Source organism: Boudabousia liubingyangii, from assembly GCF_001907245.1.
In the GTDB taxonomy this organism is placed as follows: domain Bacteria; phylum Actinomycetota; class Actinomycetes; order Actinomycetales; family Actinomycetaceae; genus Boudabousia; species Boudabousia liubingyangii.
Genome location: NZ_MQSU01000001.1, coordinates 22,224 through 79,894, shown reverse-complemented (window position 1 = coordinate 79,894; position 57,671 = coordinate 22,224). Strand labels below are relative to the sequence as shown.

The following is a 57,671-nucleotide window of genomic DNA, read 5'->3' as shown; positions in this document are numbered from 1 at the left end:
ACCTGCAGAATTCAAGGATGTATACGAAAACTACGTCCAGAAGGGCAAGTACTACTGGCTGAACTGGCCCAAGAACGGTCCGGTCATGGCCAAGGAAATGACCGCCCAGTTCCAGCTCATGATTCAGGGACAGGCAACCCCCGATCAGGTTGCTGGTGCTCTAGACAAGAAGTGGACCAAGTAACCTAGCCCGTTACTAAATCCGCAAATCCAACCTTCTGCCGGGTCCCAGCAAAACCTGGGGCCCGGCAGCCTCTTCAACGGCGAATAGGACTAGCACATGGTGAACACGCTTAGCCAGAAACCCGCTGGTGGCAAAAAGAGAATCCGACGATCAAGAACCTTCTGGGAAAACCTCCACTCCACGGCATTTATCATGCCGATTGTGATTGTGTTCTTGGTTCTAGGAATCCTGCCACTGATGCAAACCTTCTACTTCTCACTGACGGACTTCAATGGGATCAATCCCAATATGCACTTCGTGGGACTGCAGAACTACCGTGACGTACTAAATAGCGGCCAGCTCACCGATGGTCTCTACTTCACCCTGCTTTTCGCTATCGCGCACACCATCCTAACCACGGTGTTGGCCATCCCCCTAGCGGTAGTTCTAAACAAGAAATTCTTCGGCCGAAACTTCGCTAGGTCAGTATTCTTCTTCCTTGGCGTACCCTCGATGGCCATCCTTGGTCTAGTCTGGCGCTACATCTTCTCGCCGCTTTCCAGTGGCGCCCTAAACCACGCTCTAGCTACCTTCGGGATTGGCCCACAGCCTTGGCTAGCAGATGCCACCATGGCACAGTGGTGCATTATTTTCGTTTCCGTCTGGGCCGGTGTCGGCTGGCACGCAACTCTCTACATTGCCTACCTGCAGGCTATCCCCGGTGACCTATACGAACAGGCCCAGGTTGATGGTGCCAGCTCAAGGCAACAGTTCTTCCACATCACGCTACCGCAGCTGATCCCCGCTATCGTCGTCTCCACCTTCCTGTTGATGACCGGTGGCCTGAAGGTATACGACATGCCTTATGCCATGACCAAGGGCGGTCCGGGCTTTGCCACTAATACCGTTACCCAGTCAATCGTTGACCAAGGTATTGCCCAAGCGCAGTACGGTATTGGTTCCGCTCTAGTAGTAATGTTCACGCTCGCTTCACTGCTGGTGGTGCTGCTGCAAATGCTTGCCGCCCGCGCCGTTTCAAGGAGGTTTGCATAATGTCTGAAACCAAAGTAACCCCAAAGCGCGTGAACCCTAACCACCTCGACGAAGCGCTGCCCGAGCTTGACAACAGCACGCCTCCCGTTAACAACTCCAAGCGCAGTAAAGAAGAACATATCCGGTACTGGATCCGGACCGTGTTGGTCCTAGGCCTGACTGCGATCGTCATGCTGCCGCTGTATTACATTTTTGTCTCTACGTTTAAAACCCAGACAGAAATGGCGCTTTCTCCATTCGCGCTGCCGAAGAGTTTCTCACTTGAGAACTACAAGACCGTGTTTACCTCCCTGCCGGTTGGGCAAGCATTCCTGAATACCATCATTGTGACCGTCAGCGCGGTTGCCTTCCAAGTATTCATTGGCTCGCTAGCTGCCTACGGAATGATTCTGCGTAAGACTTGGTTCACCTCAGCCGTTGGCGCAGTCCTGCTAGTTGGCTTCACCATCCCTGTTCAGGCGACCTTGATCCCCATCTATCGCATGGAAGCTCACTACCACCTCACCAACTCCCTAAAGGGCCTTATCATCGTTTACCTAGGCAGTGCCGTATTCTGCTACTTCCTGATTGTGGGATACATGCGGAAACTACCGATGGAACTAATCGAAGCTGCCCGCATCGATGGTGCTGGACCATGGACCATCTACTGGCGGATCGTGTTGCCGCTGATCCGTCCTATCCTAACCACCGTGGTGGTCTTCCAAACCCTTGCGACCTGGAACGACTTCCTGTGGCCGAATATTCTACTGTCCTCTGGTGACCGTCAGACGATCGTGCTTCAAGTATTCAACGCCGTGGGTGAGTTCTCTACTGACTGGCCACTATTCATGACCATTACCGTCATTGCGCTAGTCCCCGTGATGATCTTCTTCGTCTTCACCCAACGTTGGATCGTTGCCGGCCTCATCTCTGGCTCGGTCAAGGGCTAAAGGGAAGAAAAAATGAAACCAAACTTCCTGTTTATCCTCACGGATGACCAAGGCCCCTGGGCAGTCCCGTGGAAGATGCCCGAACTGAAAATGCCAAACCTCAACGGCCTAGCCGAAGAAGGCAAAGTATTCGACCAGTTCTACTGCGCTTCCCCGGTCTGCTCACCGGCCCGGGCCTCCCTGATGACAGGAAGAATGCCCTCTGCGCACGGAGTCCATGACTGGCTAGCCATTAAGGACCAGCCCTACCCGCAATCGCCCCGCTACCTCGAGGGGATTGACACCTTACCCCAGCTCCTGCAGGGTGGCGGCTACTACTGTGGTCACGCCGGCAAATGGCACCTAGGGGATGCCTCCCAGACCCCAGCTGGCTTTGACTACTTCTGGTCCCACCGCTTTGGGGGAGGCCGCTACTACCAGGCACCAACCTGGGAGGACGGCCAAAAGAGTGAAGAACCCGGTTACTTCACCGATGGAATCACCCGCCACGCCAAAGAGTTCTTCGAACAGTACCAAAACGAGGGGGAGGGGAAACCCTTCTACCTGCAACTTTGGACCACCGCCCCGCACGATCCGTGGGATTCAGAAAACCACCCCGAAGAGCTCCTTGCAGAATACGAGGGGTGCGAATTCCCCAGCGTCCCTAAGGTTCCCGCCCACCCATGGACCCGGGCCCGGATGCAACAGTTCAACTGGGCCTTCGCTGACCCGAATCGGGCCCTAAAAGGCTACTGCGCCGCCCTTGGGGGTGTGGACCGTCTGATCGGTCAGGTCCGTCAGCAGCTTGAAGCATACGGCCTAGCAGATAACACCATCATCATCTACCAGGCAGATAACGGTTTCTCCTGTGGGCACCACGGTGTCTGGGGTAAAGGTAACGGCACCTATCCATTGAACTTCTGGGAAAACTCCGTGCAGGTTCCCTGCGTGTTCTATGTGCCGCCCGCCCTCAAAACTGAACTGGGAGTCACGAATCTAGAAAGTGACCAAGCGCCCGCCAGTGCCCTCTCATACCTGCCCACCATCTGTGACTTTGCCGGGGTTGCAAAACCCAGCGACCCGCTCTGTGATGCCCCGTCCCTGCGGCCGCGTTTTGAAAGCCCAGCGGAAAATGCCGGCCAAAAGGACACAGAGGAAAACGCCGCTATCGCCGTGTTTGATGAGTATGGTGGCGGCCGAATGATCAAGAAAGGCAACCACAAGTTGATCTTGCGTCTTCAGGGCCCAAACGAACTCTACGACCTCGCCTCCGACCCCAAGGAAGCCAATAACCTGCTGGAAAGCGAAGGCGAACAGGCGCGGATTCAAGCCCTCAAAGCCGAACTCGAAGAGCAGCTTGAAAAGTTCTTCTACACGCACCACACCCAGGCTTTTGACGGTTACCAACTACCCGTGACCGGCTGTGGACAACACACGCCACTATGGGAAGACAAAGGGGAACGAGCCTTCCATCAGGGACTCACCACCGAGGCAGAACTGGCCGCGCACCCAGAAATCGAAACCGATTTCAGTGGCGAATACTGGTGGCGCTAAATCACAAACTAAGTGAGGCGAATCAGCCTCGTAGATTCCAATCGACGGTGGTCTCACGACGATGGAACGGCGGCGCCTTCAAAAGGGTCGTCACACACGGAACCTGCGGGTTCTCCAGCCGACTAATCAAAGTCTGCACCGCCATCTTAGATTGCGTAATCGCAATCGTGGAAACATTACTTAAAGGACGCGGATACTCACACGCCGCATGATTTGAACAGTAACCAACCAGCGATACGTCCTCACCCACGCTCAAACCGGCCGCCTCTAACAAACTATAGGCCTGACTGCACGAACGAGGGGTGCGCGTGACCACCGCTAAACGCTCATGTTGATCCGCTAAAATCTGCGGCAAAGTAGCTTCCATCGCCTGCCACGAGTCATTCCGGGGCCGGAAAACCTGAAGTTCTAAACCATGCGCAGCAGCTGAATCAGTTAGGCCCTCAAAAAACTCAGCCACGAAGAGGTGATCCTCAACCTCATGCTCGCTGCCACCTAAGACCGCCACCGATCGATGGCCCGTAGCCACCAAATCCCGAATAATCTGATCCGCCGCATAGCGGGCATCGACATCCACAATATCCAGATCAACTGAACGCTCCGGGCGGCCCATCAAAACCACCGGTAAATGCATCGACTCAGCCAGGGGGATGCGCTCATCATTGCGGGAAATATCCATCAAAATAAAACCGTCGCAAATCCCGCGCCGAGACAACTCCTCTAGGGCTGAAGCCGAGGGAGCCCCGGTAGAAAGTACGACCTCGTAACCAAATTTCTGAGCCTCTTGCGTAATGGCATTAATATAGGGGACCGTTTCGAAGGCGTCTGAGCCTTCGGCAAGGTGCACCATCAAAACCAGCATGCGAGTTTTTGCGGTGCGCAGGGCGCGGGCCCCACTGTGGGGGTGGTAGCCCAGAACCTGCATGGCTTCCTCGACCTTTTTGCGGGTAGCATCAGAAATCTTCTTACTACCGGTAATGACATAAGAGACCGTACTTTGAGAGACCCCGGCGTATTGGGCGACATCTTTACTGGTGGGTAAGGAGGAACCTTTTTTCATCTTTGAAGCCATATCAATAGTCTAGTTTATTTTGATTTCCAAAGTGGGTAAATCTGGTGTTTAAAATGGCGAATATGGTAGTATTTTCCTTAGGTGATACGTATTGCCAAATTGAGCAGTGTTGCTCTGCAAAAAGGACTCCCGGCACCTAGGACAACTAGGGCCTCCAAACGAATAAGTTTTGCGAGTAAAGGAAAGAAATGTTCCTGGGCCAAACCGTTGAATCGCGCGAACCTGACCTTCGCATTCCACTACTGGAAGCTGAACGCTGGTGGGGTGGAGCGGTAGATGATGCTGCACACCAACCCTATGGCGACCAAGATTTCAGCCGCGACCTCGCACAGGTTCACCCTAGCGAGGACGGGGCGGGCGCTCCCTCGAACCAAGCCGCCCCGATTCTGGTTTCCACCCGAGGACGCAACGTCAGTTCTGACCGCCCCTTCCGTTTCGCCTTTACCCCCGAAGAACTAAAGGTTTGGGGCGAAAACTTGCGGTTTGTGGGGGAACGACCCGCCAGCCCAGACGCTTCGACACTGAGCGGACAGACGCTAGCTGCCGCATTCATGGATCTAGCTGAAAACGTTTGGACTCCCTCGGGTGCGCCGGATCGGGCACTCTTTACCGGTCCCCAGTACAACACTTGGATTGAGATGCCCCTGCATCCCACCCAGGAAAAAGTCCTTGACTACGTGCGCAATATGTTGGATTGCGGCATGCCTCCCGGCGTTGTCATGATCGACGACCTCTGGGCTCGCGACTACGGGAGCTGGCAGTTTGACCTAGCGGCCTTCCCGGATCCAGCCGCAATGGTACGTACCCTTCATGAGTGGGGCTGTGCTGTCATGCTCTGGGTCGTACCCTTTGTTAGCCCCGATTCATTCGAATTCCGCGAACTAGAAAAAGCCGGCTACCTACTAAAGGATGAGCACGGTCAGACCGCCCTGAGGCGCTGGTGGAACGGCATTAGTGCCTGCCTAGACCTAAGTAACGAATGTGCCCTGAAATGGCTAAAAGAACAGCTAGATGAGCTGCGTCGTAGTTACGGTATTGACGGCTTCAAGTTTGATGCGGGCGATGTGCGCGACTATCGAGATACGGACCAGACTAATGGGCTGAGCCCGGTAGAAATGTGCGAGGCCTGGGGCAAGTTCGGTACTAACTATCCGTTAAACGAGTACCGGGCCTGCTGGAAGATGGCCGGTGCACCGCTGGCACAGCGTCTGCAGGACAAACCCCCCACTTGGGATGAGCGGGGTATTGGTGCTCTGATCCCGGAAATGCTGACCCAAGCGATGATCGGCTGTGCCTACGTCAGCCCGGACATGATTGGTGGGGGAGAGATCGTGGCGATGACCGCCGCTGGTGGAATCGATCAGGAACTCTTCGTCCGTTACGCGCAGATTGCGGCGCTTTCGCCCATGATGCAATTCTCCGTCTCACCCGCCCGCGTACTGGATGAGCCCGCCTTCGATGCGCTTCAAAAAGCACTAAACCTGCGTGAACGCTACCTGCCCTACCTGATGGAACTAGTAGAGCATTGTGCGACTGACGGAACCCCGATCATGCGTCCCATGTCCTATCACGACGACAGCTTGGAAGCAGCGCAGTGCCGGGACCAGTTCATGCTGGGAGAGGACCTAGTCATCGCGCCGGTACTCACCGCCGGGGCCACCAGCCGGAAGGTCTACCTGCCGGCGGGTAAATGGGAAGAAAATGAAACCCAGCAGGTCCTCGAAGGCGGACAGTTCGTAGAGATTCCCGTCGTGCTAGATACCCTGCCGATTTTCGAAAGCGTCAAAGAGTAGCCCCTTAACGGTAGGACGCCGTGTGAAGCATGAAATAATGCACGTTATTCTTGGCCGGTTTCTGCGACATCTCATAGGTTTGCCGCTAAGATAAAAAGGGTGAACAACGAAACTGCACCCCGTGACCCGTTTGCCCTTACTGGACTCACCTATGATGACGTCCTTCTGCTTCCTGAAGTAACCGATGTAGTTCCTTCCGAAGTAAGCACCAAAGCCCGTTTAACCAAGCAGATTGAGCTGGGAATTCCGCTGATTTCTGCGGCTATGGATACCGTGACCGAAGCGCGCATGGCAATCGCCATGGCCCGTCAGGGCGGTATTGGCATTCTGCACCGCAACCTTTCTATCGAGGACCAAGCGGCACACGTCCGCCAGGTTAAGCGTAGTGAATCCGGAATGGTATCCGACCCGGTCACCATTCACCCTGAAGCTACCATCGATGAGCTAGACCAGCTCTGTGGTCACTACCGAGTTTCCGGCTTGCCTGTTGTTGACGATGAACAGACCCTCTTGGGCATTATCACCAACCGTGACCTACGGTTTATCCCGCCCGCTGACTGGGCCACCACCCGCGTTAAGGATTGCATGACACCCATGCCGCTAGTGACCGGACACGTGGGGATTGGTCGCGAGGAAGCAAAGGCCCTACTGGCTAAACACCGGATCGAAAAACTACCTTTGGTGGACGATAACGGACACCTAGCAGGTCTAATCACGGTTAAAGACTTCGTGAAAACCGAACAGTACCCAAATGCCGCTAAGGACGACCAGGGTCGACTCCTGGTTGGTGCCGCAGTTGGTTACTGGGGTGACGCTTGGGAACGCGCTCAGGCGCTGGCTGAAGCCGGTGTAGACGTCCTAGTCGTGGATACCGCTAACGGTGGTGCCCAGTTGGCCCTAGACATGATTCGCCGCATTAAAGCCAGTGAAGAATTCGCTGGCGTGCAGGTAATCGGCGGTAACGTCGCTACCACCGAGGGTGCGCAGGCACTTATCGACGCAGGCGTTGACGCCGTGAAGGTCGGTGTTGGTCCGGGCTCCATCTGCACCACCCGCGTGGTTGCCGGTGTGGGCGTACCGCAGCTGACTGCCATTCACCTAGCTGCCCAGGCCTGTGGCCCCGCTGGGGTGCCGTTGATTGCTGACGGCGGCCTGCACTACTCCGGTGATATTGCTAAGGCCCTGGTTGCCGGTGCTTCCACCGTGATGCTAGGTTCCCTACTGGCCGGTTGTAAAGAATCCCCGGGCGAACTGGTATTCGTCAACGGTAAGCAGTTCAAGACCTACCGCGGCATGGGCTCCCTAGGGGCCATGAGTTCCCGCGGACGTAAGTCTTTCTCTAAGGACCGCTACTTCCAGGCTGATGTCACCAGCGACGACAAGATCGTCCCCGAAGGCATCGAAGGCCAAGTACCTTACTCTGGTGCCCTAGCGGACGTGATTTACCAGTTGATTGGTGGCCTACACCAGTCCATGTTCTACCTGGGTGCTCACAACCTTGATGAGGTCCAGAAGAACGGTCGCTTTGTCCGGATCACTGCTGCTGGTTTGAAGGAATCACACCCGCACGATGTCCAGATGACTAAGGAAGCTCCTAACTACCACTCCTGATGCGGTAGGCATTAGCGCAAACTCGTTAAGCGAATCAAAAGACGAAAATAGGGTATGAAGTCTCTAAATATCTTTGGGAAGAAGTCTGAACAGACTAGTAAGCGGAAACAAGATCGCGGTATTGCAGTGGTCGCAACCCGGATTTTTACCCCCGAAATTGCGGCGGCTGCTTTCCGTGAAAATGCTACTGCGCAGGCCTTAGCTGAATACCGTCCTACCGTGGTACTGACCGGCCAACTGGACGGTACCAAAAAGGTCGAAACTCCCAAACGAGGCTTAAAGATCAAGCGCGCACCAGTTAAGCGTGACAAGGACGGCTTTGTTCGAGGTTTATTCGAGTATCTGTCCTTTGATATTCCGCTATTCTTCCGTCTTTTTGCACAGCGTAACGTTAAGTATGTGCTCTTCGAGCCGCCCTTTACCACCGGACTAGTAGTATCGACCTATTCGCTGCTCAAGCGGGTGCCTTATATCTACTATGCGGCAGATATCGTCACCGAAGCGCAGTCCGATCTGCTACCTAAACCGATCTTCAAACTGGTGCTACTGTTCCAGCGTTACCTGCTATCCCAGGCCCGCCTAGTGCTGGTGATTAATGAGGATATGCGGGAGACCGCCCTGAAGATGGGTGCCAAACGGATCGAGGTTGTCAACAACGGGATCGACACGGACCAGTTCACCCCACCGACCGGTTCTCTAGACCCGGAACTAGCTAAGCAGATGGGCATTACCGGACCCTATTTCATCTATGCCGGTACGGCCTCTGACCTGCAGAACGCCCCAATTTTCGGCCGGGCGCTACTTTCAGAACCACAGTTGCAGGACTACCAACTGCTTTACCTGACCCAGGGTAATGAACAGGATCAGATCGATGAACTGGGTAAACAGTACCCGGATCGAATCTTGGTTCGGGGTTTGCAAAAGCCCGAGGTTGCCCGTGAGCTACAGGGGCATGCGGTCGCCGCTTTGGCCTCTATTAAACCCGGAAACGGTTACGATTTCGCCTACCCCACCAAGGTCTATTCGGCTTACGCCTGCGGTTCCCCGGTGGTCTTTGCCGGAGTCGGCCCAGCGGCGGCGGACATTAAGCGTTCAGACTTAGGCCAAGCAGTCGAAGAGTTCACTGCGGCCAATATCGGTCAGGGCATGTTAGCAGTTGCTCAGCGAGTAGCTGATGAAAAGCAGTCAAAGCAGTGGCGTGAAAGTATTCGCAACTGGGTGGTAGAGAACCGCTCCCTAAAGAAGACTGGGCAAAATGCGGCTGCCTTTATTGAAAAGCACTGCGCTGAATAAGCCTACCTGGGCTTAGCGGCTGCCAAAGAGGAAGCGCAAAAACCGAAGGTTTTTGCCTGCTGGGCAACCTGCGCCTTGAGGTCCTTAAAAGCCACGTCAAACTCTGCCTGCCAAGCTTCAGCTTTTGGTGTATCCAGTATCGGACTGTGAGACTTTAGCGCTTGCTCAAGGGAGCCTAGTAGTTGCCAAAAACCTGCATCCCAAGCTGTCAGCTGGAACTCCTCTACGTAAGCGTTATCTTCCCGCAGCGGCATAGTCAACGCCACCAGCTCCTCAAGGCAAGCCAGTAGTCTTTTCGCACTCGAAGTCTTAGCTGCCGCATTAGCTTCCAGCCAGGAAGAGACAAAACGTTCCTTGCCATGAATAGCTAAGTCTGCCGCTAACACCGGTAACTTAAGATCCTCAGCCAAGTCTGTAACGCGCCTGGAAGGTAGGAAAAAGAACTCGTTAAGCACATCAAGCTCTTGCCCTAAATAGTCCACCCGTCGCAGTGCAGACTGGCGGGACCCAGAGCGACTAGCAAGCGAAAAGACCACGCAATCATAAACGAAACGAAGCCAAGCCGGGTCTGCCTCATCAGGCACGATTGGTGCGGAAAAGAGATCATGACCCGTAACCCATAGGTCCTTAAAATCTGGGAACGTAGCCTTACGAACCGCAAAGGCCACCGCGCAGCGGGTAAAAGTCTGTTCCGTAACTGAAACCCCGTTACCAGAGCCAAACGCACTGGAGTAAAGCGCTACGTACCGCCCTGAATGCTCCACCGAATCGGAGTTATTTTGGAAAAACCCAAAAGCTCCTGCCGCTAACGACCCCCGCGGAGAGGCAGCGGAATTAACCTGCAGGGCATTAGAAAGTCGCACATAAGGCTCGGCAGCTTTAAGCGGACGCCGGGGGACAAACTCCTTGACCCAATCAGAAAGAGCCTTCCCTGGGCTTACCGGACGAACCCGACGCCACCCAATCGTCTTGATCCCCAAATCCAAAAACTCCGGGCCCGGTAAAGCCGGAACTGCGGGGGCATCCTCGGAAATATCTGCTAAAACCTGCAAATCAAAGGGGCGCGCGGTCGCCTGGCTATCCCAAAGGGTAAAGGAAATCCCCCAAGTATCTGCAACTTGCTCAAACTCGCTAGCGCGGAAAAAGAATCCCGACCGGAACGAAAAATCCTCACAAAAGTCGTCTAAAAACGGCCCAAAAGACTTCCCGCCCGTCAAAAAACGCTCATTCGAAAAGATCCCAACCGCCACTCGACTCAAAGCAAAATCGGCCTTCAACTGCTGCACCCGGAACAAGAACTGGGTGTAGAGCTGCTGGGTCGCATGAGAATAACCCGGATGCTGCAACATGGCCTGGCGGACCTGCGTCAAAGAAACCTCAGACTTGTGGCTGGCCCCCTGATTCGTCGAGGTCGCATAGGGCGGATTCATTAAAAACAGGACCGGGCGGTCGGCTAATAAATCCTGGTAGAGGGCCTCGGGTAGGTCGCCACGCGGGGGAGTAGCCCGGCCGGCTCCTTCCCGATTCAGACGGATATCCTGATTAAGAAAATCGTAGACAAAACTTGTCGCCTCAGGATTGCGGCTGGCGGAGTCAGCAAGCTCTTCCTCATGTAGCGTAGAGAGATAAAGACTAGAAAAACCCGCAATATCCTTAGTCAGATTCTTAGTCCCACAAGCTGGATCCCAAACCACCCAGTCTTTAAACCAAGTTTCGCCCAAGTCCCTAGCTAGGAGCCGATGGGCAGCCTGCGCCCACCTAGGAGGCGTGAAAAAAGACCCCTCCTGGCGTCTTTGCACAATATCCATCAACTACAAAATCCCGGATCTATCAACGATTAAAGCCCGGCCGCTGACCCCTAGAGGGGCCAAGTTTCACTGACGTCAGCTACCCGACCCTTCGAACGCAACCAATCATTAAAGCTAGTCGCCCACTGCTCATGCGCCAAAGCCTGCTCCTCATTCAGCTGCGCGGCACTAAATCCAGCCAGAGTGGGGTAGCGACGTAACTGTGCCTGGAACAAATCCAAAGTTGCCGTCACATCCGCATCCGCCTGATGGAAATCGCGACCCGTCCCCAAGTCGTAAACCGTGCACAGGTCAGTCAAAGTGCGCTTACCGCGACGATACCGGTCAAACTTACGATCCAAAACTAGTGGGTCAGCGATCGGACCAAAACCCCCAGCCCGATCAATCAGGGTTGGTAAGCCCAAACGCTCCAAACCGAAATGCAAAATCTGCAGGTCAAAACTGATATTGAAACCAACCAGAATCGCCCCCTGACGCCAGCCCTCCACAATGCCAGCCGCGACCTGCTCCAAAACGATCCGCAAATCTAGGCCCTCAGCCCGGGCCTTCTCGGTACTAATCCCGTGAACCCGCTGCGCGGCCTCGGGAATCTCCACCCCGGGATCAGCTAGCCACAGGCGCTGCTCATCCTCACGGCCCGGCTCACGACTAATCAAAGCCGCAGTCACCAGCCGATCCTGGCGGGGATTCACACCTGTTGTTTCCGTATCAAAACCAAGTAATTTGGCGTCAAATAATTCCGTCGGCAGGTTTGGGGTGTTAAAACTCATACCCATAGTCTGCCCCCAAAGACCAAAAAATGCGCGAAAAGAAACACGTCCAACACGCGCCCACGGACTTAACATGACACAATTACCGCAGAGCAGACAATCACCACGGAAAGGTGCCATTGAATGGCTAAGCAGCGTATCGAATCCCGCATGCCCAACTGGGTCGCAGTAATCATCGCATTAGTGCTAGTGGGAATCATGGGCGGAACCTCTTACTACATCTGGTACGACCTACGCCACCCAGCTCCGATCACCCATGCTGGTGCGGTTGCTCCCAGTGAGGAAGCACCTGCGGGAACTGCTACTCCTGCCCCCACCGGGGAAGGACAGCCTGGCCACATTGCCAAGGAAGCACCCCAGGTGAAGGTGGTTGCTGGACTACGCGAAACTAATCCCGAGGATTATCCTGCTGAAGGCGGCATTGTCCGTTTCCGTAGCGCCTCTGGTAACGAGGTTTGTGCCTACGCTAAAGACTTGAACCGTCTGGCAGATGACCCGTGGGTATCACTTTCCCCGACCGCTGACGGTAAGCCCTATCAGGGAGAAGGCGTAGTTTGTACGCAGGTACGTGGCGCGCTAGAACCTAAGGGCGATGATCGTCATCAGTGCCAGAACGGAGAACTGCGTGGCCGCAGCGCCACCCTAGGTGTTAATCAGGTGAACTTCGGTGCCTGCGTAAACGGAGACAACCCCACCCAGGCGGATGCGAAGAGCGAAAAGAACGAGCGCTTCAACGCCATCAAGGAAATCCCCAATGGGGCCGCCCTCAAGCTGGGCGACCGTTTCATCTGCGGCACCCCGCTGCCGGATCTGACCTGTGTGGATCTCCAGACGGGCCGGGCCTTCTCAATCCAGACCACTGGTTATAAACTATTCCCACCGGTAGCGCCGTAAGCCAAACTAGTTAGCGAAGGAAGGGAACGCGAATGAGCAATGAGATTGAAATCGGGCGCGGAAAGCGTGCCATTGCGGCCTATTCCTTCGATGATATTGCGGTCATCCCCGCCCGTCGCACCCGTGACCCCAGGGATGTGTCTGTCGAATGGCAGATCGACGCCTACCATGTTGATACGCCCATTATGGCCGCCCCCATGGACTCGGTAATGTCCCCTGAGACTGCCATTAAGTTCGGACAGCTGGGTGGCATCGGGGTACTGGACCTAGAAGGTTTGTGGACCCGCTATGAGGACCCCACGGAACAGTTCCGTCAAATCCAAGCGATGGATGAGGACGACGCCACTGTGGGGCTACAAAAAATCTATGCTGAGCCGGTCAAGCCAGAGCTGATCCGCGACCGCCTTGCGCAGATTCGCGAATCCGGGGTGACAGTGGCGGCGGCCCTGTCCCCGCAGCACACCCTAGAACACATCGACACGGTGCTAGATGCTGGAGTGGACCTGCTGGTGATTCGCGGAACCACCGTCTCAGCCGAGCACGTCTCCACCCGCTCTGAACCCCTGAACCTGAAGCGCTTCATCTACGAACTGGATGTCCCTGTGGTGGTTGGGGGCGTGGCCACCTATACGGCGGCCCTACACCTAATGCGTACCGGGGCTGCCGGCGTCCTCGTCGGTTTCGGTGGGGGAGCAGCCCACACTACCCGTCAAGCCCTAGGGATTCACGTGCCCATGGCAACTGCCGTGGCGGATGTGGCGGCAGCCCGCCGCGACTATCTAGATGAGTCTGGCGGCCGCTACGTTCACGTCATCGCGGACGGCGGTATCGGCCACTCGGGCGATATCGTGAAAGCGATTGCCTGCGGCGCGGACGCGGTCATGCTGGGTGCGCTCTTAGCCCGGGCCGAGGAAGCACCCGGTGGCGGTTGGCATTGGGGTTCAGAAGCACGACATTCGATTTTGCCCCGTGGCCGTCGCGTTCACGTGGGAACGGCCGGCACCCTAGAACAGGTCATGTATGGGCCGGCTACCCGTTCTGACGGCACCCAGAATATTGTGGGCGCCTTGAAGCGCACCATGGCCACAACTGGCTACAGCGAGGTCAAGGACCTGCAGCGGGTCACCATCGTGGTGGCGCCGGAATAGGTGCAACTATCTGCCTGGGGTGTTTGAGCCTGCTCAATCCTTTTTCTAAAAACTTGATCCCCTAGAGTTACCAGCTTTGGAAGTACTACTTCCTTAGCGGACTCTAGGGGATCTTAGTATTTAGTTATCGGTGGCGACTCACAGGCCGGGACGCTTACCGATGGTCACGGTAACTTCCTGGCTGTGGGCGAAGAAGTCATTGCCCTTGTCGTCAACCACGATGAAGGCGGGGAAGTCTTCGACCTCGATCTTCCAGATCGCTTCCATGCCTAGTTCGGGGTATTCAAGTAGCTCAACCTTCTTAATGCAGTCCTGAGCTAGACGGGCAGCGGGGCCACCAATGGAGCCCAGGTAGAAACCGCCGTGCTTCTGGCAAGCATCAGTGACCTGCTGGCTGCGGTTACCCTTTGCCAACATGACCATGGAGCCACCGTGGGACTGGAAGAGGTCCACGTAGCTGTCCATACGGCCAGCGGTGGTGGGGCCAAAGGAACCCGAAGGCATACCCTCAGGGGTCTTTGCGGGGCCCGCGTAGTAAACCGGGTGATCCTTCAGGTACTGCGGCATGCCCTCGCCGTTTTCTAGGCGCTCACGAATCTTCGCGTGGGCAATATCGCGAGCCACGATGATCGTACCGGTCAGCGATAGGCGAGTCTTAATCGGGTACTTGGATAGTTCAGCCCGAATATCATCCATCGGCTGGTTTAGGTCAATCTTGACCGCGGCACCCTTACCGGTACCCGAAACACCGTCGGTAGCCTCATCTAGTTCAGCGTCGGTGGTTTCCGGTAGGTACTGGCCCGGGTTGAACTCTAGCTGCTCTAGGAAGACGCCCTCGGGGGTGATCTTCGCGCGGGCCTGACGGTCCGCGGAGCAAGAGACGGCAATCGCTACCGGCAGGGAAGCGCCGTGACGCGGGAGGCGGATTACGCGGACGTCGTGGCAGAAGTACTTGCCGCCGAACTGGGCGCCAATGCCGATCTTACGGGTTAGGTCTAGGACTTGTTCTTCTAGTTCTAGGTCGCGGAAGCCGTGGCCGGTCTCATCGCCCTCGGTGGCGCATTCGTCTAGGTAGTGAGCCGAAGCGTACTTAGCGGTCTTGAGTGCGTATTCGGCGCTGGTACCGCCGACCACGATGGCCAAGTGATAGGGCGGGCAAGCGGCAGTGCCGAGGGAGCGGATCTTGGCTTCAATGAACTGCATCATCGAATCGGGGTTCAAGATCGCCTTGGTTTCCTGGTACAGGTAGGACTTGTTAGCGGAGCCGCCACCCTTAGCCATGAACAGGAACTTGTAAGACAGTTCGTGGCCGATCTCAGTGTCCGAGTACAGTTCGATCTGTGCCGGTAGGTTACAGCCGGTGTTCTTTTCCTCGTACATGGACAGGGGAGCGTTCTGCGAGTAACGCAGGTTCAAGTGCGTGTAAGCATCGTAAACGCCGCGGGAGATGGGGCGCTCGTCAACGCCCTCGGTGAGGACGCGCTGGCCGCGCTTACCCATCACGATGGCGGTACCGGTGTCCTGACACATGGGGAGGACCCCAGCGGAGGCAATATTGGCGTTCTTTAGTAGGTCCAGAGCCACGAACTTATCGTTGTTGGAGGCTTCCGGGTCATCCATAATCTTGCGCAGCTGAGCTAGGTGAGCGGGGCGCAGGTAGTGGGAAATATCGTGAATTGCGGTTTCGGTTAGTAGTCGCAGAGCTTCAGGAGCGACTTTGAGGAACTGCATGCCGTCGGGGCCTTCAACAACCTCGACGCCTTCTTTGGTGAGCAGTCGGTAGGGGGTAGGGTCGTCTTTTACGACCGGCAACATATCAGAGTAGAAAAAATCAGTCATGTAACCAGTTTCGTCGCTTTTAGTGTGACGTGCACCCGCTCCGACCTAGGTTTCCCTAAGAGCGGGCAAAAGGGGGACTTTTCCGCGTCCTCGCGCCAAATGGGACTAAAGTCTACTTTCCCTGCCGAGGGCGCAGAAAAGCTTTAATACAGAAACGTTCCCTTTGCGTAAACCCATTTTTAGGTCACCTGCTAGAACCTAAAAGCTGGGGGTGAAACTAACCTAGTTACGGACCGCCAGACAGATGCCCGCGCCGGCCGGAACTAGGGAAGGCATAAACTCGACACTTTCTTCCAGTACTTCAAGGCACTGACGAAGTAGAGTGGGCAGCGGATCGCGACGGATCGGATTAGCGACCGCCCCGTGCAGCAGCGCATCCATAATCACCAACAGGCCGCCAGAGCGTAACATGCGAGTCGCATGCTGCAGATAGTGGGGGATTTCCTCTGGATCTCCATCCAGCAGGACCAGATCATAGGCTCCCGGGCTCATTCGGGGCATTAGATCAAGGGCATTACCGGTGAAGAGTCGGCTCCGATTCGGGGAAACCCCAGCCTCGTTTAAGGCGTGACGGGCTTGACGCTGCAGTTCCGGCTCTAGTTCCACACTGGTTAGCACGCCCGTTTGCGGCATTCCGGAAAGTAGGTAGAGGGAAGCTAAACCGCAACCGGTTCCTACCTCGAAGGCGGAACGGGTCTGCTGAATGCGGCACAGGTTTGCCAGGAGAGCGCCCTCGCCGGGAGTAATTGGTTCGGAACCCAGTTCTAGGGCAGCCTGACGGGCCCGACGCATAGGTTCGGGCTCACTGGGATAGTTCCGGGAATAATCCCAGGCTAACTCTAAATCCATCAGTTCCTACTAACTAATTTTGGGGTAAAGAAAAACTCACCAGCGGCGGACTAACGCCACTGATGAGTTATTCTACGGCTTTAATGTCCGGAAAGCGCTAGTTTAGAGCGGGGAAAGGCCGAGGTTCTTACCGGCCAAGCCGCGAGTGCGCTTGGCTAGGACTTCGGCAACCTGCTGCAGGGCCTTCGCGGCGGGGCCTTCGCGTAGCACCACGGGGGAGCCCTGGTCAGAGCCTTCACGTAGGTTCACATCTAGCGGCACCTGGGCCAGTAGCGGAACCTGGTAGCCAAGCTGAGCGCCGAGGCGTTCGGAGACCTGCTGGCCGCCACCGGAACCAAAGATCTCGGTGCGGGAACCATCCGGGTTCTCTAGGAAGGACATGTTCTCTACGACGCCCACGACGCGCTGTTTAGTCTGGGTGGCAATGGAGCCGGCTCGTTCAGCCACCTCGGCCGCTGCGATCTGCGGGGTGGTGACGACGACGATCTCCGCATTCGGAAGGAGCTGCGCGATAGAGATAGCAACGTCGCCCGTGCCGGGAGGTAGGTCCAGGAGGAGGGCGTCAAGGTCGCCCCAGAATACGTCCGCTAGGAACTGCTGTAGGGCGCGGTGCAGCATGGGGCCACGCCAAATCACGGGAGTGCCGTCTGGTACGAACATGCCAATGGAAATCACCTTTACGCCGTGTGCAACCGGCGGAATGATCATCTCGTCGACCTTCTGCGCGGGGGTGTCAACACCCAGCATGCGAGGAATCGAGAAACCGTAAATATCGGCATCCAGCACGCCCACCTTCAAACCCTGGGCTGCTAAGGCGGCAGCTAGGTTCGCGGTGATGGAGGATTTACCCACGCCACCCTTACCGGAGGTAATCGCATAAACCTTGGTTAGGCAACCAGGCTTGGTGAAGGGGATTTCGCGTTCGGTATGGCCGGTGAGCTTTTCGCGTAGGGCCTTCTTCTGTTCATCACTCATGACACCCAGTTCGACCTGAACATCGGTGACGTTTTCGACTGCGCCCACTTCCTTTTTCACGTCGGCGCTGATCTTGGTTTTAAGCGGACAACCTTCGGTGGTTAGGTCGACGCCTACGATAACGGTTCCGTCTTCGTTGATCTTGACGTTGCGGATCATACCCAGTTCGGTAACAGGGCGGCGAATCTCTGGGTCAATAACTTTTTCTAGGGCGGCGTTAATCGCTTCCACACTGGGTTTCAAGAGTTTCTTCTTTCCACTTTGTTGATGGGTAAAACTTGGGTTTATCCGGCTTTGAAGCCTCTATTTTACGGGCTCTCAGTGGCTTTCGCTAGGGCCTTCACCACGTTCGTCGGCCTTGATTTCTTCCACCAGATCACTTAGCAGGTCGCGTAGTTCCGAGCGTACAAAGTCACGCGTAGCCACATCTTGCATGGCCAAGCGAAGGGAGGCGATCTCTCGGGTTAGGAACTCGGTGTCCGCTAGGTTGCGCTCGGCTCGCTGGCGGTCGTTTTCCGCTAGCACGCGGTCACGCTGTTCCTGTCGGTTCTGCGCTAATAGAATCAGGGGCGCAGCGTAGGAGGCCTGGGTAGAGAAAGCTAGGTTCAGCAGGATGAACGGGTAGGGGTCAAAACTGTAGCCGTATATGCCAATCAGGTTAACCGCGATCCAAATGATCACGAAGGCCGTCATATACATGATGAACTTCGGGGTGCCCATGAAAGTTGCGAAGCTTTCAGAGAACTTGCCGAAGGTTTCATCAAAGGAATGCTCTGACCGGTAGCGGGCAAAGAAGCCGCGGCGGACCCGGGGAGTGTCTAGGCGCTCAGCCATGGGCAGCATTCCTTTCAATCGTGCGGTCAGTGATTTCTTCGTCCGCGTCACGCCAGTCATCGGGCATTAGGTGGTCGAGGACGTCGTCAACGGAAACCGCCCCTAGGAGCTTTCCGTCGGGGTCAACTACGGGGAAAGCCACCAGGTTATAGGTAGCCATTAGACGGGTAACAGTACCAATCGAAACTTCCGGCTCCACCGGTTCAATATCGGTATCGAGGATCGTTCCGATAAGTGTTTGCGGAGGCTCACGCAGGGCTCGTTGCAAGTGGACTACCCCTAGGTACTTACCAGTTGGGGTTTCCAATGGGGGACGGGTCACGAACACGATTGCGGCTAGCGCGGCCGGAATATCTTCCCGGCGAACATTAGCTAGCAGCATGGCCACGGTCGCGTCCGGGGGCAGAATAATCGGCTCGGTGGTCATCAAACCACCGGCAGTGTGTTCCTCATAGGACATGAGGCGACGAACGTCCTCGGCCTCTTCTGGCTCCATTAGTTCCAGGAGCTCATCGGCCTTGGCTTGGGGGAGTTCTGAAACTAGGTCGGCGGCGTCGTCAGGCTGCATCTCATCGAGGACGTCTGCCGCGCGGTTAGCTTCCAAGGCGTTAACGATCAAGACTCGGTCATCGTCAGAAAGTTCTTCTAGGACGTCCGCTAGGCGATCGTCGGGAAGCTGCTGGGCGACCTCGATCATGCGCTGATCAGAAAGATCGTGTAGCGCATCAGCCAAGTCCGCGGGCTTGAGTTTGTCCAGAGTTTCCAATAGCGAGGACGCATCTTGGGGCATCCCGGCAGTGGCCGTACCGGTTACCTCACCGGGGTGGACTAGGACCGATTCGCCGGTGCGTCGGTAGCCTAGAGTGGCGGAACGGACTCGTTCAACAAAGTACTGATCAACCAGCCAGTCACGTTGCGGAGTCATCTGCAGGGCAATGTCACTGATCATGCCCTGACCACTGCCGTCTTTGAAATCAACCAGTCGGTCTAGGAGATCCGCGATCGCTAAGGATTCGGCGTTGCGCTGCTGGAAACGGCGAATATCTAGACGGCCGGTCATGATGACCGCGCCGGCCTCAATGCTGGTGATACGACTGAAAGGAAGGAAAACGCGACGCTGCTTACCGACCTCAACGACCACACCAACGGCGCGCGGGGCCCCACGGAAGCGTAGCAGGAGGACAATATCGGCCACGCGACCCACCTGGTCACCAATCGGGTCGAATACTGGGGTACCGGCTAATTTGCCAGCGAAAATCCGGGTGAGGCGGTTTTTGCGTGGTTGTTTAATATTCGCCATGGTCCCTCCCTTTTGGCCGCGTTCGGGTGACAGTGGGCATGCAAAAGCCCACCAAGGCTATTCTAACGGCCAGCAACGAAAGGTGGCGCACCCAGCGCGAACCGGTGGTGGGTATCTCACTACAAAATAAGAAAAGTGGCCAAAAATAGGGCAAAATCGTAGTCATGTCGATTAATAACTTCAGTTTTAAGTCCGGACCGCAGCCCACAGGGCGAACGGTAGCCAACTTCGAAACCTCAGAGCAGGCACACGAAGCTCTACGCAAGCTTAGTGAAGCCGGTTTCAACCAAGACCAGATCGCCACGGTCGGTACGGATCTGAAGCTAATCGAACAGGTCACCGGAAAGGTCACCTTCGCCCGCATCCTATTCTCTGGCCTCATGCAGGGACTCTGGTTTGGCGTCATGATCGGCCTGATGTACTTCGTGGTCTCAGAACACGCCACCTGGCAGGCCGCTTCCATGGCAGCCTCCATTGGCCTAGTTGGCGGCCTAGTGCTGGGCCTGACCGCCTACTTCATGCGCCCTGACTTGCGCGGCAAGGTCACCACCCAGTCCCACGTTGTGGCCAGCAGCTACGACATCCTAGTCAAGGCCGAATCTGATCGAGCCCGTGAACTACTAAAAGACATGCCTGGTAACCGCATGCGTGTCGTCCAGCGTCCGCCTCGTGCCGATGACCCCTCAAAGCGTCCGCCGCGCTACGGCGTCCGACTAGACGAGGAAGAACTAGATGCCCTACGGGAACAAGAAGGCGTTTACCTTCCCGAAAACCAAGCGGCAAGTAGCTCGGATTCGCAGGCTTCGGATACGACCTCAGCTGACTCAACCGATAATGACCAGGAAGACCGTGGCCCCTTTGACCTGAAGCCGGGAGAGGATCCCTTCAAGAACATTCCCTCCCGCCGTTCACGCCGCTAATCTGACCGGCCAGAAGCTTTCAGCCGAAGCTTTAAGAGGCCATTAAAACTTAAAACCGCCGCAGGAGAATAACCCTGCGGCGGTTTTTTAGCGCTCAAAATCGTCTGGTGGGGCTTCCAAGTCTGGTGGGGCTTCCAACTCTGGCGGGGCTTCCAAAAGCGTACTGACCAGGCGCAACTGTTGACCATAAAACTGGCCAATCTCGAGGGGCGCGTAAGTATTTCGTAAATGGGCTGGGGCGACCTCGTCAAAGTTCATGCGGAACCTAAAGACTCGTTGCTCATTTAGCGTCAGTCGAGGGGGCGCAAAAGCCCCATCGGAGGTTAAACACAAAAGGCCTTCAGCATCTAGAGGAGCCAGCGGGTGCACATCACGCAAACCCTCGGCTGACTCCAAAGCGGAGGCGATCTTTACCCCGTGCGTATTCACAATCTCCCTGAGCATCAAATAGCCTTGGGGGAGGGGATGGGACTTCTGTTGGTAGGCCGCAAAAAGTAACTTCGCTAGCCCATCCCCAGAAAGCTCACGAGTTAAGGTGGATTCTGAACAGTAAGGGTTCGGGTAGCCCGAATGGTCATCCATCGGTTGGCCCTGACAGAGCAATAAAACTGTGAGCGCCTGCGGGGCCTGGGCTACCGAAATGGTGGCCGGAAGTGACCCCAATTGTTGGCTAATCTGGTTTACCTCTTTTTTGAAACTAACCGACTCCCAGAGGGTCGCGGGCACATAATCTGGGTGCTCCCGGAAGTATTTCCATGTACTAGCCAAATACATGATCACACCCAAGAACAACACCAAGATAATCAACGTAAAGAAGATCATCGCTACTAGGTGCACCCAAGAGGGGTACTCAGGTTTTGTGGCCGGAGAATCGAAATATAGGTTGTAGGCATAAACCCAGCCAGCAATGAATACCAGCGGGCTCAGTAGCAAAAGTGCCCGCAGGGGAATAATGGCCTTACGCCAAAATCCGCCCGCGGGCACTTGAGGTTCCTTAGTCATGGCTAGTTTCGAAATCTAGAAACTTTTGCTAGCCGCCCGGATTAGCTGTTCTGGACGCGCTCAATCCAAGCTTCAACATCTTCGACCGTGCGAGGAATGTCCTCAGAAAGGCGAATCACCTTCCCGTCAGCCTGGACTAGGCAGTCATCTTCGATACGGACACCCATTCCGCGGAAGCGCTCCGGGGCTAGTAGGTCATCGCTGCGGAAGTACAAGGCCGGTTCGATGGTGAAGCACATGCCGGGTTCCAGTTCTGCCTCCACGTACATTTCACGGCGGGCCTGGGCACAGTCGTGCACATCCAAACCAAGGTGGTGGCTGGTGCCGTGCGGCATCCAACGACGGTGCTGCTGGCCCTGGGGTGACAGGGATTCTTCCTGGCTGACCGGCAGAATGCCCCAGGCATCCAAGTGCTTAACTAGGACCTTAATGGCGGCTTCATGCAGGTGACGGAACTTAGCGCCCGGCTGGTTTGCAGCCTCAAGGGCCGCCTCACAGGCCTCTAGGACGGCATTGTAGAGTTCAGCCTGAGCCTCAGTGAACTTCCCATCCACCGGCAGAGTACGGGTGATATCAGCGGTGTAGAGGGAATCAACTTCACAACCAGCGTCGACCAAGACTAGGTCACCGGGGCGAACCGGGCCATCATTGTCGATCCAGTGCAGGGTATTAGCGTGGTTACCAGAAGCGGCAATCGTGTCATAACCCAAGCCATTGCCTTCTTCACGAGCTACCGCCCCAAAGGCACCTTCAATGACGCGCTCACCACGGTGGTGACCCACGGCGCGCGGCAGAGACTTAATGATGCCCTCAAAGCCCGCATAGGTGACGTCGACGGCATGCTGAAGTTCGGCCACCTCGTGCTCATCCTTGGTTAGACGTAGCTCGGAAAGGACCCGCTCAAAGTCCTTATCTTCCGAGGTGGCGTCCTTACCGAAGGGTAGGCCAGCCTGCTGGCGAACCTCGTTGACTAGGCTTTCAACCTTAGTGTCAACGCCCGGAACCACACGCAGGTTTACTAGGCCGGCATCCTTAGCGAGGGCATCACCCAAAGTATCAATGGGGGCGCAGTCTAGGCCGGTCATGGTCTCCATCTCTTCCAAAGAGGGACGCGGGCCTACCCAGAACTCGCCATAGGTGGAATCGGCGTAGAACTGCTCGGAAGACCTAGAGGCGCGCGGCTGGAAATACAGGACCGGCTTGTGCGACTGGGCGGAACCTTCCGGTTGGGGCTCAAGCACTAGTACCGCATCGGGTTCTAGCTCGCCGCCCAGGCCGGTGAGGTGCGCGAAAGCTGAGTGCGCACGGAAACGGTAATCGCAGTCATTGGAGCGCTGCTTGTAGGTGCCCGCGGGTAGTACTAGACGCTGTCCGGGGAAGTTTGCGCCCACGGCCTCGTGACGGGCCGGAAGGTAGTCAGCTACCGCCTGGCGGGTGACGCCAGCATCCTCGCGCGGTCCCCAGTTGGAACCGATGAAATCACGGAAGGCCTGCGGGAAGGGGCTGGGAGCCCGATTCTCATTCCCGGTGGCGTACTCTTTTTGGTCTTTTTTCGCAGTATCTTTGGAATCGCTCATAGGTACATTCTCCTAGCGCTACGCTAGCAACGCAACGGGGTACATTGCGCTTTGTCTAACCGTGAATTTCGGGTTAAGGTGGCACTAGTTCCCTAAAACTCTGAAAGCAGGCTGAACCATGAGCACCTCCAGTGCCCCAAAAATCGACCTACACACCCATTCACGGGTCTCGGACGGGACCGATACTCCTACCGAGCTAATCACCGCTGCCGTTGAAGCTGGACTAAGCACCATTGCCTTGACTGACCACGACACTACGCGCGGTTGGGATGAAGCCCAGCAAGCCGCCGATGCTGCGGGCCTAGATATTCTGCTGGGGACCGAGGTGTCCACCCGCTTAGATGGGCATTCGATTCACATGTTGGCCTTTGGGGCTCCCGCTAAGGGCGCCTTGGCTGAGATCTACGAACGCACTCGTGAATCCCGCGAGGGACGCATGAAAGCCATGGCTGAGAAACTAGCCGAAGATTTCCCCATTACCTACGAGGACGTGCTCAGCCATTGCGGACCCGGCGCCACTTTGGGCCGTCCGCACCTAGCTGATGCCTTGGTCGCCGCGGGTTGCTTCCCGGATCGGACCGCCGCTTTTAATGGCCCACTTCGTCCCGATTCGCCCTACTACGTGGGGCATTGGGCGCCTTCGCCCGTGGAGGCGATTGAGGCGATCCGTTCGGTTGGTGGCGTGCCAGTGGTGGCTCATGCGCTTTCGAAGACGCGAGATTTTTCACCCAATCCGGAACAACTCGAAGAAATGTTCTCTTATGGGATGGCAGGGATGGAGTGCTATCACCGTGATCACTCAGCAGCCGCTCAAGACTGGATCTTGAAGTTTTGTGAAAAACACGGCCGTTTTGTAACCGGCGGCTCGGATTATCACGGGACTGGAAAGCCTAACCGCTTAGGTGAGAACGTCACCGATCCGCAGGTCTTGGTTGAGATTCGTCGCATGATCACCGCTGAAAGCCTTTAGGACCAGAACCGAAATCCGGTAAGACGAAGGTAGCATTGGTTCCCAACCGCGAACGTTGATAGCTACTATCTCGGTGTTTTGGTTTCGCTTAGACCAAATAGCTGGCTTGAGCCTAAAACCTGGCGTTAAACTATAACGGTTATTTTCTTTAGCCATCCTATCTTGAAGGAGCTATCACCCATGCGGATTTCATCCCAGCCGCACCTAAAAATTAACAAGCACCTAGCCGTGACCCCGAAAGCCACTAAGGGCCGAGGTCGCGCGCTTACCCTAGCCGCCCTGGCCGCCTTAGCTTTGGGCTTGGGGGCGTGTGCGCCGGCAGATACTACCCAGCCGGCTCCCAGTGCAGAAAAGCCGGCACCCTCGGCAGAAAAAACTGCTGCCACCCCGGCTGGCCCGCTAACCCCGGTCCGTTTCACCATGTCGTGGACGGCCAATAATAATCAGACTGGCGTGTTTGTGGCTAAGCACTTCGGTTGGTACAAGGAAGCCGGGATTGACCTGAAGGTTTTGCCGTATTCGGGCCAGCGCCCCACTGAAGTGATCAATGCGGGCGCCGCTGATGCGGGCGATACCAACACTGAGGCGGTATTGAATGCGGCGATTAATCACCAGAACGTGGTGATGGTGCATAACACTCAGCAGAAGCCCTCTTACGGGGTGCTGACTCTGGAGAGTGCCAACCTGCAGCACGCGAAGGACCTGGATGGGAAGAAGTACGCGGACTGGGGTTCGGGTACTATCCGTCAGATGGTCACTGACATGATCAAGAATGATGGCGGGACCGGCAACTTTGAGTCCGTGAACCTGGCGGGCCCGGATGCGTACACGGCCCTGAATGAGGGCCAGGTCGATTTCACTACCGGTTTTATGACTGTCGAGGGGGAGCGCGCCAAGTTGGCGGGGCACCCATACCGGTACTTGCCGTTTGAGGACTTTGGGGTCCCGGCGAACCCGGCGGACATCGGCATTGTGTTGTCGCAGAAGTTTATTGATGAGCACTCGGATGCCGCCCGTGCCTTCACCCAGGCCACCCAGCGGGGCTATGACTGGGCTCTGAAGAACCCGGAAGAGGCCGCGAAGATCCTAGTGGATGAGAATCCGGATGCGAAACTGGATCTGGATCTGACGATCCGTACCCAGAAGCAGCTTTCTGGCACCTATTGGCCGGATGCGCAGGGCGTCACCGGTCACGCGAATCTCGAAAAGTGGCAGGCTTACGCTGACTACATGGTCGAAAAGGGCCTGTTGAAGGACGCTACCGGTAAGGTGCAGTCAGAGAAGCTTGATGTTAAGACTCTGGTCCGTAACGACTTCTTGCAGTGATTGCGGTTTAGCGGTCTAAGGGTTCTGAGGGGCAGAACTTGGGCGTCCTATCAACGTGCAGGGTTTCAGTCCGTCAGGGACGTTTAGCGAAGTTCCGACTAAACTGTTGCTCATGAGCTTAAGGAAAAGAACGGTCAGTACCACCATTGGTTTAGTACTGACCGTTCTGCTGCTCTTAGGCATCTGGGAGGCTGCGGTCTTTCTGTTTTCGATCCGCCCGCAGATTCTGCCGGCCCCGTCGGTAATTTTTCATTCGGCTGTGGAGGACTGGGCCGCTTTAAGCCGGGCCGTGCACGCTACCAGTTTTGAAGTTTTTTGGGGTTTGCTGGCCGGCTGCCTACTGGGTGTCCTGGCGGGTTTATTGATTTTTGCTTCCCGAATTTTGCAATCCAGTCTTTACCCGTTGCTTTTGGCTGCGCAGACGGTACCGATTATTGCGATCGCGCCGCTGATCATGATTTGGATGGGCTTTGGCTATTCCGGCAAGATCTTGCTGGTAGCAGTTTATGCTTCCTTCCCAGTGGTGGCGGCTACGGTTCGGGGGATGAAAGCAGTGGATCGTTCCCAGGTACAGGTGGCGCGTTCCTTGGGTGCGTCTTGGCCTTGGGTTTATGGGCACGTGTTTTTGCCCGGCGCGGCGCGGCAGATCTTTACCGGGGTGAAAATTTCCGCTACTTACGCTTTTGGGACAGCCGCCATGAGTGAGTACGTGGGGGCCGCTAACGGCCTGGGTGTTTATCTAAATGCTGCCAAGGTGAACTTCCGGACGGATTTGGTGTTTGTGGCCGGCTTTGCGCTAGCGCTTTGTACCCTGGTGCTCTTTGCTTTGCTTTCCGTGCTTGAGCGCGTGTTGATCCGTTGGCCAGAAGGTGGGGTTCACGATGACTGAAACAGGTTTGGGAAACGTGAATGAGCCGATCCTGCAGATTTCGGACCTGTCCTTCGCCTATGGTGACCGTCAGGTTTTGGCTGATATTGCTTTGAGTTTAGACTCTGGTCAGTGCCTAGCTTTGGTGGGGCCTTCCGGATGTGGAAAGTCCACATTGTTGAAGCTTCTGGCGGGCTTATTGCCTTTGCAATCCGGTCGGGTTTCCTGGGACGGGAAGTCTGATAGCGCCCATGCGATTACCGCTCAGGTGGGGGCTTTAATGCCCCAGTCAGACGCCCTGTACCCGTGGTTGCGGGTGCTGGATAATGTGGCTTTGGGGGCGCGACTGGCGGGTGCTTCAAAGCGAGACGCTAGAGCGAAGGCCCTGGAGTTGCTAACTCAGGTTGGTTTGGCTGATTTCACGCAGGCTTGGCCGGGGGAACTTTCTGGCGGCATGCGATCACGCGTTAGTTTCGTACGCACGCTAAGCTCTGGGCGACCTCTGTGGCTGCTTGATGAACCCTTCGGGGCCCTTGATGCCCTGACCCGGGAAGAGGTGCAGGATTGGCTTTTGCAGCAGCGTCAGCAGCACGGGGCCACTATGGTGATTGTGACTCATGATGTGGCCGAGGCGGTGCTTCTGGGCGACCGGATCGCGGTACTGCCGAAGGAGCCAGGCGCGCTAGTGGCAGAACTTGAGGTCCCGCAGTTAACCCGTGCGGATGCTGATTTTGTTACCTGGTGTGAGCAGGTTCGGGCTCTGCTAAAAGCCTGAATGCCTGAGCTAGGCTGCAACCCGGGTGGCGTTCGCTTTCCGGTTCATCACCTGCAGGATTGCTGAGCAGATCGCACCAATCGCTGCTACCAGCGCCATCAGTAGGAAAATGCGTTTAAAAGCTAGTCCCGGATCGGTTTTGGTGGCGTCCAGGATGGCACCGTTGATTGGCATGGCCCATAGAATGCAGGCAAAAGCCATGAAGGAGTTAACGCTCATTGCTGAACCCACAATTGAATCTGGCAGGTCAAGTTCTGCGACGGGTGCCTGCTGGATTGCTTTAGACATCATGATGACGAAGGCCATGACCGAGGTTGCGACTAGGGCGACCCAGATATACCCGGGGTCCTTGGGTAGGTAGGCCATGATGATCATTAGGATCGTGGTAAATCCTAGGGTCCAAGTGAGGGTCACGGTGGAGGATTTAAAGACGTGATCAGCAACTAAACCACCCACGATGCCGCCGGTTAGGCCTAGGGCTAGGGCGTTGACGGTAGCGTACGTGGAGGCGGTTTCGGAGGACATCTGGTAGACCCGCACGAACAGGGGCGTGGTGTAAACCAGGACCGTGTAGACCCAGTAGACACAGAGGCCCGCGATTCCTGCTACCCAGATGCGGGGGTGCTTCAGGGTTAGGATCAGTCCCTGTAGCGCTTCTGCCGAGGAAGCCGGCGCGGCTTCCTCGGAAATGGTCGCCGTAGCGTTGGTTGGGTTGGTGCCGGAGGCTGCGGTGACTAGCGCGGTGGCTTCTGCATCCGTGGGGACATAGTGCTGGATTAGTAGAATCATGGGGATCACGATTAGTGCGTAGGCGACCATACCCCACTGGAATGCCAGCATGGAACCGTTGAATATGGCCATGACACCGATGAGGATGCCGTTGAGGGTGGCTTCTCCACCGGCACGGAAGGCAGTTAGGACGCCGAAGGCGAAGCCTTTATTCTTCTCTCCAGACAGTAGCGCGACGCCTTTGATAACCGCGGGCCAGTAGATGGCGTCTAGGACACCCCAGGTGAAGGTAATGGCCATCATCACGTAGAAGTGTGGGCGCACTAGGATCATGAAAAGTGCCGTGACTAGGCGGTAGATAAGTCCCCAGATTAGGATTGTACGAGTGTTGAAACGATTGTTGATCCAACCACCGGGAATGTAGAAGAAGACTGCTACTCCCAGCATCATGAAGAGCATGCCAAATTGGGTGTCGGTTAGCCCATAGTAGGTCACTAGGCGCTCATAGAAGGGAATCTTTAGTGATTCAAAGGCACTGTAGATTACTTGGCCGGAAAATACAACGGTAAGGAAGGCGCTGATCTGCTGTTTGGAGGTAAAACCGTTCCGTTTCGCTATTGAACCCACCAGGTGACTCCTTTACTGCTTAAAATCTAAACTCCCGTCCGGTGGCAACGTTGCCAACGAAATGGGCAGGCTAAGAAACGCAGGGGTGACCAAAGGTAGAGTTAGTTTTTTGTCAGCTGCGCTGCCGAGCCAGAAAACAACTCATCAATACTACTACCTAAAGACGTGATGCGCTTAGGTCGAAAGTAACTATTTTCAATTGGTCTGCGAAGATTTTATAGTTGGTATTTGTGTTTTGGATTCTGCGGTTCTTTTACTTGGTCGATCATGAGCCAGATGGCGGGAATACCCGCGGTTAGGGCAATAGCAGTCGCATAGTAAGCGGGAGTTAAAGCGTCTCCCGTGCTCTTGGTCAGCCAAGCAACAATTGCTGGTGTGAGACCACCAAAGATCACCGTGGCCAAGTTGTAGCCTAGGGCCATGCCGGAGTAGCGCCCTCGGACCGTGAACTGTTCAGGAACAGCGCTTGCCGCGATCGCACTCCAAGCCGCTGCTGGAATCGCCAAAAATGCCACTGCGCCAGCCAAAACTGCAGTATTGGGCGATGCCAGTAGGGAGTAGCCGGGCAGTGCCAAAGTCACCACTGCCACTAGCGTCAAAATAAAGGCCCAGCGACGCCCAATCAGGTCTGAAAGCAGACCAATGAACGGGGTTGCAATAATTGCCGAAAGTGCCGCGATAGTGCCAAGGTTCAGTGCCGACTGAGAATCAGCGGACTGGACCGTTTCGATATAGGTGGGGAGGTAGGTGATCGTCAGGAAGTAGGTGGCTGAACCTACGGTAGAAATCAGGAAACTCACCAAGATCGGCAGGCGTTGCTCGCTAAGTGCATAGCGAAGGGGCGTGACCGCATCGGGTTCATCCTGCGCTTCATGAATCACTTCCATTGCGGGGCTTTCCACCATGAAGCGACGAAGGGGAATCATCCCAGCCGCCAGTAGCGCCCCCAAGAGAAAGGGGATCCGCCAACCCCAAGTATGCAACTGTTCTGTGCCAACAAACTGGGTGGTCAGGGCTGCTGAACCCACCGCTAGCAGAGCTCCAACTTCAGAGTTTGCTGCCGCCCAGCTGGCGGCCAAGCCGCGACGGTTTGGCTTAGCTGATTCCATTAGGTAAACCATGATGCCGGTGTATTCGGCACCCACGGAAAAGCCCGCTAGCGCTCTGAGAGCAAGGACTCCCACGCCACCCCAGATCCCGATGGACTGGTAGCCAGGCATGATCGCAATTCCGGCCATCGCAATCGACATCAGACCCGCAGAGATGATGAGCGCTGCCGTTCGCCCCCTAGTGTCTCCGATATGTCCAAAGACCAATGCACCTAGTGGGCGGAAAAGGAAACCAACCGCCCCGGTAGCTAGCACAATCAGCAGGGAATCTTCTTGATTGGGGTAAAAGGTCTGACTAAGCGCGGTTGCTAGGTAGAAGAAGAGAGAGAAGTCAAACCACTCAATAATGGTGCCGCTGGCCGCAATGAGCATCGAAAGTCGTCGTGAGCGTTCCGGCGTCGCGGTGGGCATAAGTAGTGCTTCCTTCCCTAGGTAGCTCAGTAATGAAGCGTGCGCACCCAGCGGCAGGTCATGGGACGCGTGCTTTCAGCAACGGTTTGGGATTTATCCTACGGGAAAGGTTTCTTGCGGACTAGTCTTGGTTCGATTTCTCGCATTTTGTGCAATTTGGGAATAAAAAATCTTTCTTAAGAGGCTCTAAAAGTTCTTGCTAAGCTACGAATTTTGGTATAGGTTTGACGCGGTTTAGGGTTTATCAAAGGAGAAGCCAAATGAGTCAGCCTCCCATGTCATTCGATCCGACTGAAATGCTGTTGGATAATCCGAATTTGGAACCACAGGCCTTAACTGAGATTGTTAATTCTAGGCCTGATCTTTGGCAAAAGGTTGCTAGGCATCCTAAGGTATCTCCCGCACTCCTCAGGTATTTGCAAACACATGGAGATCCTCAAACCAAGGCAGAAGTAAGTCGAAGATTAGCCTCAGAGATCCCAATGCCAGGTTCGAATACTCAAGTTGAGGGGAATCGGGCTAACAATCTTGGAGGAGGAAATGAACCCTCCCATTCTGCGCAACCGTCGGGGAAGAGGAAGAGCTGGATATATGCTGTTATCGGGCTGCTAGTGGTAGCGTCCCTTTTAACTATGGCGGGCTTTTGGGTGTATAAATCTATGCGCTCCGGCGCTGATTCGAAGAGTCATAATAGCAGCACTACGGAAACAAACGATGGGAAGTCTGCAAGCCCGGAAAGGGTATCAGTAAGAAAAGTGCCCGGCATGGATTTCTCAAAGTTTGATGCTGAGGCTCTAACTGCGCCTGATAAGCGTTTAACCTTGCCAGGCAAACATCAGGGGTGGATTACCCTAGGAATGAATACCGATGCGTCTGGTCAATTCCTTTTAATTCCTTATCATTTTCATGAAGAAAGCGATTACCAACTATACCGAGTTGACGACTTGCTCAGAGGCGAGGAAGGAAAGGAAGTAAAACCTCTTAAGACGATTTTCCCTGAGAAACAAAAAGGTAAGATGCAGGGATTGATTGGCGAATATTTACTTTCCCTCTCACCTGAAGGCAAGGTCGAATTAGTTCAGCTTTCTGACCTAAATAAAGTTGTTAAGACTCAGACTTTGGATCTTCCGACCAATTGTGAAAGTCCGGTATTGCTTCCAAGCCCTCAAGGGCATGATCATCTTCGCTATTACTGTTTTAACAAGGAAGATAAGCTAGCCATAAGCACAGATCTAAAACTACAGGAAGGGAAGATAGTCGTTGGCGAGACAACCAAGACTGTGGGACTACCGGATATTACCTTATCTGAGGCTCAGCTGTCCTATATGTTGAATGGTGGAATATTTAGCGTTTCAAAACCCAGACAAGACGTAGTTAGGTTTAAGTCATCACTTACTGGGAAAAGCTATGATCTTGAATATCGTACGCTAACCGAAACAACTTATCTGAAGGACGGCGGGCTAGTAATATATTCTGGCGGGTATATCGACGTTGATCCCTTCACTGTTGTGCTTTCGCCAGAGGGAGATAAACTTTTGGAGTTAGCCGCCCATATTCGTATTTCCCAAACGCTAACTTCAGCAGAAGTGGCCAAGTTTTTAAAGCAAAACCAACAGGATCTGTCTGAGGCTACCGAGCAAGGCCTAAAATCGAACGATGAACTAACTTTCATGATGGCAGCAGATGGGAAAGTCCTTAAATTAGATATGGTTAATGACTCCGTCATGATTGTTTCATTATTGCGCGAAAATAAGGGTGCTTATACCGGAATTTCGGGAACTACTTTCGAGTGCGACAAGAGTGAGAAGGGCAATCCTAACCTGCTGGATTGCTCGATGGTTCCTGGCGGCTTTGAATGGGCTAACTCTGAAGCTGGAGGACCGTTCTTACTACACCCAAAGGTTGTAATTTCTCTAGACTCTGACGGGAAGACGAATATCTGGGGCCCAAAGGTTCACGACTGATATTTCTGATTCAGCCAACTACAACCCCAGATAGTGACCTACGTTATAATGGTTGGTAAGTGTTTTAGTGGTATCGCTAAATGGGGAGTAAATATCGAGGCTCCCAGAGGCGATTAATCTTGCCTAATCGATCCTCTAGCACGATGAATCTGAAAGGTACGACCCAAGGAGGGGTAGTAATGGATCCAGAGCGACCCTTAGGAAATGAGCCAATCTTAGAGCCTGAAACGGTGGAACCCGACCCGCGTCTGGCAGAGGTTGACCCAGAAGTGGACTCTGAAGAAGAAACTGAAGGTAATTACCGCCCAGAGGACGTGGAAGATCCGCGTGAGCGCGAATTCTTAGAGGCTCCGTTCGGGGCTCAAGGCGGGCAGGCGTCTTTGGCCTATAATCCCACGCCGCATTCCAACTAGCTAGTAAAGGTCCCCTCTGCGAGTATTTGCAGAGGGGACCTTTCTGTTTATTGTCCTAATCCTTTTACTGTCCTAATCCTTCCCGGCGCCTGTTTAGATTATTCCGCGAACCCTTCTGGTTGCGTTAGTGGATGGGCAGTGTTGCTCAATTTCTGACAGTGGATGCTCTTGGAGCATGCGGGCGAAGATTCGTCCGGCAGCTACTGCATCAGCGCTGGCGTCATGATGCTGAAAGCTTTCGCCTGGAAAATACCAGTTAAAAACTGAGTCCAGGGTGGCAGATCGTAACTCCCCAGCCAAAAGTTTGCGGGCCAGTCGCACCGTGCAAAAGCGGCGATTATTGACCTCTGGGAGCTCGTATAGTTTGCCAAGGTCTGAAAGTACGTACCCATCAAATGCCATATTGTGCGCAACTAGGGGAGTCGATCCCACAAAAGCCTGGAACTTCGGGAAGACTTCTTCCCAAGAGGGGGCCCCGGCAACATCTGCGGGGGTGATGCCGTGTACTAGAACATTCCGAGGGGAAAAGTAGTTCATTAAGGTGTGCGGCATGATTAGCGTAGAAAAGGTTTCAAGGAGCTCTCCGGTAGGCGCGAACCTAGCTAAACCAATTGAGCAGGCGGAGGCTCTGCGTTCATTGGCGGTTTCAAAATCGATGGCGACAAAACCGTTCATAAAACACCTCCTTAAAAGAAACGTAAACCTATTTTACCTTATTTTTAGACTCGCTGTGTTTTAGGTCGCAGAAAGGGGTGCAAAAAATGGGAACTTTGACGCAAAACTAGACCTGTAAAACCTTGGCTAAAAGTCTCCTGCTAAGGTGATACTGGATTACCGCTCAAGAGGGAGAGAACAGATGCCCAATAACTTTGTCTTGATTGGCCTTTTCTTTATGGCAATCGCGATTGCCATTTTGGTGCTATCGGTTTACACACAACGAAAAACCCTAGCAGAGGTCATGAATGGTCTACGTACTCTCTCTGGGATCGATGCGGCTAAACGCAATGCGAAACGCGGTAAGGGGACGCTGAAATCTACTACCCGAGAGGCTCTGCTGCGCTATATGCTGCAACGCATCCAGTACTTCGCCGCGGAGGCAATGCTAGGTGTCGGGATTTTTATCTTGATCATTGGCCTGTTTGATACTCAAGAGAACGCGGCGGTTTATGCGACCGCGGTTTTGGCGGTCTATGCCGCCTACGTCCTAGTGAGCTTTGTGCTGACCCTGAAGGATCAAAGTCAGACCTTTTCTAGCGCACTGGAATACCTTGCTTCTGATACCTCTAAGCCGTTTAAGGACTATCGAAAGATCCTTGAAATGAAGCATCGTAGCGTTTTACGAGTGGGTCTGCACCGCTGGGTCAACGAGGCCGAAGCGGAAATCTCCTAGGAAGTCTTCTAAGGGAATAACAATTCATTTTTTAAGACTTATCGGCTGAAAGGCTGCTAGGGTTTTAACAATCGTGTACGCAGAATCGGCGTGCACTAGGAAAATAACGAAGGATGGCAACGTGTCTTACCCTCCAGCTGGATATCCCGAAAATGAAGAACAGAAGCCTGAAGGCACTGATGCTTCTCAGGCTCCGCAGAATCAGGACTTCTCTGAAGAGCAAGGTCTAACTCGCGAGTATGCTCCCTCTGACGAGGTAGCTCCCGCACCTGAGCCCGAAGCGGCCCCTGCTCCTGAGCCCGAGGCAGCCCCCGCACCCGAAACTGCTGCTGAAGCAGCAGTAACCGGCGAAGCTGCGGCTTACGCAGCCTCTAACGGTGCTCAGCCTACTGAAGTTTTCGCGGCCCAGTCCGCCCCGCAACCTTATGCTGCACCTTCCTACCAAGCTGAAGCCCCCTCGGGTACTTATAGTTCTACCTCGCCAGCGACCAGTGGAAATGCGGAAGGCTACCAGCCTGCCTACGCTGCTGCCGCACCGAGCCCCTACCAGCCGGGAGCAACCTACGGCAGTGGCGGCAATGGTGGATCCGGTCCCTACCAGTCCGGTGCCAATGAGAATGAAGGAAAGTCCAAGAAAGGCCTAGTCTGGGGTCTTTCAATCGGGGCCGCAGTCCTAGTGGTACTTGGTCTGGTCTTAGCATACTTCCTGTGGCCCAGCGGAGATTCAGAACCTAAGAAGGACAAAGCTAGTACCTCGCAGGAAAAGAAAGCCAAGGACCAGAAGCAGGATAAAGCTAAGGTTCTACCCAAGGTTCCCCAGATTGGCAAGGATGACGATTCTCAGAAGACCGCTGAAGGCAAGTCTGGCGACGCCAATCAGGGTAAGCCCCAGGGGTCTGTTGATGCCGCGAAACTTGAAAAAGCCACTGAGTCTGCCAAGCAGTACCTAGAGTCCATTCCCTTCTCTCGCTCAGGACTAATCCACCAGCTGACCTATAACGGTGAATTCACTGAGGCCGAAGCTACCCAAGCGGTAGACAGCCTCAATGTTGACTGGAATGAACAGGCACTTAGGAAGGCCCAAGAATACGTTGACTCTGGCATGGGACTGTCGAAAAAAGGCATTGCTAAGATGCTGTCTGAAAAGGACATTGCTGGTTTCACTGAGGAACAAACCGAATACGCCATCGCTAATGTAAAAGCTGACTGGAAAGCGCAAGCCCTGAAGTACGCGCAGGGTGTCGTTGACAGTGGCAGTGGTGTCTCGGAAAAGCGTCTCTCTGATTCGCTTTACCATGAGAGGAACGACCGCTCCTTCACTCAGGAAGAAGCAAAGTACGCCATGGAACATCTTAAGGTTGACTGGAACGAACAGGCTGCAAAGGCTGCTCGCTTCAACAAGGACAAGATGAACATGAACGACGAGGAAAATCGTCGTTACCTAGAGAGTGAGCACGGTGCTGGCTTCACCAAGGAACAAGTTGACTACGGAATGTCTCAACTGAAGTGAGGCCTCAGTTTCTACTCTGGTAAGACCCGGCGCGGCTAAGGCCCAGACAAGCTAAGGTCCAGAACCGGTAAGACCCAGGTAGAGACTAAGTCACAGCTAAAAGTTTTGCCCCGACAGTACTGCTACTGTCGGGGCAAAGCTATATTTGCTATCTAATCAGAGACAGAACCTGAATCCTAGTCTCCATAGCTAATAGGTAGAATTATTCGCCTTCGGATTTGCGGACCCGGCGGCGACGTTCACGCTTACGCTTAGGCTTATCATCCTGCGATTTGCGCTCACCATTACGGCCCTCAGAGCCACGGCCCCGGCCCTGACCGTCACGTCCGCGCTGGCCACCATTGCGGCCGCCGCGTTTCGGGCGGGTGCCCTCACCGATGATCGGTTCTGAACGCAAACCTTCAGCCTTACGCTGATCGCGCGGTAGCTTTCCGGTCACGTCCTTAGAGATATTGAGGTCCGAATACAGGTGCTCAGAAGTGTGGTAGGTTTCCACCGGTTCCGGCATGCCCAAACCAAGGGCCTTATCGATTAGACGCCAGCGGGGAACGTCATCCCAGTCCACGAAGGTTACGGCAGTACCCGAGGCGCCCGCGCGGCCGGTGCGGCCAATGCGGTGTAGGTAAATCTTTTCATCCTCGGGGCACTGATAGTTAATCACGTGGGTGACATCGTCAATATCAAGACCACGGGCAGCTACGTCAGTAGCCACCAGCACATCGATCTTGCCTGAACGGAAGGCCCGCATAGCCCGCTCACGAGCCGGCTGACCAAGGTCACCATGAAGGGAACCAACCGCAAATCCGCGCTTCATTAGCTCTTCCGCCAAAGAGGAACAGGTGCGCTTAGTGCGAGCGAAAATAATGGTCTTACCGCGGCCCTCGGCCTGCAAAATTCGCGCTACGACCTCGGCCTTATTGAGCGAGTGTGCACGGTAAATAACCTGCTTAATCGCCTTTACGGTAGCACCCTGATCGGTCGGATCTTGGGCGCGAATGTGGGTCGGGTGGGACATGTAACGACGGGCCAAAGCGATAACCTGACCCGGCATCGTGGCCGAGAATAGCATCGTCTGACGGTTTGCTGGAGTGCGAGCCAGCAGCGTCTCCACGTCGGGGAGGAAGCCCAAATCGAGCATCTCATCGGCCTCGTCTAAGACCACGGTACGGACCGAAGCCAAAGAAAGTTCCTTACGCTTCAACAGGTCCAAAAGACGACCCGGGGTACCCACGACCACCTCAACGCCGCGACGCAAGGCCTCAATCTGGTCATCAAAACCAACGCCACCGTAAATCTGAACCACGCGCGCAGAAATGCCACTAGCAGCGATCTCTGCGTCAGAAGCAACCTGCTTCGCTAGCTCACGGGTCGGAACCACAATCATGGCCTGCGGGGCGCCCGGAGTGACCAAGTCACCATAGCCCTCATCATTCGGGCCAATCACGTTCATCAAAGCCGGTAGGACGAAACCAAGGGTCTTACCAGTACCAGTCTTCGCCTGACCAATAATGTCATGCTTGGACAGGGCCACCGGCAAGGTCAGGGCCTGAATCGGGAAGGGGTGCGTAATGCCCTGCTTAGCAAGTGCCTGAGCGATATCGGAACGAATCCCAAAATCCTCAAAAGTCTTCTTGTCGAGGTCAACTAGGGGAGCGTCCTCGTCAGTAATATCTGCCTTAACTTCTTCCACCGGGGCGGGCATATCTACTGCCTCAAGATCAACAATCCCGGAAGCCTGAGTCGCATCCTGCGACTGAGCGTCGGACGAGTTCTGTTCTAAAGTCATATTCAACTTTCAATAAATAGTTCAGTGTCTGTGGGATCGACGCCGCAAAAGCTGAGGGAACGCATCATAAAATCGCGCCTAAGCGCCTAAAAAACTATGAAGCTACTGGAAAGAAACCAGTCAAGAAAACAGTTTTCAGCCTAGTTGGCAACGTCAATCGACACTCCCAGTCTAGCGTCCCAGCCTAGCGCGTGCTGGAAAGTAGCGGGGCGCGTTAGAATTAGCACTATGAGCCAGAACTCCCAGAATGCTGAAAAACTAGTTCCCGCGACCCCCGCCCAGGCCGGATTCGTCGCCTATGCCACCTTGGCCGCCGTGGGCCGGATGGGTAAAGACTCCACCATGGCCCCCAGCGTGAAAGAGTCTGTGGAACTAGCTGAAATGATCGTTAAGGCCGTCGCGGGGCTAGAACAGCTGCGCGCTTGGGCCCGCCGCAATGACGAGGACTTCACTGCCCTTATCTCAGCCTTCTACGGGAACGTCAACGACCTAGAGTCCCGCCTGCGCCCCAAGGACTGGTGGGAACGCCTGCTCAAGTCCTACGTCACCATTGGCCTGTTCGCGGACCTCGCGGCCGAGGTTGGTGCGGGCACCGACCTAGAACACTGCCGCCCCGCCATGACCGACTTCGGTTACGAGGAGTTCGCTAAGCCGCTGCTAGCTGCACACGTTAAAGATGATTCTGCCGAGGCCGCTCGCCTCTCCCTCTGGGGACGTCGCGTTTTCGGGGAAACCCTGGGCTTGACCCGGGAAGGCTTGACCCTGCGACTAGAACTAGGCGTTCACGGCACCAACAAACTAGGCGAAATGATGACTCAGATGGGGCACCGTCACGAAGCCCGGATGGCGGCCGCGGGCCTGGCTGGCTGATTAAATCGGTTAGACTAGGCCGAAACCGATCGCGCGCTTTTCGTCAGAGGTAATTTCGACGTAGCCTAGGGCAGCGGCCGGGATAATGACCTTACGGCCCTTTTCTGCCTCTAGTACTAGGGGCTCACCGGAAGTAGAGGAGTGCTTAACCAATTCCAAAAGCTGTTCCTCAGAGAGTTCGACCTCTTCCAGCTTCAGCTCGCGAGTAGAACCCTGCACACCAATATTTAGATTCATCAAAACCTCACTTAATAATTGGTCCGGGTAACTTGCCAGTCCCGGCATACCAAACTCATGTATTCGAATGACGTCGATTCTACCGGCTAGCAGGAAGCTGCGAAGCCTGCGTGACCTAAACTCCGCTCAGGGGAAAACCCTCACCACAGATCCACAAACACACCCTGACCAAGTTGCCCAAGATACTGTGAGTCCACTAACTTTGAATCCATGACTAGCCAGCAGCCCACGACGCGAAGCAAACACCTAAAGTTCACTTCCCCAAGCGCCTTTCAGCTGCCGGAACTAGACCCCCAAATCCAACAGGTCCTAAACGACTGGCCCCAACACCCGCGGCTACTAGTCTCAGGCCACCCCGGCAGTGGCCTATCCACCCTCTGTCTAGCCGCTCTAGGCCAACTCGAACCCAGCACCAAGGACACTGGCAGTACCGAAAAACGTGCCCCCGTCCTAATCTGCAACTCGGCCGCCGCCAACCAGCTCAACGCCGCCCTCTACGACCTCTTGCACCCCCAAATGCTCAGCGCGCGACCAGCCCGCACCCCGGCCGCCCTAGCCTTCGAAGTCATCAAAATCTTCTACATTGAACGCCTAGATCCACTAGGGACCCCCACCATTCTTTCCGGTGCCGAACTAGACGCCCTCCTAGGGGAGCTACTACTAAGCCCAGAACTGGAATGGGAAGAAAAATACGGTGAGGAAATCCGGGCCAGCGAATTCTTCCGCAATGAAACCCGAGCCGCAGTCGAACGTGCCCTAGAACTAGGACTTACCCCCACCCGGATCCAAAAGCTAGCCCAAGGCGGCCCCGTCGGGGATGCCACCATGCCCCGTGAGCTGTGGGAAAACCTGGCGCGCATCCTCGGCAAAATCGACGTCAGCCAAGCCGAAATCCAACGCCTAACCGCCGCCCGAAAGGACAGCGGGGAAGACCCTGGGCAGTCCTCCCCGGCCGATACCGCCAGCCTGTCCGAAAACTTCACCCAGAGCCCCCTCGACCTATTTAGCGAACTAACCCAAGCCGCAGACACCCCCGGCGCTCACCCGGAAGACACCCTGTTGCCCGAACTTAACAACCGGCGCGAAGGACTCAAACTCACCGCCCCCGGGGCCCTGAACCTAGCCACCTACCTGCTGCAGCACTGGGACGAACTACAAAACCTCGAGGGTCTAAACCGGCCCCGACCACAGTGGGAAGCCATCGTCATCGACGACCTCGAAGACCTCTCACCGGCAGCCCTGAACTTCCTCACCGAAGCCTCCCGCACGCAGCCCCTCCTAGCGACCTACGCACCTGCCGGAACCATCAGTAACTACCGAGGCGCCAAAACTATCCAGGTCAGTGAACTCACCCAAAGACTCCAAACCGAAAACCGGACCATTATGGGTAGTCGCTTCCAAGGCGCAGACGCAACCGAAATCGTCAATGAAAGCATCCAAGCCCTACCCGGCTTCGCCAACCGGCTAGGCCCACTAGCAGCTGCCGAAAACCCAACCCCGGTCAGCGTCAAAATCTTCGACCACCACCTCACACACGCGGCCTGGATCGCCTCCAGCATCCAAGAACGACACCTCAAAGACGGGATCCCGCTCAACCAAATCGCGATCCTCACCCGCGACAACAAAGACCGACAAGCCCTGACCCTAGCCTGCCGACAGCAGGGGATAAACGTCGCCGAACCAGGCAACCAGATCTCCCTCAACGAAAACCCCGTCACTCACACCCTGCTGAGACTCCTAGCCGGACAAGCCAGCATCGAAGAAGTCTTCTACTCACCCCTCGTAGGTGCAGACCCCCTAGCCTACGCCTGGCTCGAAAGAGAAATCGCCACCCAAAACAAACTGGCCGAACTCTACGACCCGGACTACACGCCCTCGGAAATTCTCAAGGCCCTAAGTCGAGACTTGCCCACCCTAGAAAACCTGCACCAGGAATACCTGAATAAGCAGCAAAATCCGCTGTTCAAACCCCTGCTGGTCACCGCCCAACTGCTCAAAACCGCCCGCGATGTGGGCGGACAATCACCCGCCGAAGCCCTAGGGAACATTTGGGAATCCGCCCAAAAATACAACCCCGAAATCACCCAGTGGCAACAGGCAGCCATCGACGGACAACTCTGGGCCGACGAATACCTAGACGCCGCCGTGGCACTATTCCGACGCGCCGACCTCTGGGAACAGCTCCACCCAGCCCAAAACGCCCGGGAATACGCCACCGAGGAACTAACCACCAGCGTGGCCGTAGCAAACCTGGCGAACACCTCAATCCGGCCCGACGCGCTCAACATTATGACCATCGCCTCCAGCGCCGGCAAACACTTCGACACCGTTTACCTCTCACCCCTGCAGGACGGCAACTTCCCCAACCTGCGGATCCGCGACTCCCTCTACCAAATCGGCAACCTGGCGCTACTGAGCGAACTAGCCCCCGGGGAACGCCTAGCTAACCTTGCGGGAACCAAAGACACCCGCGCGGACAAGATGCGCGAAGAACTCCAACTTTTCATCCACGCCCTCACTCGCGCCCACCACCAAGTCATCCTCACCGCCATTGATGACGAAACCCAATCACCCTCACTATTCCTGGGGGCCCTGCCCAGCATCGTAAAACGCACTAATCTCAAAGAAAACGGCGACTACCAGTACCAGGATGCGCAAGAACGCCTGAACCTGCGGCACCTGCTGGGCCGCCTGCGGGGAATCTTGCAAACCACGCCCGAAGGCAGCCAAGCCAGCGCCCTCGAGTTGGCGGCCCGCGCCCTGGTAGCTAAAGCTCACCAAAAGGGAGTCCCCGGGGCCGACCCGCGCGCCTGGGTCGAAGTCCTACCCAATAGTGGCAATGCGCCGCTCTACGCCCCCGAAGAACAGGTCGCCCTAGGGCCGTCACGGGTAAAGAGCATCCTCGAATGCCCCCTCCGGGCCACCCTAGATAAGCAAGTCACTAAACCCCACACCTTCAAACAGGACAATGGCACGTTCATCCACGAACTAGCCGAAAAATATGGGCAAAAACTACTTGCCAAAGAGGTTCAACTGGGGGACCTGCAGGCCCATTTAGAGGCCGAGGTCGAGGCCGCCTGGCCGCGTCTACATCCGCAACTAAGCCCCCTCGAAAAAGACCAATACCTAGCCAAAGCGCTACACCAGGTGGGACTGTTGGCTGCCTACCTGAACGGGCGCCAAGAATTCCCCGCCAAGTTTGAAGAAAAACTAGACGTCCCGGGACCGCACTTCAAGATTGTGGGCAGCATTGACCGACTTGAATCAGACCCACAGACGGGCACCTTCCGCGTAATCGACTTTAAAACCGGAAAGAAACCCGGAAAGGCCGAATGTGAAAATAACCTGCAGTTGGCCTGCTACCAGTGGGCACTGGCAGAAAGTGGCCGAACCCCGAACGGGGCCGCACTGGTCTTCCTCAACGAGAACTACAAGAAACCCAACTCGCTAGAACAACACCCACTGCGGCCCACCCCGCCAGGGGACTTGGAGGGGGCGCGCTTGGACTTGGATGCGCTCACTTGGACCGGCCCGGCAGACCCCGAGGCTGGCTACACCCACCTAGAGGTCACCGAACTGATCTCTGCCGCGGCCAACTCGGTTCGGGGTAGTCAGCTAGCGGCAATCGAAAACCCGAACTGTGCCTTCTGCAGCTACCGTCAGGTATGCCCACAAAAAGAATCCGGACGGAGGACCGTATGAGCACCCCCAAATACTCTGCCGAACAGATCGCCCGGGCACTAAACAAGGAATTCCTGCCCACTGCGGAACAAGCACGCATCATTGAAGCACCCCAAAAACCACTCCTGGTCGTGGCCGGGGCGGGCTCAGGCAAAACCGAAACCATGGCCGCACGCGTCCTCTACCTAGTAGCCAACGGACTGGCGCAACCAGAACAGATCCTAGGCCTGACCTTCACTAAAAAGGCCGCCAGCGAACTACGTCAACGCATCGCCCGGAACCTAGCGGCCCTAAGCCGCGCTGGACTCTTCCAACCCAAAACTGATAGCGGGCTGCTGGGAAATACCGTTGAAATCTCAACCTATAACTCCTATGCCGCCAACCTGGTTAAAGAATACGGATACCTGCTGAACCTACCCCCGGACGCGCAGCTATTGGGAGAGGCCGAAAGCTGGCAGATCTACTACCAGATCATTGCCAATAAAACCGCGACGGAAATCCCCAACCTGGCGAAGGAAAAATCCCTGCCCACCATCATCAGTCGCGCGATGAGCCTAAACGATGACCTGGCCAACCACGGGCTCAGTGTGGATGCCGCGCGTGAGGGCATAAAACTGATGATCGAAGAACAACCCGAAAAGCCTGAACGCCTGCTAGCACCAATCCTTGAAGCCCTAGCGCAACGGCTGGAACTACTGGACATTATTGCCGAACATCGGGCCTATAAAGCCAAACACCACCTAGTTGATTTCGGTGACCAAGTTGCCCACGCCCACACCCTAGTAACCAAATATCCCGAACTGGTGGCCCAACAGCGGGAGCAATATTCTGACGTACTGTTGGACGAATTCCAAGACACTTCGGTCATTCAACTAAGCCTGCTAGAGACCCTGTTTAAAGACCACTCGGTTACTGCCGTCGGTGACCCACTGCAGGCAATCTACGGCTGGCGTGGGGCCTCAGCCGGGGCCCTGGACTACTTTGCCACCAACTTTGGTGAGCACGTGGGGCAACTGACGCTGGCGACCTCGTGGCGAAACGATAAAGTCATCCTAGAAGTCGCCAACAATACTGCGGCGGATTTCCGTCGGGCTAAGAGCGCTGCCACCTCGATCCCGCTAGAACCCCGGCCCGGCGCTAAGGCCGGCCAAGTGCTGGTACAAAAAACCCTCGATGAGACCCAAGAAGCGCAGGGGATCGCGCAGTGGTTCGCCCAGCAGTACAACTTTGAAAACCCCTTGGCCAGCCCCAGCATGGCCATCTTGTGCCGGACCAGGTCCAACTTCCAACGTATGGCTGACGCCTGCGTGGCGGCGGGACTGCCGGTAGCGGTTTCAGCCACGGGCGGCCTGCTGGCAATCCCGGTCATTATGGACCTAGTTAGTGCGCTGAAGTGCGCGCAGGATGCCAGCGATGATTCGCACCTGCTGCGACTATTGGATAAGTGGCGGTGGGGAGCCCAAGATCTGCAGGCCCTGAGTCGTTTGGCGCGCAAAGAGAGCAAAGAGTATGCTTCCCATCCGGTGACCATGATTGACCTGCTTAATGAGCTGGCACAGGATCCGGCAGCTGAAAAGTGGGCGGGGGCTGGCTTGAGCGCGGCGGCGATAGCTCGGGCGGTTCGCCTTGGGCAGGCCCTGCGGGAGATCCGTGCGACCGTGGCCCTGCCATTGCCGCAGCGTATTAACCAGGCGATTCAGAGTCTGGGCTTGGATTTAGAGGCGCAGGTTTCGCAGTCCCCGGCCACTGCCGAGGCCGCTCTGAACCAGTTCCGCCAGACCGCCCGGGATTTTGCGCAGAGTAACCCGAACGTACAGTTGGCTGACTTTTTGAACTGGCTGGATACGGCCGAGCGGGAAGAACGCGGCCTTGAGGTAGCGGGTGCCGAATCGGTCCCCGGGGCGGTAAATATTATGACCGTGCATGCCGCGAAGGGCCTAGAGTGGGATTTGGTTGCGGTTCCGGACCTGCGTGAGACTGCTTTCCCCAGCGTGAGTCGCTACTACAACTCCTCTAAGGATGAGCTCTACCCGGCGAAGGAGTCGGCTTGGCTGACCGACCCGGGGTCCTTGCCGTTTGAGATGCGCGGGGATGCGAAGTCCTTACCGGAGTTTATTTGGCCCGAGGAAGACACGAAAGATTACTTGGACCAGTACAAGCAGGAGGTTGGTGACTACCAGGTTCGGGAGGAGCGCCGGCTGGCCTACGTGGCTTTCACTAGAGCCCGGAAACAGCTACTGCTCTCCATGGCTTTCCATGATGGGCAGCGCGCTGGTTATGCTTTCGAATCACGCTTTTTATCTGAGGCTCTGATGATGCCTGCTAGCCCGGTTCGACCATTGCAAATCCCGGGGCTGGAAACGCAGGTAGAGCGCCCAGCAGAGCGCCCCGAAAGTGATGGGCGCAAGCGCTATAGTTTATGGCCGCCAGAGAATGAGGAGGCGCAATCTGGCCGACTGGTGGCAGCTAGTGCAATCACTAATCTGAGTGCGCAGGACCCGCAGGCTCTGGAAACGGCTTTTACGCAGGCGTTCGCGGCGGCCACCCCAGCGGAACAATCACAGCTTCAGGCGCTGAAAGAAAACTTAGAGATTCTGCTGGCAGATTTTGAACAGCAGCAGACCCAGGACGAGGTCCGGATCCCCTTGGGGCGCGTTAGTGCTACTAGCGTGGAGAACCTGATTGCGGATGCGGATGCTTATGCCCGGCAGATACGCCGCCCGGTCCCGCAAGTGCGTAAACCTGAAGCCACTTTGGGCACCTATTTCCACAACTGGGTGGAGCGGACTTTACGTTCAGCTGAGGTCCTCACCGAGTTGGACGAGGCTGCGCCGACGCGGCCTTTGACTGAGAAGGAAATGGCTCAGGTGGAGTCCTGGAAAGAGGTCTTTACGCAGTTGCCACTGCACCAGGACTATCAGGTGGAGGAACTGGAGACCGACTACTTGATTAAGCTGGGGGAGCTTTCGGTTCCTTGCCGTATTGACGCGGTGTTCCGTCACCGTCAGACGGGCCAGCCTTTGCTGGTGGATTGGAAGACGGGGCGTTATCCCACTAAGGGGGAGGCGCGTCAGCGCTATGCCGTGCAGCTGCGTCTGTACCAGTTGGCGTATGCGCAGCGGCATGGTTATGAGCAGGAAGTACCCGCGCAGTTAGTGTTCTTTGGCAGTGGGGGACAGGTCTTGCACAGTGATGAGTTCCTAGCACAGGATCTAGCTGGGATTGACCTAGCGGCAGAGGTTAGCCGCCTGCTGGGCCAGTAGGGGAGCCTGCCTACCCTAGGCGGGTTCTCGATTAGGTTCGGCGGGTTTTTCGTTCAGCCTAGGCGGGTTCTTCGGGGTCTTCCCAGTCGCCTGATTCGGGCTTACCCCAGTTTTCTACTTCGGTAATGTTCTCTGCCGTTGCTGTTTCTGTGGCGGGTGAGGTTTCTGCGCCCGGGTCTATCGTTTCTGTTTCTTCTTCCTCAGCAGCTTCCAGGTCGCTGAGCTTCGGGAAGGGAATCACGGTGGTGGGCGCGTTTCGGTCTACCGGCTGGGGCGTAAAGTCAATCTGCCCGCCATAGCCTTCGGCGAGGTCGCGTAGGACGCTCAACGCGGCTTCCTCGGATTCTTTGTCCTTGTCTTCACGGGCGGCTAGTAGCCACTGGGCGATGCGAAGCTCAGACCATAGTTGCGCGCGATCCCATAGGCCTTCGTCAGCTTCGGGGCGCGCACTGGTGTAGGCGGTCCAGAGCTGTTCGAAGAACTCTTCTTCGCAGGCTGCTAGGAACCAAGCTAGGTCTTGGGCGGGGTCACCTAGGTGGGCTTTGGCGAAGTCTCGCATGGCCATGACAGTGTTGCCCACGACTAGGAATGATTCGGGAGAGACATCACCGTGAACGGCAACGGCCCGGTAGCCCCAGAGTTCTTCTGAGAGTAGGGTTTCACGCCAGTGTTTTAGTAGTGAGCGCGGCACTGCGGGCACGTCTTGGCAGGAGCGAATGAGCGAGCGGTGGCGGATCCAAGCCTGTTTGGGGTTTAGCTGGGTGAGGTTGGCGCGTTCGAAGTAGTGTGCGTCAAGGCTGTGCAGGGAGGCTAGGGCGTGGCCGATTGAACGCGCTAGGGAGTGTTCGACTAGTTCGTCTTCAGTTAGCGGGTGGCCGGGTACCTTCGTGTGGACGAGGACGCTTTTCCCGGCTTCTTGGTCGCGGGTCATACCTACCGGTTGGGGGACTTCAAAGCCTAGGTCGCCGGCTTGACGGGCCCGGTTGAGGATGCTTAGTAGGTGGTATTGGGCTTCGAGGTTGGCGCCAGCGGCCGCGTTTTTGGGGGCGGTGACCACTAGGGTGCTGTGGTCGGCTAGTTCAATGCCGGTCACGGCGAAGTCTTCGGTTTCGTACTGGGGTCCGGTGAGGCCGACAATTTTTCGCTCTGGGAGGGCGGTGACTGCCAGTGATGCTAGGACCAGGGGTGAAAACTCTTGACTCATTCTTCCAAGTTAAAGGGAGAGGTAGCGATTGTCCGCTATTCCACCCGAAAAGCATTGCAGTGTGACTTATTGCATAAATATTTTCTTGAGTCCTCAAAAAAGTTATCCACAGTCGCAGGAAAAGTTGATGAAAAGCAGAAGGTCTATTGCTTAAGATATGGGCGTAAAGCGAAATGGTCAGATTGCTCAAGCAAATCTGCAACCCTATACAAGGGGGATTGATGGATCTTTCAAACTTAGAGACAAAGGTGCGTCAACAAGTTCGTTTAGAACAAATTGATCCCCAGTATGAGCAGGGACGCCTAGCGGAACTAATCACCGAGGTTGTCCGACAAGAAGAAATCGCCACCGCCAGCCCCTTCACCGAAGAAGACCAACGGGCCAGCCTAATCAACAAACTCATCAACACCATCAGCGGGTTTGGGCCCCTCCAACAGTACCTAGATGACCCCGAAGTTGAAGAAATCTGGTGCAACCATCCGCAACGGATCTTCGTAGCCCGAAAAGGCATCCCCGAACTTACCCCGGTATTGCTAGAAGAAGCCGAAGTGCGCAACCTCGTCGAACGCATGCTGCTGGCCTCAGGCAGACGCATCGATATCTCCTCACCCTTCGTGGATGCCACCCTGCCCGGGGGAGAGCGACTACACGTAGTCATCCCACCAATCGTTAACCGCCACTGGACCTTCAATATCCGCAAGCACCTAGTGGGTGCCCGAAAAGTCAAAGAGCTAGTACCCCTAGGAACCCTGACCCAAGGTCTGGCGGATTTCCTAGCCGCCGCAGTCAAAGCCGGGCTCACAATCCTGGTTTCAGGGGCCACCCAAGCCGGAAAAACCACCCTAATGCGCGCCCTCGCCGGGGAAATTCCCTCTTCTGAACGCATCATCACCTGTGAAGAAGTATTCGAACTAGGACTGGGGAACTTCGACCTCATCTCAATGCAGACCAGGCCGCCCACGCTCGAAGGACGCGGGGAAGTACAACTGCGGGACCTGGTCAAAGAATCCCTGCGTATGCGCCCAGAGCGACTAATCATCGGGGAAGTCCGCGGCGCAGAAAGCCTAGACATGATTATTGCTCTAAACGCGGGCATTCCCGGCATGTGTACCCTGCACGCTAACTCGGCGCGCGAAGCCCTAAATAAGCTCAGCGTGCTGCCGCTTCTAGCAGGTGAGAACGTCACCAGTCAGTTCGTCGTGCCCACTCTAGCAATGTCCATCGACCTGGTGATCCACATTAACCGTGACAATCAAGGACACCGCTATATCTCAGAGGTAATCCATGTCCCCGGGCGCAGCGAAAACGGCGTCATTGAAACCGCGACCCTCTACAGTTCTGACGGCAAACAAGCCCAGGCGGGAAGCGGCGGCTATCAACTTGATGCGCGCTTCGAACGGATCGGGCAAAAAGCCTCCGAGCTCCTAGCAAGGGTGGACCAGTAATGGGAGCGCTAGTTGGCATCTTGACCGGGATTGGTTTGGCCCTCTGCTACTGGGCTTACACCTTCCCTGACGAATACCAGTTACGGCCCCCAAAACTTGAGAAAACTAGGGCCCTGTTTGCTGAAGCCGGATACTTCGACACTCCGCCCTCGCTTTTATGGCTAGCGTCCTTCGTGGCTTTTCTGATGGGAGCGCTAATCAGTTTTGCGCTTACAAAAACGCCCCTAATCGCCCTAATTATCGGCCTTGGATTGGCAGCCATGCCGTACCTGTTCTTAGTAAATCAGGGCAAACGACGCTTCCTGCTAAGGCGGGCTCACTGGCCTAATATTTTGGACGAAATTATTGCTGGTGTCCGGGCCGGGCTGCCCCTGCCAGAGATTCTTTCCCAACTGGGCCGCCCCAACTCAAACCCGATGAGCGCTGACTTCGCGGCCTTCACCTCTGACTTTAAAGCCACGGGAAGTTTTGTTAAAGCCTTAGAAACCCTACGGGCCAGACTCAATGACACTGAAGCTGACCGCCTGATCCATGCTTTGCGTATTTCTTACGAGGTAGGCGGATGCGACCTAGGGCTACTGTTGCGTGACCTTTCGGCTATGATGCGCGCCGACCTGCGGACTAGGGGAGAACTGGAATCGCGTCAAAGCTGGACTAAAAATGCTGCCCGCCTAGCTGTGCTGACTCCCTGGATCGTCCTCTTGATGATCACCACCCGGACCGGTGGCGCAAATGTTTATGCCACCACCCAAGGATCCATGATTCTAGTCTTCGGTCTACTGGTCACCCTCTTTGCCTACTGGCTAATGAATCGTCTAGGACAGCTACCGGTCAGGATCCGATGACTATGAACCTTTTAGGATTTCTGATCGGTAGCGGTTTAAGCCTAGGGGTAGTGACCAGCTACAGTGCCTATCGCCGGCAGCGCCCCACACTTTCTCAACGAGCTGGAAACTATCTGGGGGAGAAACAAGTACGTCCAGAGCTTTCAGATGTCAAAACCCTCCTCGATGAAAACCTACTCTCACCACTGCAGGACGCCCTAAACCGGCTACTGGAATACTTTGGCTCAACCGGCCCCTCAGTGAAAAGACGGCTGGCCGAAGCGAATCTGTCATGGACCATTAAGAAGGTCCGTCTTCTGCAGCTTTTAAGCGGCCTAGCAGCACTGGTCTTAACCACCCTGATCTGGGGATTTTGGCACCTGCACAGTCCAGAAAATCCATGGGTATTCCTGATCGTCACCATCATTTGTGGAATCCTGGGCCTACTGGCGCCAGATCGGTGGCTCACTTGGAAAGCAAAAACCCGTCAGTCGCAGATCGGGATGGTAGTGCCAGACTGTGCAGAACTGATTTCCCTCTCAGTAGCCGCTGGCGAAGGCCTAGTAGATGCATTAACTAGGGTTCGGCCCTCCATTCCGGGCCCGCTAGGTGAAGAGATTGAGGAAGTCTTAGGGGTAGTAAAAGTTGGAACTCCCTTACCTGAAGCGCTCAATAAATTGATCCAAAGAAACCCGGACCCAGCGCTTAATCGTTTAACCGAAGCCCTGCTGGTGGCAATCGAAAGAGGTACTCCCTTAGCGCAGGTACTTCGAGCCCAAAGTCTAGATGCGCGGGAAGCTCAAAGACGCGAACTGATCGAAATGGGCGGACGAAAAGAGATAGCCATGCTGATTCCGGTGGTCTTCCTAATCCTCCCCGTCACCATTCTTTTTGCCCTCTATCCCGGCCTCGCGAGTTTAAAGATTGGCTTCTAAGACCTTGAAACCTTCGAAAAGTCGGATTGATGAAAACCAAGAAATGAAAACCAACCGAAAGGAAAGAAAATGAGCAACTTTTGGACCCTGCTGCAGATCTGCGGCCTAAACCTAGGAAAGAAAATCAAGCACGCCGCAAAAACAGAAAGAGGCGACGTACCCGGTTGGGTGCTAGTCACCCTCATGACCGCAGGCATTGTGACCGCCTTGTGGGCCGTAGCTGGCCCCCAGCTGGTCCAACTTTTCCAAGACGCCATCAACTCCGTACGCCAGCCCTAGCGCCACGCTGGCAAAAGCAAGGCATTTCTACAAAGTTTCTAGAGGCGTGCAGTGAGAAAGAATCGTGAACTACACTGCCAGAAAACCTGGCATCGACTCAGGGAGCGTGTCCGTGATGAGAGGGGCAATCAAATTGCCTCACACATTATGGTCCAAACCCTGGTCTTGATCGTGATTCTGGCCCTGCTGCAGCTGGCCTATAGTTTCCATGTTCGCGCCACTGTCATTGATGTAACCGCGCAAGCTGCCCGCAGAGGTGCACTGCTAGGTGCCACACCTGCGGAAGTAGAGGCACGAACCCGTCAACTCTTGGCTCAGAGCGCCGGCGCGCACCAAGATGCCCAAGTGGAAGTGAAGATCCTGCCACTCACAGGGGCAGAGCAAAACCCTGACCAGATTGCTGACCTGCTAAGCGTAAAAGTAACCACTCGGCTACCAGTGCTCGTCAAGTTTGGTCCGCAATCCGGACTGAGTTTTGAAAGTCATCAAATTCGCCTGCGGCCTAGGCCACCTGTTAACCCCAAGGCGGGAGGCTGAAGTATGAAAGCGCTTTGGAAACAGGAAGCGGGGGAGGCCACGATCGAATTCGTTGGCATGCTGGCCCTACTGGTACTGCCTTTGATTTACACGATCGTCGCCCTAGCGCAGATCCAGTCCTATACCTACGCAACTAACCAGATAAACCATGCTATTGCACAGCTTGCCGCCCAAGGAGGGCAACGGTCGCTAATCAATCAGCAGATTGAGTTCGCCAAACAGGATTATCACCTAGGAACCGACCTGCAAGTAGAACTGGAGTGTGGAGCTTGCCTAGCTGGGGAAACTGCAACCGTAAAAGTAACTACTCACCCGGCACTGCCCGGGACCGCGGCCTGGCCAGCTCTGGCGAAAACTTTGGTGGTCCCCGTCGAAAGTTCCAGCACCATTGTGCTCAGCAGGGATTTAAAGCCATGAAACGACTGAAGATAGCTAACTCAGCAGGTTCTGAGTTGGGACGAATCAACCTACTAATGGCGGCCCTAGGGGCACTGATTGGACTCCTAATTGCCGGTTACACGGTCATGGCTTCGCTGCATATCCAACGGCAGAACCTTCAGGCCCAGGCCGACCTAGGCCTGATCTACGTGCTAAATGACCCAAGCGAGAGTAGCTACTATCAAAATAGCGGCCCGAACCTTGAGCAGATGCAACAAAAGCTGCAGTCTTACCTAGCGCGGGCAGGTAATCCCGGCAGTCCCGATTCCCGTGTGGAAGTCCTCAACATGTGGAGCGAAGGACGCACCACGAACGTTCGAATGCGTGCTAATCTGCGGATTCCTTTGCTGAGTCGTTGGCTAGGGGAATACCTCACAGCTGTGGTAGAAAGCTCAGCACAAAGAGAGTAGCGGCCCAGCAATGATATTATCGAGGACGTGGCCATTGACTTTAACGAAGAAATTACGAAACTCCGCGGCGTCCTAGAGAACGTCGAAGCGGTAACTGACCCCGTCGCCCTCAAGGCAAAGATCGCTGAACTGAGCGAAAAAGCATCCGCCCCTGACCTCTGGGACGATGCCGCTAACGCCCAGGCAGTCACCTCTGCACTATCGCACGCGCAGTCCGAACTGCAGCGCGTCAAAGAAATGGGCGAACGCATCAACGACCTTGAAGCCCTAGTAGAGATCGCCGGCGATGAAGAACCCGCCGATGCCGAAGAACTACTAGCCGAAGCGGAAGCAGACCTCGAAAAGATCAACCGCGACCTGGCCGACCTAGAAATCCGCACCCTACTATCGGGCGAATACGACGAGCGCGAAGCCGTCGTCACCATCCGCTCCGGTGCCGGTGGCGTCGACGCCGCCGACTTCGCGGAAATGCTGCTACGCATGTACCTACGCTGGGCCGAACGCCACGGCTACCCAACCCAGGTCATGGATACCTCCTACGCAGAAGAAGCCGGCATCAAATCGGCCACCTTCGAAGTTAAAGCCCCCTACGCTTTCGGTACCCTCTCAGTTGAGGCCGGTACCCACCGCCTAGTCCGCATCTCACCCTTCGATAACCAGGGACGACGCCAGACTTCCTTCGCTGCGGTCGAAGTTATCCCCCTAATCGAAACCACCGACGAGATCGAAATTCCCGAATCGGAACTAAAGGTTGACGTCTTCCGTTCCTCCGGTCCGGGCGGTCAGTCCGTTAACACCACGGACTCTGCAGTCCGCATGACCCACATTCCCACCGGCATTGTGGTCTCCATGCAGAACGAAAAATCGCAGATCCAGAACCGTGCCGCCGCGTTGCGTGTCCTTCAGTCACGACTACTGCAGTTGCGTCACGAGGAAGAACAGGCCAAGAAGAAAGAAATGGCCGGCGACATCAAGGCCGCCTGGGGTGACCAGATGCGCTCTTACGTGTTGCAGCCCTACCAGATGGTCAAGGACCTGCGTACCGGCTACGAAGATGGCAACACTTCGGCCGTCTTCGATGGAGCGATTGACGCCTTCATTGACGCTGGCATTCGCTGGCGCGTAAACGGCGCCGAAGAGGCCTGAGACTCACTTTAGGGAGCAAATCGACCCCTAAAGCGCACAATAACGCGTGTCTAACGCCCAAAGCGGGCCACGCCCAAACTAGGGTAGAAATGTTAATGACCAACCGGCTCGGTCCGGGGACCTCAAGTGGAGCAAAATGATCAGCTTAGAGAACGTCACGAAAATCTACCAACGCGGGGCCGCCCCCGCCCTAGACTCGTGCACCCTCAACATTGGGGCTGGTGAATTCGTCTTCCTGGTCGGTTCGTCAGGCTCCGGCAAATCAACCCTACTCTCACTCATCCTGCGTGAAGAACGGGTAACCAGCGGAACCATCCACGTCCTAGGCAAGGACGTCTCCAAACTTTCCCGCTGGCGCGTACCGCACTTCCGTCGCAACATTGGCACCGTTTTCCAAGACTTCAAACTCCTAGAAAACAAGTCCGTGTTCGACAACGTAGCAATCGCCATGCAGGTGATCGGTAAACCCCGACACCTAATCCTCACTGAAGTACCCCGCGTCCTTGAAACCGTGGGCCTGGGCGGTAAAGAACGCCGCATGCCGCACGAACTATCCGGCGGTGAAATGCAGCGCGTCGCCATTGCCCGCGCCATGATCAACCGGCCCAAGCTACTTCTAGCGGACGAACCCACCGGTAACCTAGACCCGCGTACCTCGCTGGGAATTATGCGACTACTTGACCAGATCAACCGCAACGGCACCACCGTCGTTATGGCCACCCACGACCACGAAATCGTGAACCAGGTCCGTAACCGCGTGGTGGAACTGGAAGAAGGAAAAGTCATCCGCGACCAAGAACACGGCTCCTACGGGGCAGGAAGGTAAGTATGCGTACTCGACTCATCCTCTCCCAAGCCTTCAAAGGCCTAGCCCGCGACAAAGGCATGGCCCTAGCGATCGCCCTGGTGACCTTCGTTTCCATCCTGTTTGTCGGTGGCGGTTCGCTACTGCGTATGCAGGTCGCAAAATCACAAAACCAGTGGTTTGACGAAATCGAAGTTTCCATTTTCATGTGCGCGAAGGACGATGAGAATCGCTCCTGTGAAGGTAAAGCCGCCAGTGACGAACAGGTAGCTGCCGTTAAAGAAGCGCTTGAATCCCCGCAGATGAAGCCCTACGTAAAGTCCTTCGAACTGGAGACCGAAGCGCAGGCGCTAGAGAACCTCAAGCGACTCTACCCGGACCGCGCGGTAGTTAAGCTCGCGACCGAGGACGTCATGCCGAAGTCCTTCCGCGTCAAACTGGTTGACCCTAATAAGTACCAGGTGGTTTCTGAAGAGTTCCAGTCCCGTCCGGGCGTCGCCCAGGTCATGGACCAACAGCAGGTCGTGAAGCCGCTACTTAACGCGCTGAACCGGATCGCGGCCCTGACGTGGGGATTGGCGGCAATTATGACCGTCGCGGCGATCCTGCTGATCACCACTACGATCCGCCTGTTCGCGATGTCACGTGAACGTGAGACGGCGATTATGCGTCTAGTTGGTGCCTCAAATCTCTTTATCCAGGCGCCCTTCATCCTTCAGTCCGCAATTGCTGCCCTAGTGGGTGCTGCGGCTGCAATCGGGGCACTTTTTGTGGGCGTGAAGGTCATTGTGCAGGGTTGGCTGACTGACTCATTCCCGTGGACTTCTTTCATTGGCTATAAGGAAGTTGCCATCCTCTCTCCGGTACTGGTAATTGTGTCATTGGTGCTGGTAGCGATCGCTGCGGGTATCTCTTTGGCGAAGTACACGAAGGTTTAGCGTATGAAACGGTTTTGGGTTGCCCTGTGCTTAACTTTCAGCCTGTTCACCCTGGTGGGTGCGACCGGCTGGCTGGGCCCCCTTACGCCGGTTTCTGTTGCTGATGACCTAGATCAGAAGAAGCAGCAGGAAGAAGAAAAAGCCCGCCAAGCTCAAGAAGCTATCGAACAGGCTCACGCCCAGATGGAAGGCATTGATGCCCAATTGGGTCAGGTCTATGTGGACCTGCAGAAGGTAAACGCGCAGATTCCGATTGCTGCCGATGAGCTGGCTGCCGCTGAAGCTCAGGTTGCCATGGCTCAGCGTGAGGAAGCGCAGGTTACTGCTCGTCTGGCCTCAGCGGAAACCGAGCTGGAAAACCTTGGGGATGAGATCAAGAAGGCCGAGAAGCAAGAGGCAGATTCTAAGGTTTCTATCGCTCGCCTGGTCCGTCGTACTTACCGTGGCGAGGGCGTACAAAGCGCCACCGAGTTGGTCCTCACCGGGACTAAGGCAGCTGAACTCTCAGACCTTTCGAATGCCGCTGAAACCGTGGCGCGGTTAGAGACGCGCACACTGCAGCAGGCTCAGAACGACATTTCTGAAAACCGTAGCCGTAAGGAACGCCAGGCGGCTTTGACTAAGTCGATTCAAGACTTGCAGGTTCAGGCCCAGCAGGCCACCGCGCAGTCCCAAGCGGCCCGCGACCAGCAGGAACAGAACCTAAAGAAGCTGCAGGACCTACAGCGTGAAACCCAAACCCTGGGTGAGAAGCTTAAGCAGAGCCGCGAGGAATTCGCTAAGGCGGAGGCCGCTAACCAGAAGGACCTGGCAGCCTCGAACCAGAAGCTTAAAGAGCTAGATGCGGCGATCCGTAAGCGTCAGGAAGCAGAGCGTGAAGCCGCCCGTAAGCGTGGGCAGGTTTACGTGGGTGACTCCGGGCCTGATCGTGGCACGGTGGGTGGAAACTCGGTTTGGGGGACCCCGATTAAGGGCCCAATGCGTGTCACTTCCCCTTGGGGTTACCGGATCCACCCGGTGACGGGGTCGCGTCGTTTGCACGCGGGCGTGGACTTGTCTTCTCCTTTGGGGCAGCAGCAGTTTGCGGTCCGTGACGGCATGGTTGTTGAGTCTTACTATGATCCGGGTTGTGGCAATATGGTCACGATCGATGTGGGGATCTTTGCGGGGCACCGTTGGATGACCCGCCAGTGTCACCTTTCGGCACGTTTCGTGTCCTTTGGTCAGCGTGTGAAGCGTGGCCAGTTGATTGGTCTGACTGGTTCTACTGGTCGTGTTACGGGCCCGCACGTGCACTTTGAAATCATCCGTGATGGGGTATCTGTTAACCCAATGCCGTATATTAGCAACTAGTATTTTTGAACTAGTTGAGGATTTTTGATGCCTAAGGATTGGAAGAAGCCCAAGCCGACGCCGGCTGAGAAGGCCAAGGCGGCAGCGGACGCGTATAAGGTGATTGCGCGCAATAAGAAGGCCGCGCACGAATACCACCTCGAGGAAAAGTTCGAGGCGGGGATTGTTCTTTCCGGGACCGAAGTTAAGGCCCTACGTCAGGGGCGCGCTTCGCTTTCTGAGGCCTGGGTTGAGATTGAGAATGGTGAAATCTGGTTAATTCGCGCCAATATTCCCGAGTACGCTCAGGGGACTTGGACTAACCACGCACCTACCCGTAAACGTAAGTTGTTGATGCACCGTTCTGAGATTCTTTCCTTGGGGATGAAGGTTCAGGCTAAGGGGTACACGATTGTGCCTTTGGAGCTTTATTTCCTTGGTGGTCGGGTTAAGGTGCAGATTGCTTTGGCTCGCGGTAAGCAGGAGTGGGATAAGCGCCAGGCTTTGCGTGAGAAGCAGGATGCCCGTGAGGCGCAGCGTGCCATGCGCGCGTATGCTCGCCGCGGCTGAGTAAGCCGTTGCGGTTTACTTTAGCGGCTAGGTTGGCTAGCTGCTAAGATAATCTTCCTAGTTGAACAGGGTTTCTGTTTGGCTGGGGGTGGCTTTCGGGCCACTGGGTTTTAGATAACTCAATAGGGGATGATCGGTTTCGACGACGGTTGTCGATTGAAGAGAAGCGGGTCGAGGATGCACAGTCACCTCGTTAACGATCTGTGTAAACCAATAGGTGCCAAACAAGACCGCACCGACTTCGCTCTAGCCGCCTGAGCTATCGAGCGCTAAAAAGTCCGTCACCCTAGGAGTGCTTTCGGCCTAGGTGCTGGCGTCGTTTAGAGAGCCACTGGCGTTGCTAGTAGTCGCTTCTAGCAGCGCGAGATTTATAGTGACTGAGCCTGTCAGGTAGCGTTGTTCATGCGAGGCCTGGGGCTAAGAAACTCCCTAGTGAACTGCACCCGGAGAAGACTTCAGGGCCAGCCGCCGGACCGGGGTTCGATTCCCCGCATCTCCACTTTACTGATGCTGGTTTGGATACAATCCAAGCCAGCATCTTTTTTCATGCCCGAAGGCGGGTTTTCCCTTGTAAATGCTCGGTTTTGTGGGAGAGCTGGGCCACGATCTTCACCTGGTATTGAGAAGTGGAAAATGGATAACATTTTCATCCGCAGCGATCTAGCCGGAATTATCAAACCGACAAAGAGAAGAACGTTGAGAAAATCGACAGGGTCGTCACCACAATCTTGGGTCTAGACCGGGCGATTAGATGCGGGGCAGGCCCAGTCAGCGAGTCAGTCTACGACCAGCGGGGCCTACTGTTGTTGTGACTTGACTGTTTTCGCTGTTTTCTGGGCAACGTATCCACCAGAAAACACGACAACTACCACCAAGATCGTTGTAGTAAGGCTGCGGATGATGAAGTCATCGGTGGTGTTTGACAGCAGGGTGATGGGGGCTCCGATAAGAAGAAGGATGCCGGCTGCTGCTGTGTAAGGCCAGGATGCTTTGTGTGCTGCCTTCCAAGTTTCGTCACTGAACTGAATGGTTTGGGTGCGATACCCAGAAAGGTCGTTGCGGGGGAAGGTCTCGTTCTTAGACTTCAGGGCCATCCACATCATGAGCGCACCACCAACACCAAATATGAGAGCGCACAACAACTGTATGAGAAACATGGCTACCTCCAATCGATGACTGAAACCGTCTGGTTTTCATTTCTCATTATCCGCCGATTCCCCCCTGCAAGCCTGAAAGGAGCATATCCATGGGTTTTCTGTCTTGGCTCACCCTCATCGACCACGTCACCATCCACGCCGACGGCAACATCACCATCATTTTTAAGGATGAACACTGATCTCGCGCTCATTTATCTTTGGTCGTCAAAGACTTTTAGCCCGCAACGATAAGTAGGAGCCTTAAATCAAGCCCAATCGTGGGATGCTTTCCCTGTAAGTACAGTTTCGCCGCTGCACTCAGTATGTAACGGTTGTTTTCTCAAATCTATTGACAATCGATAGAAACCTATCGATAATCA

Annotated in this window: 50 protein-coding genes and 1 other RNA gene (1 of these 51 only partly in view); 34 read left to right on the top strand and 17 right to left on the bottom strand. The window is 55.5% G+C overall.

What is annotated here, in order from left to right:
- The 4 genes from BSR28_RS00385 to BSR28_RS00370 all read left to right on the top strand — a co-directional run.
- A protein-coding gene (locus BSR28_RS00385; protein ID WP_073708642.1) for an ABC transporter substrate-binding protein crosses the window boundary here: on the top strand, window positions 1-184 show its final stretch. The gene continues 1,073 nt to the left of window position 1, outside the view; the window shows 184 of its 1,257 coding nt (coding positions 1,074-1,257); its start codon lies beyond the left edge, outside the window; its stop codon occupies window positions 182-184.
- A gap of 192 nt (window positions 185-376) precedes the next feature.
- Window positions 377-1,216, top strand: coding sequence for a carbohydrate ABC transporter permease (locus tag BSR28_RS00380; RefSeq protein WP_073708768.1), 840 nt, complete (start codon window positions 377-379; stop codon window positions 1,214-1,216).
- Window positions 1,216-2,145, top strand: a complete 930-nt coding sequence (locus BSR28_RS00375) for a carbohydrate ABC transporter permease (RefSeq protein WP_083562801.1) — start codon at window positions 1,216-1,218, stop codon at window positions 2,143-2,145. The genes BSR28_RS00380 and BSR28_RS00375 overlap by 1 nt, the downstream gene beginning before the upstream one ends.
- 12 nt (window positions 2,146-2,157) lie before the next feature.
- Window positions 2,158-3,678 carry a sulfatase-like hydrolase/transferase gene (locus BSR28_RS00370; RefSeq protein ID WP_073713020.1) on the top strand — a complete coding sequence of 507 codons (1,521 nt, stop codon included), beginning with the start codon at window positions 2,158-2,160 and terminating at the stop codon, window positions 3,676-3,678.
- A gap of 22 nt (window positions 3,679-3,700) precedes the next feature.
- Here the strand turns inward: BSR28_RS00370 and BSR28_RS00365 are convergent, their stop codons facing one another.
- Window positions 3,701-4,750, bottom strand: coding sequence for a LacI family DNA-binding transcriptional regulator (locus tag BSR28_RS00365; RefSeq protein ID WP_073708644.1), 1,050 nt, complete (start codon window positions 4,748-4,750; stop codon window positions 3,701-3,703).
- 188 nt (window positions 4,751-4,938) lie between these two features.
- On the opposite strand from BSR28_RS00365, the gene BSR28_RS00360 reads away from it, so the two are divergent.
- The 3 genes from BSR28_RS00360 to BSR28_RS00350 all read left to right on the top strand — a co-directional run bounded on the left by BSR28_RS00360 (window position 4,939) and on the right by BSR28_RS00350 (window position 9,447).
- Window positions 4,939-6,543, top strand: coding sequence for a glycoside hydrolase family 31 protein (locus BSR28_RS00360; protein WP_073713019.1), 1,605 nt, complete (start codon window positions 4,939-4,941; stop codon window positions 6,541-6,543).
- Between the two features lie 99 nt (window positions 6,544-6,642).
- Window positions 6,643-8,154: an IMP dehydrogenase gene (gene guaB, locus BSR28_RS00355; RefSeq protein WP_073708646.1), complete on the top strand. Its 1,512-nt coding sequence runs from the start codon at window positions 6,643-6,645 to the stop codon at window positions 8,152-8,154.
- Between the two features lie 54 nt (window positions 8,155-8,208).
- A complete protein-coding gene (locus BSR28_RS00350; protein ID WP_083562799.1) occupies window positions 8,209-9,447 on the top strand; it encodes a glycosyltransferase in 1,239 nt (412 codons plus the stop codon).
- A gap of 2 nt (window positions 9,448-9,449) precedes the next feature.
- Here BSR28_RS00350 and BSR28_RS00345 read toward each other — a convergent pair whose 3' ends face one another.
- The gene (locus tag BSR28_RS00345; RefSeq protein ID WP_158020311.1) at window positions 9,450-11,168 is read right to left on the bottom strand and encodes an Eco57I restriction-modification methylase domain-containing protein; all 1,719 of its coding nucleotides are present in this window, start codon (window positions 11,166-11,168) and stop codon (window positions 9,450-9,452) included.
- A 137-nt stretch (window positions 11,169-11,305) separates the two neighbouring features.
- Window positions 11,306-12,025, bottom strand: a complete 720-nt coding sequence (locus BSR28_RS00340; RefSeq protein ID WP_073713251.1) for an exonuclease domain-containing protein — start codon at window positions 12,023-12,025, stop codon at window positions 11,306-11,308.
- Window positions 12,026-12,148: 123 nt separating this feature from the next.
- Here BSR28_RS00340 and BSR28_RS00335 point away from each other — a divergent pair, with 123 nt between their 5' ends.
- The gene (locus tag BSR28_RS00335) at window positions 12,149-12,919 is read left to right on the top strand and encodes a hypothetical protein (protein WP_073708648.1); all 771 of its coding nucleotides are present in this window, start codon (window positions 12,149-12,151) and stop codon (window positions 12,917-12,919) included.
- Window positions 12,920-12,951: 32 nt separating this feature from the next.
- On the top strand, window positions 12,952-14,067 hold the full coding sequence (locus BSR28_RS00330) for a GuaB3 family IMP dehydrogenase-related protein (RefSeq protein WP_073708649.1): 1,116 nt from the start codon (window positions 12,952-12,954) through the stop codon (window positions 14,065-14,067).
- Window positions 14,068-14,205: 138 nt separating this feature from the next.
- Here the strand turns inward: BSR28_RS00330 and BSR28_RS00325 are convergent, their stop codons facing one another.
- The 5 genes from BSR28_RS00325 to BSR28_RS00305 form a co-directional block, all read right to left on the bottom strand.
- Complete coding sequence (locus BSR28_RS00325; RefSeq protein WP_073708657.1) at window positions 14,206-15,906, bottom strand: fumarate hydratase; 1,701 nt, start codon at window positions 15,904-15,906, stop codon at window positions 14,206-14,208.
- A gap of 222 nt (window positions 15,907-16,128) precedes the next feature.
- Window positions 16,129-16,755, bottom strand: coding sequence for an O-methyltransferase (locus BSR28_RS00320; RefSeq protein ID WP_073708658.1), 627 nt, complete (start codon window positions 16,753-16,755; stop codon window positions 16,129-16,131).
- Between the two features lie 102 nt (window positions 16,756-16,857).
- Entirely contained in the window at window positions 16,858-17,973 is a 1,116-nt protein-coding gene (locus tag BSR28_RS00315; protein WP_073713017.1) for an Mrp/NBP35 family ATP-binding protein, read from the bottom strand.
- A 75-nt stretch (window positions 17,974-18,048) separates the two neighbouring features.
- Window positions 18,049-18,564, bottom strand: coding sequence for a DUF1003 domain-containing protein (locus BSR28_RS00310; RefSeq protein ID WP_073708660.1), 516 nt, complete (start codon window positions 18,562-18,564; stop codon window positions 18,049-18,051).
- Complete coding sequence (locus BSR28_RS00305; protein ID WP_073708661.1) at window positions 18,557-19,864, bottom strand: magnesium transporter MgtE N-terminal domain-containing protein; 1,308 nt, start codon at window positions 19,862-19,864, stop codon at window positions 18,557-18,559. Before BSR28_RS00305 ends, BSR28_RS00310 begins: the two co-directional genes overlap by 8 nt.
- A 164-nt stretch (window positions 19,865-20,028) precedes the next feature.
- Between BSR28_RS00305 and BSR28_RS00300 the strand changes: the two genes are divergently transcribed.
- A complete protein-coding gene (locus tag BSR28_RS00300; RefSeq protein ID WP_073713016.1) occupies window positions 20,029-20,784 on the top strand; it encodes a general stress protein in 756 nt (251 codons plus the stop codon).
- Between the two features lie 87 nt (window positions 20,785-20,871).
- Here BSR28_RS00300 and BSR28_RS00295 read toward each other — a convergent pair whose 3' ends face one another.
- Together BSR28_RS00295 and BSR28_RS00290 are read right to left on the bottom strand one after the other, a co-directional pair.
- Entirely contained in the window at window positions 20,872-21,786 is a 915-nt protein-coding gene (locus BSR28_RS00295; RefSeq protein ID WP_143237517.1) for a hypothetical protein, read from the bottom strand.
- A 41-nt stretch (window positions 21,787-21,827) separates the two neighbouring features.
- Entirely contained in the window at window positions 21,828-23,363 is a 1,536-nt protein-coding gene (locus BSR28_RS00290; RefSeq protein WP_073713014.1) for an aminopeptidase P family protein, read from the bottom strand.
- A gap of 118 nt (window positions 23,364-23,481) precedes the next feature.
- Here BSR28_RS00290 and BSR28_RS00285 point away from each other — a divergent pair, with 118 nt between their 5' ends.
- The 4 genes from BSR28_RS00285 (at window position 23,482) to BSR28_RS00270 (ending at window position 27,302) form a co-directional block, all read left to right on the top strand.
- Window positions 23,482-24,333 (top strand): PHP domain-containing protein, encoded by an 852-nt coding sequence (locus BSR28_RS00285; protein ID WP_073713013.1) that lies wholly within the window; start codon window positions 23,482-23,484, stop codon window positions 24,331-24,333.
- 180 nt (window positions 24,334-24,513) lie between these two features.
- Complete coding sequence (locus BSR28_RS00280) at window positions 24,514-25,659, top strand: ABC transporter substrate-binding protein (RefSeq protein WP_073708666.1); 1,146 nt, start codon at window positions 24,514-24,516, stop codon at window positions 25,657-25,659.
- A gap of 112 nt (window positions 25,660-25,771) precedes the next feature.
- Window positions 25,772-26,548, top strand: coding sequence for an ABC transporter permease (locus BSR28_RS00275; protein ID WP_073708667.1), 777 nt, complete (start codon window positions 25,772-25,774; stop codon window positions 26,546-26,548).
- Window positions 26,541-27,302, top strand: a complete 762-nt coding sequence (locus tag BSR28_RS00270) for an ABC transporter ATP-binding protein (RefSeq protein WP_073708668.1) — start codon at window positions 26,541-26,543, stop codon at window positions 27,300-27,302. Before BSR28_RS00275 ends, BSR28_RS00270 begins: the two co-directional genes overlap by 8 nt.
- Window positions 27,303-27,311: 9 nt before the next feature.
- On the opposite strand, the gene BSR28_RS00265 is transcribed toward BSR28_RS00270, so the two are convergent.
- Together BSR28_RS00265 and BSR28_RS00260 are read right to left on the bottom strand one after the other, a co-directional pair.
- Window positions 27,312-28,658, bottom strand: coding sequence for an MFS transporter (locus BSR28_RS00265; protein ID WP_073713012.1), 1,347 nt, complete (start codon window positions 28,656-28,658; stop codon window positions 27,312-27,314).
- A 215-nt stretch (window positions 28,659-28,873) separates the two neighbouring features.
- Window positions 28,874-30,178 (bottom strand): MFS transporter, encoded by a 1,305-nt coding sequence (locus tag BSR28_RS00260; RefSeq protein ID WP_073708670.1) that lies wholly within the window; start codon window positions 30,176-30,178, stop codon window positions 28,874-28,876.
- Between the two features lie 260 nt (window positions 30,179-30,438).
- On the opposite strand from BSR28_RS00260, the gene BSR28_RS00255 reads away from it, so the two are divergent.
- Window positions 30,439-32,142 carry a variant leucine-rich repeat-containing protein gene (locus tag BSR28_RS00255; RefSeq protein WP_073713011.1) on the top strand — a complete coding sequence of 568 codons (1,704 nt, stop codon included), beginning with the start codon at window positions 30,439-30,441 and terminating at the stop codon, window positions 32,140-32,142.
- Window positions 32,143-32,321: 179 nt separating this feature from the next.
- The gene (locus tag BSR28_RS00250; RefSeq protein WP_073708672.1) at window positions 32,322-32,555 is read left to right on the top strand and encodes a hypothetical protein; all 234 of its coding nucleotides are present in this window, start codon (window positions 32,322-32,324) and stop codon (window positions 32,553-32,555) included.
- Between the two features lie 93 nt (window positions 32,556-32,648).
- Here the strand turns inward: BSR28_RS00250 and BSR28_RS00245 are convergent, their stop codons facing one another.
- A complete protein-coding gene (locus tag BSR28_RS00245; protein WP_073713010.1) occupies window positions 32,649-33,230 on the bottom strand; it encodes an exonuclease domain-containing protein in 582 nt (193 codons plus the stop codon).
- Between the two features lie 181 nt (window positions 33,231-33,411).
- Here BSR28_RS00245 and BSR28_RS00240 point away from each other — a divergent pair, with 181 nt between their 5' ends.
- The gene (locus tag BSR28_RS00240; RefSeq protein ID WP_073708674.1) at window positions 33,412-33,945 is read left to right on the top strand and encodes a hypothetical protein; all 534 of its coding nucleotides are present in this window, start codon (window positions 33,412-33,414) and stop codon (window positions 33,943-33,945) included.
- A gap of 121 nt (window positions 33,946-34,066) precedes the next feature.
- Window positions 34,067-35,455 carry an Ltp family lipoprotein gene (locus BSR28_RS00235; protein WP_073713009.1) on the top strand — a complete coding sequence of 463 codons (1,389 nt, stop codon included), beginning with the start codon at window positions 34,067-34,069 and terminating at the stop codon, window positions 35,453-35,455.
- Between the two features lie 202 nt (window positions 35,456-35,657).
- Here BSR28_RS00235 and BSR28_RS00230 read toward each other — a convergent pair whose 3' ends face one another.
- Entirely contained in the window at window positions 35,658-37,241 is a 1,584-nt protein-coding gene (locus tag BSR28_RS00230; protein WP_073713008.1) for a DEAD/DEAH box helicase, read from the bottom strand.
- Window positions 37,242-37,469: 228 nt separating this feature from the next.
- On the opposite strand from BSR28_RS00230, the gene BSR28_RS00225 reads away from it, so the two are divergent.
- Window positions 37,470-38,111 (top strand): ferritin-like fold-containing protein, encoded by a 642-nt coding sequence (locus BSR28_RS00225; RefSeq protein ID WP_073708677.1) that lies wholly within the window; start codon window positions 37,470-37,472, stop codon window positions 38,109-38,111.
- Window positions 38,112-38,120: 9 nt separating this feature from the next.
- Here BSR28_RS00225 and BSR28_RS00220 read toward each other — a convergent pair whose 3' ends face one another.
- Entirely contained in the window at window positions 38,121-38,348 is a 228-nt protein-coding gene (locus BSR28_RS00220; RefSeq protein ID WP_073713007.1) for a DUF3107 family protein, read from the bottom strand.
- Between the two features lie 210 nt (window positions 38,349-38,558).
- Here BSR28_RS00220 and BSR28_RS00215 point away from each other — a divergent pair, with 210 nt between their 5' ends.
- Both BSR28_RS00215 and BSR28_RS00210 read left to right on the top strand, forming a co-directional pair.
- Window positions 38,559-42,050, top strand: coding sequence for a PD-(D/E)XK nuclease family protein (locus BSR28_RS00215; RefSeq protein WP_073713006.1), 3,492 nt, complete (start codon window positions 38,559-38,561; stop codon window positions 42,048-42,050).
- Window positions 42,047-45,292 (top strand): ATP-dependent DNA helicase, encoded by a 3,246-nt coding sequence (locus tag BSR28_RS00210; RefSeq protein ID WP_073713005.1) that lies wholly within the window; start codon window positions 42,047-42,049, stop codon window positions 45,290-45,292. The genes BSR28_RS00215 and BSR28_RS00210 overlap by 4 nt, the downstream gene beginning before the upstream one ends.
- 58 nt (window positions 45,293-45,350) lie before the next feature.
- Here BSR28_RS00210 and BSR28_RS00205 read toward each other — a convergent pair whose 3' ends face one another.
- On the bottom strand, window positions 45,351-46,496 hold the full coding sequence (locus tag BSR28_RS00205) for a phosphotransferase (protein WP_073713004.1): 1,146 nt from the start codon (window positions 46,494-46,496) through the stop codon (window positions 45,351-45,353).
- A 248-nt stretch (window positions 46,497-46,744) separates the two neighbouring features.
- Here BSR28_RS00205 and BSR28_RS00200 point away from each other — a divergent pair, with 248 nt between their 5' ends.
- The 13 genes from BSR28_RS00200 to ssrA all read left to right on the top strand — a co-directional run bounded on the left by BSR28_RS00200 (window position 46,745) and on the right by ssrA (window position 56,657).
- A complete protein-coding gene (locus BSR28_RS00200) occupies window positions 46,745-47,941 on the top strand; it encodes a CpaF family protein (RefSeq protein ID WP_233120573.1) in 1,197 nt (398 codons plus the stop codon).
- Window positions 47,941-48,786, top strand: coding sequence for a type II secretion system F family protein (locus BSR28_RS00195; RefSeq protein ID WP_073713002.1), 846 nt, complete (start codon window positions 47,941-47,943; stop codon window positions 48,784-48,786). Before BSR28_RS00200 ends, BSR28_RS00195 begins: the two co-directional genes overlap by 1 nt.
- A 50-nt stretch (window positions 48,787-48,836) precedes the next feature.
- The gene (locus BSR28_RS00190; protein WP_158020310.1) at window positions 48,837-49,700 is read left to right on the top strand and encodes a type II secretion system F family protein; all 864 of its coding nucleotides are present in this window, start codon (window positions 48,837-48,839) and stop codon (window positions 49,698-49,700) included.
- Window positions 49,701-49,769: 69 nt separating this feature from the next.
- Window positions 49,770-49,979, top strand: coding sequence for a hypothetical protein (locus tag BSR28_RS00185; RefSeq protein WP_233120572.1), 210 nt, complete (start codon window positions 49,770-49,772; stop codon window positions 49,977-49,979).
- Between the two features lie 51 nt (window positions 49,980-50,030).
- On the top strand, window positions 50,031-50,516 hold the full coding sequence (locus tag BSR28_RS00180; RefSeq protein WP_073713000.1) for a hypothetical protein: 486 nt from the start codon (window positions 50,031-50,033) through the stop codon (window positions 50,514-50,516).
- Between the two features lie 3 nt (window positions 50,517-50,519).
- Window positions 50,520-50,933, top strand: coding sequence for a hypothetical protein (locus BSR28_RS00175; RefSeq protein WP_073712999.1), 414 nt, complete (start codon window positions 50,520-50,522; stop codon window positions 50,931-50,933).
- Window positions 50,930-51,364 (top strand): hypothetical protein, encoded by a 435-nt coding sequence (locus tag BSR28_RS00170; protein ID WP_073712998.1) that lies wholly within the window; start codon window positions 50,930-50,932, stop codon window positions 51,362-51,364. The genes BSR28_RS00175 and BSR28_RS00170 overlap by 4 nt, the downstream gene beginning before the upstream one ends.
- A 27-nt stretch (window positions 51,365-51,391) precedes the next feature.
- A complete protein-coding gene (gene prfB, locus BSR28_RS00165; protein WP_073708688.1) occupies window positions 51,392-52,510 on the top strand; it encodes a peptide chain release factor 2 in 1,119 nt (372 codons plus the stop codon).
- A gap of 136 nt (window positions 52,511-52,646) precedes the next feature.
- On the top strand, window positions 52,647-53,336 hold the full coding sequence (gene ftsE / locus BSR28_RS00160; protein WP_073708689.1) for a cell division ATP-binding protein FtsE: 690 nt from the start codon (window positions 52,647-52,649) through the stop codon (window positions 53,334-53,336).
- Between the two features lie 2 nt (window positions 53,337-53,338).
- Window positions 53,339-54,253: a permease-like cell division protein FtsX gene (ftsX, locus tag BSR28_RS00155; RefSeq protein ID WP_073708690.1), complete on the top strand. Its 915-nt coding sequence runs from the start codon at window positions 53,339-53,341 to the stop codon at window positions 54,251-54,253.
- A gap of 3 nt (window positions 54,254-54,256) precedes the next feature.
- The gene (locus tag BSR28_RS00150; protein WP_073708691.1) at window positions 54,257-55,606 is read left to right on the top strand and encodes a M23 family metallopeptidase; all 1,350 of its coding nucleotides are present in this window, start codon (window positions 54,257-54,259) and stop codon (window positions 55,604-55,606) included.
- A 27-nt stretch (window positions 55,607-55,633) separates the two neighbouring features.
- Complete coding sequence (smpB, locus tag BSR28_RS00145) at window positions 55,634-56,155, top strand: SsrA-binding protein SmpB (RefSeq protein ID WP_073708692.1); 522 nt, start codon at window positions 55,634-55,636, stop codon at window positions 56,153-56,155.
- A gap of 125 nt (window positions 56,156-56,280) precedes the next feature.
- Window positions 56,281-56,657, top strand: a transfer-messenger RNA (tmRNA) gene (gene ssrA / locus BSR28_RS00140).
- Window positions 56,658-56,952: 295 nt separating this feature from the next.
- Here ssrA and BSR28_RS00135 read toward each other — a convergent pair.
- Window positions 56,953-57,312 carry an SdpI family protein gene (locus BSR28_RS00135; RefSeq protein WP_073708693.1) on the bottom strand — a complete coding sequence of 120 codons (360 nt, stop codon included), beginning with the start codon at window positions 57,310-57,312 and terminating at the stop codon, window positions 56,953-56,955.
- Window positions 57,313-57,671: the final 359 nt, after the last annotated feature.

Coding starts and splice junctions, on each gene's coding strand:
- BSR28_RS00380 (WP_073708768.1), top strand. CDS start 377: ATGCCGATTGTGATTGTGTTCTTGGTTCTAGGAATCCTGCCACTGATG.
- BSR28_RS00375 (WP_083562801.1), top strand. CDS start 1,216: ATGTCTGAAACCAAAGTAACCCCAAAGCGCGTGAACCCTAACCACCTC.
- BSR28_RS00370 (WP_073713020.1), top strand. CDS start 2,158: ATGAAACCAAACTTCCTGTTTATCCTCACGGATGACCAAGGCCCCTGG.
- BSR28_RS00365 (WP_073708644.1), bottom strand. CDS start 4,750: ATGGCTTCAAAGATGAAAAAAGGTTCCTCCTTACCCACCAGTAAAGAT.
- BSR28_RS00360 (WP_073713019.1), top strand. CDS start 4,939: ATGTTCCTGGGCCAAACCGTTGAATCGCGCGAACCTGACCTTCGCATT.
- BSR28_RS00350 (WP_083562799.1), top strand. CDS start 8,209: ATGAAGTCTCTAAATATCTTTGGGAAGAAGTCTGAACAGACTAGTAAG.
- BSR28_RS00340 (WP_073713251.1), bottom strand. CDS start 12,025: ATGAGTTTTAACACCCCAAACCTGCCGACGGAATTATTTGACGCCAAA.
- BSR28_RS00335 (WP_073708648.1), top strand. CDS start 12,149: ATGGCTAAGCAGCGTATCGAATCCCGCATGCCCAACTGGGTCGCAGTA.
- BSR28_RS00330 (WP_073708649.1), top strand. CDS start 12,952: ATGAGCAATGAGATTGAAATCGGGCGCGGAAAGCGTGCCATTGCGGCC.
- BSR28_RS00325 (WP_073708657.1), bottom strand. CDS start 15,906: ATGACTGATTTTTTCTACTCTGATATGTTGCCGGTCGTAAAAGACGAC.
- BSR28_RS00320 (WP_073708658.1), bottom strand. CDS start 16,755: ATGGATTTAGAGTTAGCCTGGGATTATTCCCGGAACTATCCCAGTGAG.
- BSR28_RS00310 (WP_073708660.1), bottom strand. CDS start 18,564: ATGGCTGAGCGCCTAGACACTCCCCGGGTCCGCCGCGGCTTCTTTGCC.
- BSR28_RS00305 (WP_073708661.1), bottom strand. CDS start 19,864: ATGGCGAATATTAAACAACCACGCAAAAACCGCCTCACCCGGATTTTC.
- BSR28_RS00300 (WP_073713016.1), top strand. CDS start 20,029: ATGTCGATTAATAACTTCAGTTTTAAGTCCGGACCGCAGCCCACAGGG.
- BSR28_RS00295 (WP_143237517.1), bottom strand. CDS start 21,786: ATGACTAAGGAACCTCAAGTGCCCGCGGGCGGATTTTGGCGTAAGGCC.
- BSR28_RS00290 (WP_073713014.1), bottom strand. CDS start 23,363: ATGAGCGATTCCAAAGATACTGCGAAAAAAGACCAAAAAGAGTACGCC.
- BSR28_RS00285 (WP_073713013.1), top strand. CDS start 23,482: ATGAGCACCTCCAGTGCCCCAAAAATCGACCTACACACCCATTCACGG.
- BSR28_RS00280 (WP_073708666.1), top strand. CDS start 24,514: ATGCGGATTTCATCCCAGCCGCACCTAAAAATTAACAAGCACCTAGCC.
- BSR28_RS00275 (WP_073708667.1), top strand. CDS start 25,772: ATGAGCTTAAGGAAAAGAACGGTCAGTACCACCATTGGTTTAGTACTG.
- BSR28_RS00270 (WP_073708668.1), top strand. CDS start 26,541: ATGACTGAAACAGGTTTGGGAAACGTGAATGAGCCGATCCTGCAGATT.
- BSR28_RS00260 (WP_073708670.1), bottom strand. CDS start 30,178: ATGCCCACCGCGACGCCGGAACGCTCACGACGACTTTCGATGCTCATT.
- BSR28_RS00255 (WP_073713011.1), top strand. CDS start 30,439: ATGAGTCAGCCTCCCATGTCATTCGATCCGACTGAAATGCTGTTGGAT.
- BSR28_RS00250 (WP_073708672.1), top strand. CDS start 32,322: ATGGATCCAGAGCGACCCTTAGGAAATGAGCCAATCTTAGAGCCTGAA.
- BSR28_RS00245 (WP_073713010.1), bottom strand. CDS start 33,230: ATGAACGGTTTTGTCGCCATCGATTTTGAAACCGCCAATGAACGCAGA.
- BSR28_RS00240 (WP_073708674.1), top strand. CDS start 33,412: ATGCCCAATAACTTTGTCTTGATTGGCCTTTTCTTTATGGCAATCGCG.
- BSR28_RS00230 (WP_073713008.1), bottom strand. CDS start 37,241: ATGACTTTAGAACAGAACTCGTCCGACGCTCAGTCGCAGGATGCGACT.
- BSR28_RS00225 (WP_073708677.1), top strand. CDS start 37,470: ATGAGCCAGAACTCCCAGAATGCTGAAAAACTAGTTCCCGCGACCCCC.
- BSR28_RS00220 (WP_073713007.1), bottom strand. CDS start 38,348: ATGAATCTAAATATTGGTGTGCAGGGTTCTACTCGCGAGCTGAAGCTG.
- BSR28_RS00215 (WP_073713006.1), top strand. CDS start 38,559: ATGACTAGCCAGCAGCCCACGACGCGAAGCAAACACCTAAAGTTCACT.
- BSR28_RS00210 (WP_073713005.1), top strand. CDS start 42,047: ATGAGCACCCCCAAATACTCTGCCGAACAGATCGCCCGGGCACTAAAC.
- BSR28_RS00205 (WP_073713004.1), bottom strand. CDS start 46,496: ATGAGTCAAGAGTTTTCACCCCTGGTCCTAGCATCACTGGCAGTCACC.
- BSR28_RS00195 (WP_073713002.1), top strand. CDS start 47,941: ATGGGAGCGCTAGTTGGCATCTTGACCGGGATTGGTTTGGCCCTCTGC.
- BSR28_RS00185 (WP_233120572.1), top strand. CDS start 49,770: ATGAGCAACTTTTGGACCCTGCTGCAGATCTGCGGCCTAAACCTAGGA.
- BSR28_RS00175 (WP_073712999.1), top strand. CDS start 50,520: ATGAAAGCGCTTTGGAAACAGGAAGCGGGGGAGGCCACGATCGAATTC.
- BSR28_RS00170 (WP_073712998.1), top strand. CDS start 50,930: ATGAAACGACTGAAGATAGCTAACTCAGCAGGTTCTGAGTTGGGACGA.
- ftsE (WP_073708689.1), top strand. CDS start 52,647: ATGATCAGCTTAGAGAACGTCACGAAAATCTACCAACGCGGGGCCGCC.
- ftsX (WP_073708690.1), top strand. CDS start 53,339: ATGCGTACTCGACTCATCCTCTCCCAAGCCTTCAAAGGCCTAGCCCGC.
- BSR28_RS00150 (WP_073708691.1), top strand. CDS start 54,257: ATGAAACGGTTTTGGGTTGCCCTGTGCTTAACTTTCAGCCTGTTCACC.
- smpB (WP_073708692.1), top strand. CDS start 55,634: ATGCCTAAGGATTGGAAGAAGCCCAAGCCGACGCCGGCTGAGAAGGCC.
- BSR28_RS00135 (WP_073708693.1), bottom strand. CDS start 57,312: ATGTTTCTCATACAGTTGTTGTGCGCTCTCATATTTGGTGTTGGTGGT.